At 64.7% G+C, this 56,142-nt stretch carries 56 protein-coding genes and 1 tRNA gene (1 of these 57 running past the window's edge); 28 read left to right on the plus strand and 29 right to left on the minus strand.

What is annotated here, in order from left to right; genetic code table 11:
* Positions 1-61: 61 nt before the first annotated feature.
* Positions 62-1,588, minus strand: coding sequence for a SulP family inorganic anion transporter (locus G7A66_RS06335; RefSeq protein ID WP_174294856.1), 1,527 nt, complete (start codon positions 1,586-1,588; stop codon positions 62-64).
* A gap of 164 nt (positions 1,589-1,752) precedes the next feature.
* Between G7A66_RS06335 and G7A66_RS06340 the strand changes: the two genes are divergently transcribed.
* The gene (locus G7A66_RS06340; RefSeq protein ID WP_174294857.1) at positions 1,753-1,944 is read left to right on the plus strand and encodes a hypothetical protein; all 192 of its coding nucleotides are present in this window, start codon (positions 1,753-1,755) and stop codon (positions 1,942-1,944) included.
* A gap of 53 nt (positions 1,945-1,997) precedes the next feature.
* Here G7A66_RS06340 and G7A66_RS06345 read toward each other — a convergent pair whose 3' ends face one another.
* Positions 1,998-3,206 (minus strand): trans-sulfuration enzyme family protein, encoded by a 1,209-nt coding sequence (locus G7A66_RS06345; protein WP_174294858.1) that lies wholly within the window; start codon positions 3,204-3,206, stop codon positions 1,998-2,000.
* A gap of 139 nt (positions 3,207-3,345) precedes the next feature.
* Positions 3,346-3,582, minus strand: a complete 237-nt coding sequence (locus tag G7A66_RS06350; RefSeq protein ID WP_174294859.1) for a hypothetical protein — start codon at positions 3,580-3,582, stop codon at positions 3,346-3,348.
* Between the two features lie 211 nt (positions 3,583-3,793).
* On the opposite strand from G7A66_RS06350, the gene G7A66_RS06355 reads away from it, so the two are divergent.
* The gene (locus G7A66_RS06355; protein ID WP_174294860.1) at positions 3,794-5,065 is read left to right on the plus strand and encodes a glycosyltransferase family 39 protein; all 1,272 of its coding nucleotides are present in this window, start codon (positions 3,794-3,796) and stop codon (positions 5,063-5,065) included.
* 4 nt (positions 5,066-5,069) lie between these two features.
* On the opposite strand, the gene G7A66_RS06360 is transcribed toward G7A66_RS06355, so the two are convergent.
* The 7 genes from G7A66_RS06360 to G7A66_RS06390 form a co-directional block, all read right to left on the minus strand.
* Entirely contained in the window at positions 5,070-6,161 is a 1,092-nt protein-coding gene (locus G7A66_RS06360) for a glycosyltransferase (protein WP_174294861.1), read from the minus strand.
* A gap of 15 nt (positions 6,162-6,176) precedes the next feature.
* Entirely contained in the window at positions 6,177-7,235 is a 1,059-nt protein-coding gene (gene leuB, locus G7A66_RS06365; RefSeq protein ID WP_174294862.1) for a 3-isopropylmalate dehydrogenase, read from the minus strand.
* Positions 7,232-7,867: a DNA repair protein RecO gene (recO, locus tag G7A66_RS06370; RefSeq protein ID WP_174294863.1), complete on the minus strand. Its 636-nt coding sequence runs from the start codon at positions 7,865-7,867 to the stop codon at positions 7,232-7,234. The genes leuB and recO overlap by 4 nt, the downstream gene beginning before the upstream one ends.
* A gap of 92 nt (positions 7,868-7,959) precedes the next feature.
* The gene (locus G7A66_RS06375; protein ID WP_174294864.1) at positions 7,960-8,199 is read right to left on the minus strand and encodes a hypothetical protein; all 240 of its coding nucleotides are present in this window, start codon (positions 8,197-8,199) and stop codon (positions 7,960-7,962) included.
* 88 nt (positions 8,200-8,287) lie between these two features.
* Entirely contained in the window at positions 8,288-8,539 is a 252-nt protein-coding gene (locus tag G7A66_RS06380; RefSeq protein WP_174294865.1) for an accessory factor UbiK family protein, read from the minus strand.
* A 56-nt stretch (positions 8,540-8,595) separates the two neighbouring features.
* Complete coding sequence (locus tag G7A66_RS06385; RefSeq protein WP_174294866.1) at positions 8,596-9,150, minus strand: TspO/MBR family protein; 555 nt, start codon at positions 9,148-9,150, stop codon at positions 8,596-8,598.
* A 154-nt stretch (positions 9,151-9,304) separates the two neighbouring features.
* Positions 9,305-10,087: a TlyA family RNA methyltransferase gene (locus G7A66_RS06390; protein ID WP_174294867.1), complete on the minus strand. Its 783-nt coding sequence runs from the start codon at positions 10,085-10,087 to the stop codon at positions 9,305-9,307.
* Positions 10,088-10,166: 79 nt separating this feature from the next.
* Here G7A66_RS06390 and G7A66_RS06395 point away from each other — a divergent pair, with 79 nt between their 5' ends.
* Together G7A66_RS06395 and G7A66_RS06400 are read left to right on the plus strand one after the other, a co-directional pair.
* Complete coding sequence (locus G7A66_RS06395; protein WP_206675094.1) at positions 10,167-10,760, plus strand: hypothetical protein; 594 nt, start codon at positions 10,167-10,169, stop codon at positions 10,758-10,760.
* Positions 10,761-11,194: 434 nt separating this feature from the next.
* Positions 11,195-12,295, plus strand: a complete 1,101-nt coding sequence (locus tag G7A66_RS06400) for a branched-chain amino acid aminotransferase (RefSeq protein WP_174294869.1) — start codon at positions 11,195-11,197, stop codon at positions 12,293-12,295.
* A gap of 28 nt (positions 12,296-12,323) precedes the next feature.
* On the opposite strand, the gene G7A66_RS06405 is transcribed toward G7A66_RS06400, so the two are convergent.
* The gene (locus tag G7A66_RS06405) at positions 12,324-14,354 is read right to left on the minus strand and encodes an NAD(+) synthase (RefSeq protein ID WP_174294994.1); all 2,031 of its coding nucleotides are present in this window, start codon (positions 14,352-14,354) and stop codon (positions 12,324-12,326) included.
* A gap of 121 nt (positions 14,355-14,475) precedes the next feature.
* On the minus strand, positions 14,476-15,489 hold the full coding sequence (locus tag G7A66_RS06410; protein ID WP_174294870.1) for a DNA topoisomerase IB: 1,014 nt from the start codon (positions 15,487-15,489) through the stop codon (positions 14,476-14,478).
* Between the two features lie 146 nt (positions 15,490-15,635).
* Here G7A66_RS06410 and yghU point away from each other — a divergent pair, with 146 nt between their 5' ends.
* Together yghU and G7A66_RS06420 are read left to right on the plus strand one after the other, a co-directional pair.
* Positions 15,636-16,484: a glutathione-dependent disulfide-bond oxidoreductase gene (gene yghU / locus G7A66_RS06415; RefSeq protein WP_174294871.1), complete on the plus strand. Its 849-nt coding sequence runs from the start codon at positions 15,636-15,638 to the stop codon at positions 16,482-16,484.
* Between the two features lie 99 nt (positions 16,485-16,583).
* Positions 16,584-16,658: transfer RNA gene (locus tag G7A66_RS06420), tRNA-Gln, on the plus strand.
* Positions 16,659-16,756: 98 nt separating this feature from the next.
* Here G7A66_RS06420 and G7A66_RS06425 read toward each other — a convergent pair.
* Positions 16,757-18,823, minus strand: coding sequence for a YadA-like family protein (locus tag G7A66_RS06425; RefSeq protein WP_174294872.1), 2,067 nt, complete (start codon positions 18,821-18,823; stop codon positions 16,757-16,759).
* Positions 18,824-19,095: 272 nt separating this feature from the next.
* Here G7A66_RS06425 and G7A66_RS06430 point away from each other — a divergent pair, with 272 nt between their 5' ends.
* From G7A66_RS06430 to G7A66_RS06440, 3 genes are read left to right on the plus strand one after another with little or no spacing between them, the layout of a single operon-like run.
* Positions 19,096-20,361 carry an HWE histidine kinase domain-containing protein gene (locus G7A66_RS06430; RefSeq protein WP_206675095.1) on the plus strand — a complete coding sequence of 422 codons (1,266 nt, stop codon included), beginning with the start codon at positions 19,096-19,098 and terminating at the stop codon, positions 20,359-20,361.
* Positions 20,354-20,749: a response regulator gene (locus G7A66_RS06435; RefSeq protein WP_174294873.1), complete on the plus strand. Its 396-nt coding sequence runs from the start codon at positions 20,354-20,356 to the stop codon at positions 20,747-20,749. Before G7A66_RS06430 ends, G7A66_RS06435 begins: the two co-directional genes overlap by 8 nt.
* A 12-nt stretch (positions 20,750-20,761) precedes the next feature.
* Complete coding sequence (locus G7A66_RS06440; protein ID WP_174294874.1) at positions 20,762-21,025, plus strand: hypothetical protein; 264 nt, start codon at positions 20,762-20,764, stop codon at positions 21,023-21,025.
* Between the two features lie 16 nt (positions 21,026-21,041).
* Here G7A66_RS06440 and G7A66_RS06445 read toward each other — a convergent pair whose 3' ends face one another.
* From G7A66_RS06445 to G7A66_RS06490, 10 genes are all read right to left on the minus strand, one after another.
* Complete coding sequence (locus G7A66_RS06445; RefSeq protein ID WP_174294875.1) at positions 21,042-22,028, minus strand: alpha/beta hydrolase; 987 nt, start codon at positions 22,026-22,028, stop codon at positions 21,042-21,044.
* 80 nt (positions 22,029-22,108) lie between these two features.
* Entirely contained in the window at positions 22,109-24,178 is a 2,070-nt protein-coding gene (locus G7A66_RS06450; RefSeq protein ID WP_174294876.1) for a S46 family peptidase, read from the minus strand.
* 102 nt (positions 24,179-24,280) lie between these two features.
* Positions 24,281-24,430 carry a DUF2474 domain-containing protein gene (locus G7A66_RS06455; RefSeq protein ID WP_174294877.1) on the minus strand — a complete coding sequence of 50 codons (150 nt, stop codon included), beginning with the start codon at positions 24,428-24,430 and terminating at the stop codon, positions 24,281-24,283.
* Entirely contained in the window at positions 24,430-25,425 is a 996-nt protein-coding gene (gene cydB / locus G7A66_RS06460) for a cytochrome d ubiquinol oxidase subunit II (RefSeq protein ID WP_174294878.1), read from the minus strand. The genes G7A66_RS06455 and cydB overlap by 1 nt, the downstream gene beginning before the upstream one ends.
* Positions 25,425-26,915, minus strand: a complete 1,491-nt coding sequence (locus G7A66_RS06465; protein WP_174294996.1) for a cytochrome ubiquinol oxidase subunit I — start codon at positions 26,913-26,915, stop codon at positions 25,425-25,427. Before G7A66_RS06465 ends, cydB begins: the two co-directional genes overlap by 1 nt.
* Positions 26,916-27,008: 93 nt before the next feature.
* Positions 27,009-27,686 carry a retropepsin-like aspartic protease family protein gene (locus G7A66_RS06470; protein WP_174294879.1) on the minus strand — a complete coding sequence of 226 codons (678 nt, stop codon included), beginning with the start codon at positions 27,684-27,686 and terminating at the stop codon, positions 27,009-27,011.
* Positions 27,687-27,745: 59 nt separating this feature from the next.
* The gene (gene egtD / locus G7A66_RS06475) at positions 27,746-28,762 is read right to left on the minus strand and encodes an L-histidine N(alpha)-methyltransferase (RefSeq protein ID WP_174294880.1); all 1,017 of its coding nucleotides are present in this window, start codon (positions 28,760-28,762) and stop codon (positions 27,746-27,748) included.
* Positions 28,762-29,997, minus strand: a complete 1,236-nt coding sequence (gene egtB / locus G7A66_RS06480) for an ergothioneine biosynthesis protein EgtB (RefSeq protein WP_174294997.1) — start codon at positions 29,995-29,997, stop codon at positions 28,762-28,764. The genes egtD and egtB overlap by 1 nt, the downstream gene beginning before the upstream one ends.
* A gap of 179 nt (positions 29,998-30,176) precedes the next feature.
* On the minus strand, positions 30,177-31,550 hold the full coding sequence (locus G7A66_RS06485; protein WP_174294881.1) for a class II 3-deoxy-7-phosphoheptulonate synthase: 1,374 nt from the start codon (positions 31,548-31,550) through the stop codon (positions 30,177-30,179).
* A gap of 153 nt (positions 31,551-31,703) precedes the next feature.
* Positions 31,704-34,667, minus strand: coding sequence for a M16 family metallopeptidase (locus G7A66_RS06490; protein ID WP_174294882.1), 2,964 nt, complete (start codon positions 34,665-34,667; stop codon positions 31,704-31,706).
* A gap of 104 nt (positions 34,668-34,771) precedes the next feature.
* Here G7A66_RS06490 and G7A66_RS06495 point away from each other — a divergent pair, with 104 nt between their 5' ends.
* From G7A66_RS06495 to G7A66_RS06550, 12 genes are all read left to right on the plus strand, one after another.
* The gene (locus G7A66_RS06495) at positions 34,772-35,353 is read left to right on the plus strand and encodes a NifU family protein (protein ID WP_174294883.1); all 582 of its coding nucleotides are present in this window, start codon (positions 34,772-34,774) and stop codon (positions 35,351-35,353) included.
* Positions 35,354-35,368: 15 nt separating this feature from the next.
* Positions 35,369-35,977, plus strand: coding sequence for a malonic semialdehyde reductase (locus G7A66_RS06500; protein ID WP_174294884.1), 609 nt, complete (start codon positions 35,369-35,371; stop codon positions 35,975-35,977).
* Positions 35,978-36,036: 59 nt separating this feature from the next.
* Positions 36,037-36,732, plus strand: coding sequence for a tRNA (adenosine(37)-N6)-threonylcarbamoyltransferase complex dimerization subunit type 1 TsaB (gene tsaB, locus G7A66_RS06505; protein WP_174294885.1), 696 nt, complete (start codon positions 36,037-36,039; stop codon positions 36,730-36,732).
* Positions 36,729-37,196, plus strand: coding sequence for a GNAT family N-acetyltransferase (locus G7A66_RS06510; protein WP_332310506.1), 468 nt, complete (start codon positions 36,729-36,731; stop codon positions 37,194-37,196). The genes tsaB and G7A66_RS06510 overlap by 4 nt, the downstream gene beginning before the upstream one ends.
* Before the next feature lie 141 nt (positions 37,197-37,337).
* A complete protein-coding gene (locus G7A66_RS06515; RefSeq protein WP_174294886.1) occupies positions 37,338-37,784 on the plus strand; it encodes a MucR family transcriptional regulator in 447 nt (148 codons plus the stop codon).
* Between the two features lie 94 nt (positions 37,785-37,878).
* Complete coding sequence (locus G7A66_RS06520) at positions 37,879-38,301, plus strand: Fur family transcriptional regulator (RefSeq protein WP_174294887.1); 423 nt, start codon at positions 37,879-37,881, stop codon at positions 38,299-38,301.
* On the plus strand, positions 38,298-39,092 hold the full coding sequence (locus G7A66_RS06525; protein ID WP_174294888.1) for a lysophospholipid acyltransferase family protein: 795 nt from the start codon (positions 38,298-38,300) through the stop codon (positions 39,090-39,092). Before G7A66_RS06520 ends, G7A66_RS06525 begins: the two co-directional genes overlap by 4 nt.
* A gap of 45 nt (positions 39,093-39,137) precedes the next feature.
* Positions 39,138-40,511, plus strand: a complete 1,374-nt coding sequence (miaB, locus tag G7A66_RS06530; protein WP_174294889.1) for a tRNA (N6-isopentenyl adenosine(37)-C2)-methylthiotransferase MiaB — start codon at positions 39,138-39,140, stop codon at positions 40,509-40,511.
* A 217-nt stretch (positions 40,512-40,728) separates the two neighbouring features.
* Entirely contained in the window at positions 40,729-41,718 is a 990-nt protein-coding gene (locus G7A66_RS06535; protein WP_174294890.1) for a PhoH family protein, read from the plus strand.
* Positions 41,719-41,729: 11 nt separating this feature from the next.
* Positions 41,730-42,230, plus strand: coding sequence for an rRNA maturation RNase YbeY (gene ybeY, locus G7A66_RS06540; RefSeq protein WP_174294891.1), 501 nt, complete (start codon positions 41,730-41,732; stop codon positions 42,228-42,230).
* A gap of 22 nt (positions 42,231-42,252) precedes the next feature.
* On the plus strand, positions 42,253-43,179 hold the full coding sequence (locus tag G7A66_RS06545; RefSeq protein WP_174294892.1) for a hemolysin family protein: 927 nt from the start codon (positions 42,253-42,255) through the stop codon (positions 43,177-43,179).
* A 69-nt stretch (positions 43,180-43,248) separates the two neighbouring features.
* Positions 43,249-44,136 carry a LysR substrate-binding domain-containing protein gene (locus G7A66_RS06550; protein ID WP_174294893.1) on the plus strand — a complete coding sequence of 296 codons (888 nt, stop codon included), beginning with the start codon at positions 43,249-43,251 and terminating at the stop codon, positions 44,134-44,136.
* Between the two features lie 3 nt (positions 44,137-44,139).
* Here G7A66_RS06550 and G7A66_RS06555 read toward each other — a convergent pair whose 3' ends face one another.
* Positions 44,140-44,451, minus strand: a complete 312-nt coding sequence (locus tag G7A66_RS06555; protein ID WP_174294894.1) for a hypothetical protein — start codon at positions 44,449-44,451, stop codon at positions 44,140-44,142.
* Positions 44,448-44,912, minus strand: coding sequence for a peptidylprolyl isomerase (locus G7A66_RS06560; protein WP_174294895.1), 465 nt, complete (start codon positions 44,910-44,912; stop codon positions 44,448-44,450). The genes G7A66_RS06555 and G7A66_RS06560 overlap by 4 nt, the downstream gene beginning before the upstream one ends.
* 190 nt (positions 44,913-45,102) lie before the next feature.
* Here G7A66_RS06560 and mgtE point away from each other — a divergent pair, with 190 nt between their 5' ends.
* The 3 genes from mgtE (at position 45,103) to G7A66_RS06575 (ending at position 47,323) form a co-directional block, all read left to right on the plus strand.
* Positions 45,103-46,548: a magnesium transporter gene (gene mgtE / locus G7A66_RS06565; RefSeq protein ID WP_232366711.1), complete on the plus strand. Its 1,446-nt coding sequence runs from the start codon at positions 45,103-45,105 to the stop codon at positions 46,546-46,548.
* A 48-nt stretch (positions 46,549-46,596) separates the two neighbouring features.
* On the plus strand, positions 46,597-46,995 hold the full coding sequence (locus G7A66_RS06570; protein ID WP_174294897.1) for a DUF1489 family protein: 399 nt from the start codon (positions 46,597-46,599) through the stop codon (positions 46,993-46,995).
* Positions 46,996-47,074: 79 nt separating this feature from the next.
* Positions 47,075-47,323 (plus strand): hypothetical protein, encoded by a 249-nt coding sequence (locus G7A66_RS06575; RefSeq protein ID WP_174294898.1) that lies wholly within the window; start codon positions 47,075-47,077, stop codon positions 47,321-47,323.
* A 64-nt stretch (positions 47,324-47,387) separates the two neighbouring features.
* On the opposite strand, the gene G7A66_RS06580 is transcribed toward G7A66_RS06575, so the two are convergent.
* From G7A66_RS06580 to G7A66_RS06595, 4 genes are all read right to left on the minus strand, one after another.
* Entirely contained in the window at positions 47,388-48,083 is a 696-nt protein-coding gene (locus tag G7A66_RS06580; protein ID WP_174294899.1) for a DsbA family oxidoreductase, read from the minus strand.
* Positions 48,080-48,976, minus strand: a complete 897-nt coding sequence (gene nudC, locus G7A66_RS06585) for an NAD(+) diphosphatase (protein ID WP_232366693.1) — start codon at positions 48,974-48,976, stop codon at positions 48,080-48,082. Before nudC ends, G7A66_RS06580 begins: the two co-directional genes overlap by 4 nt.
* Positions 48,977-48,983: 7 nt before the next feature.
* Positions 48,984-50,330 (minus strand): serine hydrolase domain-containing protein, encoded by a 1,347-nt coding sequence (locus G7A66_RS06590; protein ID WP_174294900.1) that lies wholly within the window; start codon positions 50,328-50,330, stop codon positions 48,984-48,986.
* Between the two features lie 71 nt (positions 50,331-50,401).
* Positions 50,402-51,490: an A/G-specific adenine glycosylase gene (locus tag G7A66_RS06595; RefSeq protein WP_174294901.1), complete on the minus strand. Its 1,089-nt coding sequence runs from the start codon at positions 51,488-51,490 to the stop codon at positions 50,402-50,404.
* Between the two features lie 14 nt (positions 51,491-51,504).
* Between G7A66_RS06595 and G7A66_RS06600 the strand changes: the two genes are divergently transcribed.
* The 4 genes from G7A66_RS06600 to smc all read left to right on the plus strand — a co-directional run.
* The gene (locus G7A66_RS06600; protein WP_408609244.1) at positions 51,505-52,128 is read left to right on the plus strand and encodes a DUF721 domain-containing protein; all 624 of its coding nucleotides are present in this window, start codon (positions 51,505-51,507) and stop codon (positions 52,126-52,128) included.
* Position 52,129: 1 nt separating this feature from the next.
* Positions 52,130-52,837 carry a DsbA family protein gene (locus G7A66_RS06605; RefSeq protein WP_232366694.1) on the plus strand — a complete coding sequence of 236 codons (708 nt, stop codon included), beginning with the start codon at positions 52,130-52,132 and terminating at the stop codon, positions 52,835-52,837.
* A gap of 144 nt (positions 52,838-52,981) precedes the next feature.
* Positions 52,982-53,734 carry a thioredoxin domain-containing protein gene (locus G7A66_RS06610; RefSeq protein ID WP_174294902.1) on the plus strand — a complete coding sequence of 251 codons (753 nt, stop codon included), beginning with the start codon at positions 52,982-52,984 and terminating at the stop codon, positions 53,732-53,734.
* 37 nt (positions 53,735-53,771) lie between these two features.
* Positions 53,772-56,142 carry the 5' portion of a chromosome segregation protein SMC gene (smc, locus tag G7A66_RS06615; protein ID WP_174294903.1) on the plus strand. The gene runs 1,064 nt beyond the window's last position, so only the first 2,371 of its 3,435 coding nucleotides appear in the window; the start codon lies at positions 53,772-53,774; its stop codon lies off the right edge, out of view.

Below are 56,142 nucleotides of genomic sequence, written 5' to 3' on the forward strand. Positions count from 1 at the left end.
ACGTGGCAGGATAGCGGGTCCGGCGCGCGCTGCCTAGTCGCCTGCACAAGCCACTGCCGGATCAATGCGGGGCAAGGCCGGTTTCGAGGCCGGTGCGGTCCTCGAGCGCGAACTTGTCGACCAGATCGCTGCTGGCGCGGTTCATGCCGACCACGCGGACGTGGCGGCCGTTGCGGCGCATGCGGTCCACCACCTTGTCGAGCGCACCGATGGCCGAGATGTCCCAGAAATGCGCGCCGCTGACGTCGATCACCACGTGGTCGGCGGCGTCGGTGAAGGCGCTCTCCGGGCCAAGCGCACGCGTGAAGCGGTCGACCGAGGCGAAAAAGATCTGCCCCGTGACCCTGTACACCGCGCTGTGTTCGCGCCGCACCCGCTCCACAGCGAACATGGTGCGGACCTTGCCGGCGAAGAAGATGCCCGACAGCAGCACGCCGGTCAGCACGCCCAGCGCCAGGTCGTGCGTGATCACCACGACCGCCACCGTCGCCAGCATAACCACCGAACTGGTCGGCGGATGGCGGCGGAGATTGGCTATGGAGTTCCAGCTGAAGGTGCCGATCGACACCATGATCATCACCGCGACCAGCGCCGGCATCGGCACGCGGCCGACCCAGTCGCCCAGCACTGCCAGCAGGAACAGCAGGAACGCACCGGCGGCGAAACTCGACAATCGCCCGCGCCCGCCGCTGGCGACGTTGATGACCGACTGGCCGATCATCGCGCAGCCGCCCATTCCGCCGACCAGTGCCGCGCCGATATTGGCAATGCCCTGCCCCGCCGTTTCGCGCCGCTTGTCGCTGTCGGTATGGGTCAGATCGTCCACAATTTGCGCCGTCAGCAGCGATTCCAGCAGGCCGACCGCCGCCATCGTGAGCGAGTAGGGCAGGATGATCTGCAGCGTTTCCCAATTCAGCGGCACGTCGGGCAGGATGAAGGAGGGCAGCCCGTCGGGCAATTCGCCCATCTGTCCGACCGTGTTCACCGGCAAGCCGAACCAGACGGCGACGATGGTCAGCAGCACGATGGCCACCAGCGGCGAAGGAATGGCCTTGGTGAGGCGCGGCAGACCGTAGATGATGGCGAGACCTGCCGCGACCATCGCATAGGTTTCCCAGCTTACATCGGTCAGTTGCGGTAGTTGCGCCATAAAGATCAGGATCGCCAGCGCATTGACGAAGCCGGTGATGACGGAGCGGGAGACGAACTGCATCAGCAGGTCGAGCCGCAGCAGTGCGGCAACACCCTGGATCAGGCCCATCAGGATCGTCGCGGCGAAAAGATAGTCGACCCCATATTCACGCACCAGCGGGATGACCACGACCGCCACTGCGGCGGTGGCGGCGGAGATCATGCCCGGCCGCCCGCCGACTAGCGCGATGATCATGGCGATCGCGACCGAGGCATAGAGGCCGACGCTGGGATCAACGCCCGCGATAATGGCGAAGCCGATAGCTTCCGGTATGAGAGCCAGCGCCACGACGATGCCGGCAAGAAGATCGGCGCGGATGTTGCCGAACCATTCGCTGCGGATTTCATTGCGCCAGCCTGCGCTGCGCTGTTCCTGAGTCGGCGCGGCTTCAACCATGGACCGGTCCTGCATGTTCTAGAGTGCCCGAACGGGCCGGAAATGGCGAAGGCGCGCCTTTAGTTGTTTTTGCTGCAACGCACAACCGACTGCATCGCGGGTGCGCCGGGAAACGGAAAGAAACGCCTGCCCGTGCGTTGATTGGTCGAAAGAAAGGAATATACATGGAACCCATCTGGACCCTCGTCGTAGTCGCCGGACCCATCCTGCTGATCGGGATCATCATCTTCGCCTATCTCAGAAACAAGAAGACCACCCCGGCAGAAGATGCACGTTCCGATGCCGGCACCCGCGCCCTGCGCGAAGATATCCAGCACGATCTGGAAACGAAGGGGCACACGGAGCCGAGAGACTAGGCACCCGGAGGGCAGGCGCCGCATTTGCACCCCGCATCGCAGCGGTCTTCTACCTAGAGGCCAGCGATCTTCAGTGCGCGGTCCAGATCATCGATCAGATCCTCGATATCCTCAAGCCCGATGTTCACCCGCAGCATGCCTTCGCCGATACCCATGGCGTGGCGATCGTCCTCGCTCATGCCTGCATGAGTCGTGCTGGCCGGGTGACACATCAGGCTGCGGGCATCGCCGATATTATTCGAGATGTCGATCAGCTGCAGGCCGTCGAGCAGCGCATGCGCCTGCGCCCTTCCGCCATCGACGACGAAGCTGAAGATCGGACCGCAGGCGTCCATCTGTCGCATGGCCAGTGCATGGCGCGGATGGCTTTCAAGGCCCGGATGCAACATGCGGGCAACGCGGGGCTCAAGAAAACGACCGACTTCGAGCGCATTGCGGCTCTGCCGGTCGGCGCGGAGTGAGAGCGTTTCGAGGCCTTTCAGCACCACCCAGGCATTGAAGGGCGCACAATTGGGGCCGGTGTTGCGCTGAAAGGGCAGCAGCGTTTCGGTGATGAACTCCTCCGTGCCGCAGATCGCCCCCGCCAGCACCCTGCCCTGCCCGTCCATCAGCTTCGTCGCGGAATAGGCCACGACATCGGCGCCGAATTCCATTGGCCGCTGCAAGGCGCTGGTGGCGAAGGCATTGTCGACCACCGTGATAATGCCATGCGCCTTCGCGAGCGCGCAGACATGTTCGAGATCCACGATATCGAGCGTCGGATTGGCCGGAGTCTCGAAGAAAAACACCTTGGTATTCGGGCGGATTGCCGCTTCCCAGGCATCATTGTCGGCGCTGTCGACGACACTGGTCTCGATACCGAAGCGCGGCAGCAGGCTGTCGACCAGCCAGCGGCAGGAACCGAAGGCCGCCCGCGCCGCGACGCAATGATCGCCTGCCGATAATTGGCACAGCAGCGCCGCCGTCATGGCCGCCATGCCGCTCGCCTGCGCCCGGCAGGCTTCCGCGCCTTCCATCAGCGCAATGCGTTCTTCCAGCATGGCGACCGTGGGGTTCTGCAGGCGCGAATAGGTCATGCCCGGCTGGTCGCCGGCAAAACGCGCCGCGACCGTCCCTGCATTGTCGAAAGTATAGCCCGAGGTGAGGAACAGCGCCTCGCTCGTCTCGCCATGTTCGCTGCGCCATGTGCCGCCGCGGATCGCAAGGGTCTGGGGCCGCCATTTGCGGGTGATGGAGCGGTCGGTGCCGGTGGTCTTCTTCATGCCACCGGCATTAGGCGGCAGCATCTACGGCGCGCAACCGAAAAGGGTAGCGGTTCGGGCGAGTGTTCGATGAGAGGAGCCCGAAACGAAAAAGGGCGGCGCCTTGCGGCACCGCCCCGAATTTCAGATCCGAAGTGAATCAGACCGAAACGAAATTGTCATCGTCATCGTCGTCCGTCAGCAGGAGAACGGCGATGCCGGCTGCTGCAATGGCGACGATGATGAAGGCCGGGCCGATGCCGGCAAGGCCGGACAGCTCGTTTTCTTCAGCGGCAGGAGCGGCGATCCGTTCGATCGGCGCAGCGGCTTGGGCAGCGACAGGCGCTGCGGCCAGGGAAGCGGCGGCTGCCGCATAAGCGAGATTGCTCAGTTTCATAGTTAAACCCTCATAACGCATGAATGCGTGATTAGACTCGTCAACAACCCGATGGGCGATTGGTTCCGCCTCTTAACAAAAAAATACGATCCGTAGCCCTTCCAGAAGTCTTTTAGGACGAACCGATGTCGATTTTCGGCGAACAGCAGCTTTTGTGTCACCGCCCTTTTCCAATTGTCGCTTTGGGTTTGTCCTCATACAGGCACTTGCGATGGAACGGAACCCCCGACCGAAAGATCCTGTCGCATGGGTCGCCTCTATCGCTGCTGCAGCGACCCTGCTGGCATTCTGGCGGCTCGGCATTCCGTCGCAGCCCTATTTCGACGAAGTGCATTATCTGCCCGCCGCCCGCGACATCCTCGGCGCGGGCGAGTGGCCGAACCGTGAACATCCCCTCCTCGGCAAGCAGATCATAGCCATGGGCATAGCGTTGTTCGGCGACAACCCAGTCGGCTGGCGGCTGTTTTCCGCCCTTGCCGGTGGCCTGTCCGTCTTCGCATTCGGCCGCGCCTGCTGGTATGCGCAAGCTACGCGCTTCGCGGGCATCGCGGGGTCCGTCCTGCTGGCGACGGGGTTCTTCACCTTCATCCATGCGCGCATCGCCATGCTCGACATCTTCATGGTGGCCTTCCTCCTCGTGGCCCTGTGGCAATGCGCGGGCGCGGTGCGCGAGCCGGAGGCCGCGCGGCGGCGCCTGGCGGTCGCGGGCATTATGCTGGGCCTTGCCATGGCGTCGAAATGGAACGCCATCCCGCTCGCGGTGGTGCCGGGCGCGGCGTTCTTCTTCTATCGCCTTGGCGCTGGTCGGCGACGGTTGCTGCTAAGCCGCCGGGGTGCGCCGGTGCCGGGGATTACCTTGCTGGAAGCTGCCCTGTGGCTCGGCGTGGTGCCGCTGGCTACTTATGCGCTCACCTTCCTTCCGGCGATGTTCTTCGCCGCCGCGCCCCTGCAGCCGGGCGGGCTGATTGCGCTGCATGCCGGGATGCTGGCCCTGCAGGAAAGCGTGACGCAGCCGCATCCCTATCAGAGCCGTTGGCCCGACTGGGTGCTGAACCTGCGGGCGATCTGGTATCTGTACGAGCCTATCGATGGCGCACAACGCGGCGCGCTGCTGATCGGCAATCCGCTGACCATGCTGCTCGGCCTGCCTGCGCTCGCGTGGTGCGCCTGGCGCGGAATGGCGAAGGGCGACAATGCGGCCTGGGGCGCATTCGTGCTGTATGGCGTAGCGCTCGGCTTCTGGATCATCGCCGCCAAGCCGGTGCAGTTCTATTACCATTATTTCCTGCCGTCCTGCTTCCTGCTGGCGGCGCTGACCTTTGCGCTGGACGCGATGTGGCAGAGGGGGCGATGGTTGGTTCCCGCGCTGGTGCTCGGCGGCAGCGTGGCGGTATTCGCGTGGTTCTATCCCATCCTGTCGGCGGCTCCGCTGCCGGACGCGGAGGGTTTTCAGCGCTACATGTGGCTGGGCGGCTGGGTCTGAAGGATCAGTACCGGCCCCAGACGAAGCGCGACGACAGGGCGTAATTCCAGACCGACCCCAGCAGGATGCCGATCAGTGCAGCGGCCAGAACCGGCGCGCCGCGCGCTTCCAGCAGGCTGGCGGCGGCGACATTGGCGAAGGCACCGACCGAACAGGTGAGGCAGAACCCCGCCCATCCGCGCAGCCAGTCGCGCACGCCCGTCAGGCGGCGGTCGCGATACGTCAGCCAGTTGTTGAGCCAGAAATTGAAGGTCATCGTGGCGATGGTCGCACTCGCCTGCGCGACGGGGAAGCGGTCAGTCACGCCGGCGAGCAACACCGCCAATACCGCCAGATGCACCAGCACGCCGATGCCGCCCACCGTGCCGAACATGGCGAAACGCGTCGGGATGAAGCGCCCGAAACTGCGCTCGTAAAGACCAGCAAGGAAGTCGAACGCCACGCCATTGTCGAGCTTGCTTGCCCCTTCGCGGCGCGGGGCGAAGGAGAGCGCAAGTTCCTGCACCCGCAGCGTCTTTTCCGATGCGGCGAGCATGTCGAGCAGGATCTTGAAGCCGATCCCGGACAGGCGCGGCGCCAGGCGGCGGGCAAGTTCCGTCTCCAGCAGGAAATAGCCGCTCATCGGGTCGGTCAGATCGACGCCGGTGATCCGCCGCGCGGCGCTGTTGGCGAAGGCGGAAAGCCGCGTGCGGGCAGACTCGGCCCATTCCGCCACGCTGCTGCCTTCGGCGAAGCGGGAGGCGACCGCGACATCCGCGCCGCCTTGCACGGCAGCGAGCATCAGCGGAAGCAGCGCCGGATCGTGCTGATGGTCGGCATCCATGATCGCAACGTGAGGCGCGGCAGTGGCCAGCATCCCCTCGATTGCGGCGGAGGACAGCCCCCGCCTGCCCATGCGCTGGATGACGCGGACACGCCCATCCGTTCGCGCCAGTCGCCGTGCCTCGTCTGCGGTCCCGTCGGCGCTGTCGTCATCCACGACGATCACTTCCCACGCGATGCCCTTCAGCGCGGCGTCGATCCGTTCAATCAGCGGCGCGATATTGCCGCTTTCGTTCAGCGTCGGGAGAACGACGGCAAGGTCCGGCGGGGTCACTGGTTCCGCCCAGCCCTAAAGGTTCGCCAGCACCGCATCGCCGATGGCCGACGTTCCTGCCTTTCCGCCCAGATCGTAGCCGCGAATGCCGCTCGCCAGTGTCCTGGCGACCGCCTGCTCCACGCGGGCGGCATCGTCTTCGCGCCCGAAGGAATGGCGCAGCATCATCGCCGCCGACAGGATTGCCGCCAGCGGGTTGGCCCTGCCCTGCCCGGCGATATCGGGGGCGCTGCCGTGGATGGGTTCGTAGAGACCGAAGGTGCCGAGTTCCGTCTGCCGGTCGCCCAGAGCCGCGCTGGGCAGCAGGCCGATGGATCCGACGCACATGCTCGCCTGGTCGGACAATATGTCGCCGAACAGATTGCCGGTGACGATCACGTCGAATTGGCCGGGGTCCTTCACCAATTGCATCGCCGCATTATCGACATAGAGATGATCGAGCGCGATTTCCGGAAATTCGGTCGCTGTCTCAACCATCACGTCGCGCCAGAGCTGGCTGGTTTCCAGCACATTGGCCTTGTCCACGCTGGTCAGGCGACCCTTTCGCTTTCCAGCAGCGGCGAAAGCCAAGCGGGCGATGCGGCGCACCTCGTCCTCGGCATAGGACATCGCGTCCCATCCCTCGCGCCGCCCATCGTCAGTGCGGCGCATGCCCTTGTCACCGAAATAGACGTCGCCGTTCAATTCGCGCACGATCAGCAGGTCTATGCGCCGGGCGATCTCGGGGCGCAGGGCGGAAAGATCCTCCAGCCCGCCGAACATGCGCGCAGGTCGCAAATTGGCGAACAGGCCGAGTTCGCGGCGCAGGCCCAAGATCGCCTGTTCGGGTCGCAACGAGCGTTCGAGCGTATCGCATTCGGGGTCACCCACCGCGCCGAACAGCACGGCATCGGCAGCCTTCGCCATCTCCAGAGTCTCGGTCGGCAAGGGGTGGCCATGACGGCGATAGCCCGCGCCGCCGACATCGCCATGCCAGAAGGTGAGGCGCGGCAAGCGCAGCTTGTCGAGAATCCGCAGCGCCTCTGCGGTCACTTCGGGTCCGATGCCGTCGCCTGCCAGAACCGCCAGTTTCATGCCCTATCCCCCGGATTGTCAGCCCCGGCGATCTTCGCCAGCCTGGCCCCCAACAATGTGCGCGCAGCCATAACATCGCCCCGCACGTCGGCAAGCAGGTAGTGCTGGATGGGCAGCGCCAGCCGGTCGAATGCGGCAAGCGCGGCCTCGAACCCTTCGTCAGGCGTAACGCGTGGCGGCGCGGGAGAGCCATAGCCAAGCTCGCGCAGCAGCAGCGCCTCGTAAGTGACCAGCGCGCCCAGCCAGCCCCGCGCCGAGGGCGCATGACACACCGCCTCCAGCAGAGCGGCCAGCGCGCTGTAGAGGCGGGGGTTGGGATTGCGTTCGGGCAGGACGGTGGCGGTCAGGGCGCAGACCCACTGGATGGCGGCGGCAGGCAGGGGCTCGGACAGCCACGGCCCCCTGCTGCTCACCAGTTCCAGCCGGGCGAAGGGCAATTGGCTGTCCGATCGGGCGCGAAGATCGGCTGCGACGAGATTGCCGGGGATGACGACGGGACGCATCTGCCGCCCACGTCCGCCGGCGACATATCCTGCGACCATGCCGTGATCTTCGGTCAGCATGCGGGCAATAATGGCGGTTTCGCCATGAAGCCGCGCGGCAAGGAATATGGCAGGGGCGCGTAGCTGCATTGTTTCAGTGTGGCGGGCCAGCGCCAATCTTGCAATCGGCACCCGCCCTGCGGCGTTTCGCCACGCCAGATCGCCTGCCGATCGGCCTTGTCTCAGCCCGGTGCGGCCTCATTGCGCGAGGCCCGCGTCGCCAGCGGTTCGCCCCGGCCCATCGACCAGTTCTTCTGCATGCGAACGGTGGGATTGGGCGCGCACCATATCTCGCCCGTATCGTCGATAGCGGTGATCCAGAGCAGATTATGCTCCTGCCCGTAATCGATCATGGCAAGGGCGAAACCATCGCCCTTGCCGAGAACGTGCAGCGGAATTGGGGGATTGAGCTGGATGATCATCGCGGCCTGCCTTGTTGAACCTTTCTCAAAAGGCAAGCACAGGCGCGTCGGTTCCCGCCTTCACATTTATCAGCTTTGCCGGTGAAGGTCAGACTTCGGTGCGTTTGGCTTCGAGAAGCGCGATGCGTTCGGCCAGTCTTTCGTTTTCTTCCCGCGCCTTGACCGCCATGTCTTTCACCGCGTCGAATTCCTCGCGCGTTACGAAATCCATGCCGCCAAGCGCTTCCTTCAGACGCTCGCGGCCGCTCTCGCGGGCCTCGCGGGTCATGCCGGCAAAGGTGCCGGCGGCGCTGTTGGCGAGTTTCACGAAGTCGGAGATGAAGGGGTTCTGGCTTTGCATGGAACCTATGTGGAGTGCGTAAGTGTCTGCGTCAATGCGGGTCGAGCCAGTCGCCGCTAGATCGCGATCCGCTGCACCGCGCCGCTTTCGGGAACGGCCGCAGGATCGGGATTGAGCTGCAGGAATTGCCAGTTCAGCAGGGTGGCGAACAGGATCCAGGCGACATAGGGCACCATCAGCAGCCCGGCGCTGCGCCGGATGCGCCAGAAGGCGATGGTCGTGACCACCGCCAGCACGTCGAGAACGAGGATGACGATCAGGGCGAGGCCCATGTCCCGCATGCCGAAGAACACCGGCGTCCAGGCGAGGCTGAGTGCAAATTGCAAGCCGAACAGCACCAGCGCCAGCGCCCGCCCCCTTGCGCCCCAAGCCGCGCAGATCAGCGCCAGCGCCAGCCCCTGCATGACGAACAATAGGCTCCAGATGATCCCGAACCACATCGGCGGCGGATAGATCGCGGGCTTTTCCAGAGCGGCGAACCAGGGATTATCAGGTCCGCTGGGGGCGAGACTGCCCGAGATGAAGCCCAGCAGAAGAACGGCCGGAACCGTCACCAGCGCCCAGCGCAGCAGGCTTGCGCGCAGCTGGCGGCGCGAGGCGAGGACAGTCATCGCATACTCCCTGACCGGCACGGGCCCGAAATGACCGCGATGCCCGCTCGCGGCGCATGGCCGCTTTCAAGCGCTGTCGATTAGCCTGCGCAGGCGCATGCTGCAATGCCGCGGCGATTGCAGACACGCGCGCGTATCTTTGCGGGACAACTCGCTAGCGGCGGAAGGCGTGGATCAGGAATTCCACATTGCCTTCAGGGCCGGTGATGGGGCTTTCCACGATGCCGTTCACTTGCCAGCCGGATTGCACGAGCCAATTGCGCACCTCGTCGCAGCAGCGCTGGTGCAGCACCGGATCTCGCACCACCCCGCCCTTGCCCACCTCCTCGCGGCCGACCTCGAACTGCGGCTTGATCAGCGCCACCAGATCGCAATGCGGTGCGGCGAGGCGCAGCGGCACTTCCAGCACCTTGGCCAGGCTGATGAAGGATGCATCGCAAACGACCCAATCGCAGGGCGCACCGATCATCTGCGGTGTCAGGATGCGGGCGCTGGTCTGCTCCAGCACGGTGACGCGGCTATCCTGCCGCAATTTCCACGCCAGCTGGTTCGTGCCCGAATCGACGGCAAAGACCCGCTCCGCCCCCCGGCTGAGCAGGACATCGGTGAAGCCGCCGGTGGAACTGCCGATATCCATCGCCGTACCGCCAGCGGGGTTGAGCGCGAAATGATCGAGCGCGTGAGCCAGCTTGATGCCGCCACGGCTGACCCAGGGGTGATCGCGCCCGCGCACGTCCAGCGGCGCGTCGGCGGGCAATTGCTGACCGGGCTTCGCCAGCTTGGTCTCGCCGGTGAAGACCAGCCCCGCCATGATCAGCGCCTGCGCGCGGGTGCGGCTTTCGACGAGACCCCGGTCCACCAGCATCTGGTCGGCGCGCTGCTTGCCCTTGGCGGCAGGGCCACTGCGGCGGGGCGGAGAGGAATTGGGCTCGTTCATGGACCCGAATGGCCCTAGCGCGCATTGTGAAAGGTGAAAACCGCCTGCATGAAGGCGATCAACAGAACAGGGAAACTCCATGCCCGCCCCAATGCCCGCCGATATATCCGCCGCTCCTGCCAACAGCTTTCGCCGCTTCGCAAAACCTGCCGCAGCCGTGCTGACGCTTGCTCTTGCCTGCTGCAGCCCCGCGCCCGCGCCCCAGCCCACGCCTGCCCCGCCGCAGCGTCCTGCAACCGCGCCTCCGCCGCCGCCGATTGCGGTGCAATTGCCGACGCCGGAAAACTGGATGGACGCGGCGCGCACACCCGGAGACTGGGCGTATCGCGGTGGAGCCTCGCGCAGCGGCGCCTATTATGGCGAGCCGGGCCAAGGGGCTGTCTTCGCAATGCTGTGCGATCGTCCGACGCGGCAGGTCATCTTGTCCCGCGCCGGTCAGGCCACCGGCCCGGTGCCGGTGCGGATCCTGACCGAAACCGCCGAACGGATGGTCACCGCGCAGCCCGCCGCAGGCGCGACTCCGACGATCGAAGTCACGCTTCCCGCAGGCGACCGGCTGCTCGACGCCATGGCGCTGAGCAAGGGCCGTTTCGCGATCGGCGCGGCAGGTTTGCCGACGCTGTACCTGCCGAGCTGGCCCGAGGTGACCCGGGTGATCGAGGATTGCCGCTGAGGCTGTTGAAAAATTTCAGGCAGCGTCTTGCCTTTGCAGCAATTACGACTCACAAAGGGTGCAGGACAGGCGGTACACGCCGTCCCGGGCCGCGATGATACGCAAAGGCTCTTGGCTATACAGCGCGAAAGGAGGTGATCCGATGTCTCATGGTTCAGCAAGGGGGTCGGTACAGTTCCGCACGAGGCATTATCGCGTCTGACGCGATAAAGGCATACGTGGGCGGCACTTCCGGCCGCTGACCATGCGAAGGGCGGTCCCCGGCAGTTGAGCCGGGGCCGCCCTTCTCATTTGTGTGCTTCGGGGGCAGGTCCCCGGCAGTTGAGCCGGGGCCGCCCTTCTCATTTGTGCATATGCCCAGCTTGCAGAGACCACCTCTTGCATGCGCCCGCGCTGCGGATTACCCGCGCGGGCAGGAACCCACAGGAGCCAGCATGGCCGACGCGCCTACACCCGAATTCACGACCCTTGCCCATCCCGCACCCGTCCCTGGCGAAACGAGGGACGAGGCGCTGGCCAATCCCGGCTTCGGAACGCTGTTCTCCGACCACATGACGGTAGTCGATTACGACGCCGACAAGGGCGGCTGGCATTCCGCGCAGGTCGGCCCGCGTGAACCGCTCAGCCTCGATCCCGCAACGGCCGTTCTGCATTATGCGCAGGAAATCTTCGAAGGCATGAAAGCGTACAGGCAGGAGGACGGCGGCATCGCCCTGTTCCGCCCCGAACAGAACGCCCGGCGCTTCAACGAATCGGCCCGCCGCATGGCGATGCCCGAAGTGCCGGAGGAACTCTTCCTCGAAGCGGTCAAGCGGCAGGTTATGGCCGACCGCGAGTGGTTCCCCACCGTGGAAGGCGGTGCGTTATACCTGCGGCCCTTCATGTTCGCGTCCGAAGCGTTCCTGGGCGTTCGCCCCGCACGGCAGTACAAGTTCATCACCATCGCCAGCCCGGTCGGCGGCTATTTCAAGTCGGGCGCTCCGGCGGTGTCGATCTGGGTCAGCCGCGACTATGTGCGCGCGGCGCGTGGCGGCACCGGCGCGGCCAAGACTGGCGGGAACTACGCCGCCAGCCTGGTTCCGCAAAGCGAGGCGACCGCCCGCGGGCACGACCAGGTCGTGTTCCTCGACGCCGTTGAGCGCAAGTGGATCGAGGAACTGGGCGGCATGAACTTGTTCTTCGTGATGAAGGACGGCAGCATCGTCACGCCCCCGCTGACCGGCACGATCCTGCCCGGGATCACCCGCGACAGCCTGATCACCCTCGCCCGCGACGAAGGGCTGGACGTGCGCGAGGAACCCTATTCCATCGACCAATGGCGCGACGATGCGACCAGCGGGCGATTGGTCGAAACCATGGCCTGCGGCACGGCGGCGGTCGTCACTCCGGTCGGCAAGGTTGCCGGGCCCGAGGGCGAATTCACCATCGGCAGCGGCGGACCGGGTCAGCTGACGCAGAAATTGCGCGACCGGCTGGTGGGCATTCAGCGCGGCACCCACCCTGACAATCACGGCTGGATCGTTCGGCTGGACTGATCCGGCCGGGCGCCTGCCCCGCTGGCTCTTATCTCTCCGGCACCCGCGCTTCCAGTTCCGCCTTCCACACGGCGGCGACGGCGTCGCTGGGTGCCCGCCAGTCTGCACGGGGGCTGAGCGCCCCGCCCGACGATACTTTCGGCCCGTTCGGCAGCGCGCTGCGCTTGAACTGGCTGAACTCGAAGAATCGCCACAGGAATTTTTCCAGCCAGAAACGTATCGTCGCCAGATCGTAGGCATTCTTCGCCTCTTCCGGAAATTCTTCGGGCCATAGCCCCTGTTCCGCATCCTTCCATGCATGCAGCGCCAGGAAGGCGACCTTGCTGGGCCGCTGGCCGAAGCGGATGACGTGATGCAGGAAAAAGTCGTTGATCTCGTATGGTCCCACCGCGCCTTGCGTCGACTGGACCTCGCCATCCTCGCCCGCCGGGACGAGTTCGGGCGTGATCTCGGTGGCGAGAATATCTTCGAGAACGCTGTCCGTTTCGGGCCCGAACTGGTTGGTGCGGGTCACCCAGCGGATCAGATACTGGATCAGCGTCTTGGGCACGCCGGTATTCACGGCATAATGGCTCATCTGGTCGCCCACGCCATAGGTGCACCAGCCCAGCGCCAGTTCGGACAGGTCGCCCGTCCCGATGACGAAGCCCTTGTGGTGCCCGGCCAGCCGGAAGAGGTAATCGGTGCGCAGGCCCGCCTGCACGTTTTCGAAGGTCGTGTCATAGACCGGCTCGCCGCCTGCGAAGGGATGATCCATGTCCTGCAACATGCGGGTGGCGGCGGGGCGGATGTCGATTTCCTCCGCCGTGATGCCGAAGGCTTCCATCAGGCGCCAGGCATTGGTCTTGGTGCCCGCGCTCGTGCCGAACCCTGGCATGGTGTAGCCGCGGATCATCTTGCGATCCAAGCCCAGCCGGTCGACCGTGCGAGCCGCCACGATCAGCGCATGGGTGGAATCCAGCCCGCCCGAAACGCCGATGATCAGGCTTTTCGACCCGGTTGCTTCCAGTCTGCGGGACAGGCCGTCCACCTGGATATTGAACGCCTCGTAACAATCCTGATGCAGATCGGCGGGGTCGTTCGGCACGAAGGGGAAGCGGCGGATCGGCCGGCGCAGGCCGATGTCCTTGTCCATGTTGCGGACAGAAAAGGCGACCGTACGGTATTCGGTTTCCGGCCTTCCCTGATGCTCGGCCGCATCGTTGAAGGTCTGCATCCGCATCCGGTCGCCGAGGATGCGGTCGGTGTCGAGGTCGCAGACGCAGAGTTCGGCATCGCGGCTGAACCGTTCGGATTCGGCCAGCAGATCGCCCAGTTCGTAGATGATGCCCTGCCCGTCGAAGGCCATGTCGGTCGTGCTTTCGCCATGTCCGGCGGCAGAATAGAGATAGGCGCAGACGGCGCGCGAGGATTGCGACCGGCACAGCATGTGCCGTTCGTCCGACTTGCCGATGGTGATGTTGGAAGCGGACAGATTGGCGATGATCGTCGCCCCCGCCAGTGCGGCGCGGGTGCTCGGCGGGTCAGGCGCCCAGAAATCCTCGCAGATCTCCACGCCCAGCACGAAGCCCGGCAGGTTCTCGGCGGCGAACAGCAGGTCGGTGCCGAAGGGAACCTCATGCTCGCCCGCGCGGATCGTGCGGCCCTGCATGTTGCGCCCATGCGCAAACCAGCGTTTTTCGTAGAATTCACGGTAATTCGGCAGATAGCTTTTCGGCACCGCGCCGAGCAGGCGGCCATGCGCGATCGCCAGCGCGCAATTGTAAACCCGCCCGCCGTAACGCAGCGGTGCGCCGATCAGCAGCATGGGCGACAGTTCGGCGCTCTGCCTGACGATCTCGTCAATAGCACCCTCGACCGCGTCTAGCAGGGCAGATTGCAGCACCAGATCGTCGAGGACATAGGACGACAGGCACATTTCGGGATACAGCACGAGGTCGATATCGCATTCGTCCGCCCGTTCGGCTTCCGACAGGATGGCCTGCATGTTGAAGGCGACATCGGCGGTCCGCACTTGCGGCGTACTGGTGGCGACCCGCACGAATCCGTGCCGATGCATCTGGTAAAACTGGTCACGAAGCGGAAACGGATTGTCGGACAAGCTTGGGCCCCCTCGGGTGTTTTTCTAGCGTTTGCGGCCGGCAGGGCGCGCAGATGCGGCACCCTCACCTAGCCTTCGATCAGGCTGCCAGCAAATCCTCCGCAGCCGGTGCGTTTTCCAGATGCGCGATCAGCCCGCGTTCGGCGCGGGTCAGCCATTTGGTGCTGCGCGGCAGTTCCAGCGTCTCGTGCCATTCCTCCTGCCGCTCGATGAGTTCGAAGATTGCCGGATGGATGTAACTGCGGCGGGTAACCGCGGGCGTATTGCCAAGCTTTTCAGCCACAGCATCCAGCAGCACCTTGATCGTCAGCCGCTCCTTGGCCGTCGCCAGCATTTCGAATGCCATGACGCTGGCGTGCCAGGTGCGGAAATTCTTGGCGGTGAAATGTTCGCCCATCGTTTCGCACAGGAAAGTGTTTACCTGGCCCGAACACACCGCGTGCAACTCGCCATCGTCATCGACATATTGGAACAGGTTCTGCCCCGGCAGATCTTCCATGCGGCGGACCATCTTCGCCAGCGCGCCGTCGGTCAGCGAAACCTCGCGCTGCTTGCCGGACTTGCCCTTGTAGCGCAGGCGCAGCGTCTTGCCGGTGATCTCGGCGTGGCGGGCGCGCAGCGTCGTCGCGCCGAAGCTCTTGTTCCGCTTCGCATAGCTTTCGTTACCGATCCGGATCGCGCCGAGATCGAGCAGTCGGACCACGCTGGCGAGCGCACGATCCCGCGTCAACTCGCCTCCAGCCAACTCGTCATCCACCCGCTTGCGCACCAGCGGCAGCAGATTGCCGAAAACCAGGCAGCCGTCGAATTTCTCGCCCTCACGCCAGGTGCGGAAATCGGGGTGATAGCGATATTGCTTGCGTCCTTTGACATCGACCCCGGTGGCGAGGATGTGGCCATTCGGCGCGGGGCAATACCACGCATCCTCATAGGCGGGCGGCAGCGCGATCGCGTTCAGGCGCTCACGCTCCGCCTTGTCGGTGATGAGCGCGCCGGTGACGTCGTAATAGGACCAGCCCTTGCCCGAACGCTTGCGCGAGAGGCCGGGCAGTTCGTCGTCGACGAAGATGAGTTTGGGAGGTTTGCTGGCCATCGTCTGCTGAAAACGCGCAAAAGGCAAAACGGCTCCCGGCATCTTCTCGCATCAGATCGATCGGCACGCGGTGCCTTGCGGAACATCGGGGCCGCAGCCAGATTGGGAGGGAAACAGCGCTTCAACGACAAGGAAAATTTCATCTCATGGCAGACACCTACACCCCGCCCAAGGTCTGGACCCACGACGCCGAGAATGGCGGCAAATTCGCCAACATCAACCGGCCAACCTCCGGCGCACGCGAGGACAAGGTGCTGCCTGCGGGCGAGCACCCATTCCAGCTCTACTCGCTGGCGACGCCCAATGGGGTGAAAGCCTCGATCATGCTGGAGGAGCTACTGGAGGCAGGCTGTCCGGCAGATTACGATGCCTATACGATCAACATCGGCGAAGGGGAGCAGTTCTCCTCCGGCTTTGTCGACATCAATCCCAATTCCAAGATTCCCGCGCTGGTCGATCGCAGCGAAGACAAGCCGATCCGCATCTTCGAAAGCGGCGCGATCCTGCTGTATCTGTCGGAGAAGTTCGGCAAGTTCGCCAATCCGACGCCCGCGGGCCGGGCAGAGATGCTGAGCTGGCTGTTCTGGCAGATCGGCAGCGCGCCCTTCATCGGCGGCGGGTTCGGCCATTTCTATGCCTATGCGCCGGAGAAGTTCGAATATCCGATCAACCGCTACGCCATGGAAACAAAGCGCCTGTTCGACGTGGCCGACAAGCGGCTGCAGGAAAGCGAATATCTGGCGGGCGACGATTACACCATCGCCGACATTGCCGCCTTCGCCTGGCTTGCGCCTTTCACCAGCGGCACGATCTACGAAGACGCGCGGACGTTCCTGTCGATCGACCAATATGAGGCGGTGGGCCGCTGGGCCAAGACGATCGCCGACCGCCCTGCGGTAAAGCGCGGCCGCATTGTCAACAAGACCTGGGGCGAGGACGACGAGCAATTGCGCGAACGCCACGCCGCGTCGGATTTCGACGGCAAGGCGATCTGAACTGCATCGCCGAAAGAGGGGCGTCGGCAGAGCGGAATTTCCCGCCCCTGCCCCCTTTTCATATCCGGTGAGCGCGCTATAGGGGCGCCTTGCATCTGCTGGGGCGTGGCCAAGTGGTAAGGCAGCGGCTTTTGGTGCCGCCATTCGCAGGTTCGATCCCTGCCGCCCCAGCCATTCGCATTGCAGTTCGCAGGACATGAAAAGGGGCCGAAGCGTGTTGCTCCGCCCCCCCCTTCCTGGTCCTCAGGAATTGTTGCCCGGTAAACCGGTGTTCACCAGGAGGCCTGGAAACCGGCGCGTGCACCCACTTCGCCTGAATCGAAGCCGACCCCGACGCCGCCCGTGAACACGGTGGTGTCGCTGATGCGGTATCCAACCGATGCCGAACCGGCGACGCGATCATTGTAATAACCGAAGCCGCCCGAAACGCCGAACATCTTGCCCGGCATGATCACCGGCGATTCCATCGACAATGCAAGCGCAACGCCTTCATTGGCACGGCGGGCCTGAACGCCGTTTTCCTCCGCAAGGTCGAACAGCACCGCCTGACGGTCCTGCAATCCTGCGATCGCGAGGGAATTGTCCGCGATCATCATCGAATTGTTCGCGATCATCATGGCATTGCTTGAAATGGCAGCGCTGTTCGCCTGCACGGCGGAGAAGCTTGCCAGATTGCTCAGGCCAGAGGACGAACTCACGCCCAGCGTACCGTTGGCATCGGCGGTAACCACGGCGATAGGACCGACCTGTGACGTGGTGCTGTCGTCCAGCGACGCCACCACGACCTGTCCGTCGTTCGCAGCGACCGCGCCGTTGCCGATGGCGACCGAATTGGTGCCGGATGCGACTGCCTGGTTGCCCAGCGCAATGGCTCCGTCACCACTCGCTGCGGCAGCTTCACCCACTGCAACCGAGCGGACGCCCGAGGCCTCCGACAGATGGCCGAGAGCGGTTGCGCGCTCCGCAGTGGCGTTGGCGCGCCAGCCGTAAGCCGTTGCGCCTGCTCCGATCGCGGAGGACTGGCCGCCGACGACCGTCGTGGAAGGCCCGCTAGCGACGGTGGAAAAGCCGGTCGCTCCGTCGCGATTGCCGCCGATGGCGATGGAATCGCCGCCGGTCGCCTGCGCCGTGTTGCCGATGGCGATGGCATTGCTGCCCGAAGCCACCGAGTCCTCGCCGCCGGCGAAGCTCTGGTCACCCGAAGCAGTCGATTGGTGGCCGACAGCCGTTCCCATTGCGCCGGTTGCGCGGGCCTGCCAGCCCAATGCTGTCGATCCGGGCGTGGTCGCGAGGCTTTCGCCGCCAAGCGCGGTCGTCGAATTGCCGACCGCCATCGCATCGGCACCGAGTGCGAGTGCATCGACGCCGTCCGCGACCGCACCGTCTCCGTCACCATCGGCATCGCCGCCGATGGCGATTGCGCCAACCTGCCGTGCCTCGGAGTCGCTGCCCAGAGCAATGCCAGCATCGTCCGTCGCCAGAGCGCCGAACATGCCGCCATCAGTGTTACCGCCGATTGCCACGCCGCCGCGGCCAAGAGCCGCCGCTGCCTCACCAGCCGAGGTCGAGGCGAAGCCGCTTGCCGTGGCAAGATGGCCGAGCGCTGTTGCGCGTTCGCCGTCGGCGGTCGCCTGCCAGCCGAAAGCGCTGGAGCCGGGGTTCATCGCCACGCTCTCGCCGCCGACTGCCGTTGTCGAATTGCCGACAGCCATAGCGTCGGCACCTACTGCGAGCGCATCCACGCCGTCAGCGACCGCGCCGTCTCCGTCAGCATCGGCATCGCCGCCGATGGCGATTGCGCCGACCTGCCGTGCCTCGGTGTCGCTGCCGATCGCGATGCCTGCATCGTCCGTCGCCAGAGCGCCGAACATGCCGCCATCGGTATTGCCGCCGACGGCCACGCCGCCGCGCCCGAGCGCTGCCGCAGCTTCACCGGCAGAGGTGGAGGCGAAGCCGCTCGCCGTCGTCAGATGACCTAGGGCCGTCGCGCGTTCGCCATCGGCGAGGGAGCGCCAGCCAAGTGCGGTGCTGCCGGCCGCAGTGGCTGCGCTTTCGCCGCCGACTGCCACGGTGGACGGGGCACTGGCAGTAGCGGGGTTGGTGCCGGCATCGTCGGAGCCGATGGCCACGGCATCCGTTCCGGTCGCGCTGGCGCCTACACCCACGGCCGTCGCGCCATCAGCAGGTGCGTCGGCGTCTGTGCCGCATTCGGTGGTGTTCACACCGGCACCGTCGTTACAGGGCGGCGTCGTGTCCGCCGATGCGGGGGCGACTATGAACAATGTTGCCGAACCGGCGAGCAGGGCCGCGGCGAGATTTCTTTTAGGTTGGATTTGCATTGAGACTTCCTCTTCCATTCAGGACCAGAAAGCCGTGACGACAAACAGGAGCGAAAGGGCAGATCGACCGTCCAAGTTGAACCCCACCTTCTTCTCCCCGGCCCGCAAGGCCACGGCGCGTCATTATTTACGAATGACATTGGGCTTTACGGCGCATGGCTGCGCCCGGATGCATAATCGGGCGCAGAAACTTCAATTAATTTCCCTGAATGTAGTCTATTCTATCAATGGCGCGCGCGTGGCGGCGGCATGCCCCCGGCAAGTGCTACAACATGTTCACGGGAAAAATCCTGCCTGCAAAAGGTTCTGCTTTACGTCCGGGCGGCTTTGCGGTCTTCGTCGCCGAGAGCCTTGCAAGTGCGGTCCAGATCGTCCTCACCGGCTCGCAGGCGATATTTCGGAGGGGCACTATGCCGCATCGCAGCGCGGAAGAATTGAGGCAGGAGATCGCGAAGCTCCAGACCGAGCTGACACTCGTCACCGCCGCGCGGGAGCAGGATGCGGAAGCTGCGCGCGAAGCAGCCCGGCGCGTTACGCAGCTGGAAGCGGCGCTCGACGTGGTGCCCGTCGGAGTGCTGTTCGCCGACCTCGATGGCAGGATCCTGCTTGGTAACAAGCAGATGGAGGCAATGACGCGGCACAAGGTGCGGCATTCGGGCAATGTCGAGAGTTATGGCGAATGGATTGCGTATCACCGGGATGGCCGCCGTGTCGCGGCGCATGAATATCCGCTCTCGCGCGTAGTTCGCGATGGCGAGACGCACGCGGAGCTGGAAGTGCATTACGAACGGGGCGACGGAACGCGCTTCTGGATGCACATCATCGGCGAGCCGGTGACCGACCGGAGCGGAAACAAGATCGGCGCTGCAATCGCCGCTGTCGACGTCGATTCACGGCAGCAACTTCTCGCCCGGCAGCGGATGCTGATCGCCGAACTGGACCACCGGGTGAAGAATGCCTTCAGCGTGGTGAAAAGCATCGTGAGCCAGTCGCTGCGCACGGCAGGCGTTCCCACCGGATTGCGCGAGACGCTGGATCACAGGCTCGATGCCTATGCGAAAGCGCATGCGCGGTTGGTTGGCGCGAAATGGGACCATGAATCGATTGCGGCGATCGCGGGCAACATCATGACTGCTATCGCGGGCGACCGGATCAGGGTGGACGGGCCCGATGTGCAGCTTCCCTCCCGGCAGGCCATTGCGCTGTCGATGGCATTATACGAACTGGGCACCAATGCCGTGAAATATGGCGCGCTTTCGACGTCGCACGGACGGATCGAACTGCGCTGGCGGATTGATGAAGCTGACGGGAACAGTCGTGAGCTAATCGTCGAATGGCTGGAACGGGGCGGCCCACCAGCGGTTGAATCAGCAAAGAAGGGTTTCGGATCCTTCGTCGTGAAGCGCGCCATGGAAGCCGAGACCGGTGGCAGGGTGCAGCTTGTCTACGGAGACGAAGGCCTGGATTGGCATCTGAAAATGCCGCTTCCCGCCGAAACCCACGTCGATGAAAACGTACCGAGGACAGATAATGAGTGACCAGCCGATAAAGATCTTCATTGTAGAAGATGAAGTGCTGGTGGCGTTCGAGATGAGTGACACGCTCGAGGATCTGGGGTTCGAGGTCGTCGGCCCCAGCCTGCGCCTCGACGATGCCGAGACCCGCGCGATGAATAGCGAGATCGACGTGGCGATGCTCGACGTCAACATGGGCGCTGGCCTGACGACGAAGCCGGTGGCGGACATCTTGCGTGAGCGCGGCATCCCCTTCATCTTCATCACCGCCTACGATTCCTCGCAGATTTCGTTTCTCGGGCCGGACGACAAGGTGTTGCGGAAGCCGGTGAACAGCAATTCGCTGATCGACGCGCTGCGCCAGGTCTGGCCGGAACTGCCACCGGAAATCAAACCTGCACGGCTGGTCTGAACAGCCAAGCCAATGCAGTTCGACGACATGCTCCGCCACTATTTCGGCACCGATGATTTTGCTTCGGTCAGCGCCGAAGCCCGTGATGCCGGGACGGAGCGGATGCGTGTGGATCTGGGGCTCGAACGCGACAAGGCGCGGCGGTTTGCACTCTGGATGCTGCTCTACCAGCTTGACGCTGCGCCCGGCCTCGATGTTGCCTTCAAGAGCGAGGAGGAGCGAAACGCTGCGCGCAACATGATGTATCTGCTGGCCGCTGGGGCCGAACAGAAGTAGCGCGTGTAGTCTGCTTTCAGTTGGAGGCGACGAAATCCGCTATGGCCGGCGCGATCTGCGGGGCGAGCGGCGCTTCCGCATCGGCATAGGCCGCCATGTTCGCTGCCCTGTCACCCGGCGGAACTACCTTCAGCACATGATTGACGCCATCGAGGCGCAATACGGTCAGATCCGGGCGGGCCTGCTCCAGCGCCGCCACATCCGCCTCTGCGACCTGCATGTCCTCAACCCCGTGCACGACCAGAACGGGTAGTTCGGTCTGCTGCAGCAACTTCGCGGGGTTTTGCGCCATCAGGCTCATCACGAAGCCTTGAACCTGAGGAGCGAACAGCGGCTGCAAACCGGGATGCAGAGCGGCCGCGTCTACCGGCTCGCCTTTCTCCAGCGCTGCAATCGCCGCATCGGCCTGCGGCAGGATCGGCGCGTTCGCCGGATTGGCGCGCAATTGTTCGCGCAGAATCTGACCGACCGGGCGCCCGGGCGATGCGAGCAGGACAAGCCCGCACAATCCTTCCACAGTATCGGCGGCAGTGGCCAGCGCCACGATGCCGCCTTCGCTGTGACCCGCCAGCCAGACGCAATCCTGTCCCGTGACCTCTCGCAGATCGGCGGCCCAGGCCTTGGTGTCGGCCACGTAATCGGCGATGGTCACATCATTCGGATCGGCCACGGCACCGGCGCTGGCGAACATGCCGCGCTTGTCCGTGCGCAGGGTCGTGATGCCGCGGGCCTGCAATGCCTCGGCCAGAAGCCGGTAACTGCTCGCCTCGACGCCCAAGGGGCTGTTACCGTCGCGGTCCGTAGGGCCGGAACCCGCAATGATGAGCATGGCGGGAGCGTCGGCAATGTCGATTTGCCCCGCTGCAGGAAGCAGGGTTCCGGCGAGCGGGCCGGTAAGATGAGCAGGCGCGATGGTCCGCTCCTGCGCGGCTAAGGGACCAGCAATGCCGAGCGCCGCCCCTGCGGCTGCCAGACCAATTTTGCGTGTGATCTTCCCTGCCATCTTCCCGTCTCCACTCTACCAGTAGGTGATCGTACTCAGTTGGAGCGGGCAAGGCCATTGCCCTGCCCGCTCCCTTGGCTTCAATTGCGGCGCGTTCGCCCGGCGTTCAGTTCCGCCAGCAGCGCCGGAGCCGGGTAAATAGTTTCCAGCGCTTCCTGCACCGCAGCGGCGGATACCGCCACGGTGCGGTTAAGCAGCGGATCGTATCCGTAATTGCCGCCCAGCGAATGGATGTTGCCGTCGAACGCTGCGCCGATCACCGTGCCGGCCCTGTCAATGACCGGGCTTCCGGAATTGCCGCCGATAATGTCGTTGGTGGTCACGAAATCATAGGTGATCGTCGGATCGATCTGCGCCTGCTTCGCCGCGAATGCGGGGGCGAGGTCGAAAGGTTCGTTGCCGGTCGCCCGGTCGAAGGTTCCCCCCAGCGTGGTGGCAATGGGCACCTGCTGGCCGCGTTCTTCCCAGCCCGTCACCTTGCCGTAGCTGATGCGCAGCGTGAAAGTCGCATCGGGGTAGAGCGTATCGCCATAAGCCGCGAAACGCGCATCGGCGAGCTGAGCACCGGCCGCCGTCAACGGGCCGCTATATTGTTCGTCGATCAGACGGTCCAGCTCGCGCTGGCGCGGCACCAGCCGCAGCGCATATTCGATCAGCGGATCATCCGATGCTTCCACAGCCGACAGGCCACCTTCCCACAGGGCGCGGCGGAAGGCCGGATCGGCAAGGCGCGTGTTGCCGACGAGGCGTTCGGCCAGCATCTCGGGGCTTTCGCGTCCGAGCAGCAGGCGCGTGTCGGCATCGTCGGCACCCAGATATTCGCGTGCCTTGGACAGGCTCCACTCCATCTGCAGCGCGTCGAGCCACGGGTAGAGCGGGCGTTCGTCCAGCAGGCGTTTTTCCAGTAGCGGCAGGGCGCTGTCGGTGAAGCCCGGCAGCCGTTCGGCGTTTGGCTTGGCGCGTTCCTGCGCGGCCATCACCAGCGTGCGAGCGTAGTTGTACAGCGTGCCGGATGGGCTGGTGAAACGCGCGGGCAGATACAGGGCCCGGTAGGCCGTGACCGCATCATCCACTTCTGCCCACGGATCGCCCACCGCAGGATTCTGGGCGCTGCGAGCGATCAGATCGGCCTCTGCGCTTTCCAGCCGTGCTGCGGTAAAGGCCGGGTCGTTCAGCGCGCGGGTGCGGCCGATCTGCACCTTCAGGCTGTTCTCGATCCCGCCCAGCAAGTCGCGGCCTTCGCGTTCCCGCTCATCGCTCTGGCTCATCGCCTGGATCAACCGGCCGCGCAGTTCGGACAGGGTGGCGAGAGTGATCGGCAGGCGCACCTCACGCTCGAACGCGATCTGGCTCAACGTATTGAGGCGCGATGTCGAACCGGGATTGCCAACGACGAAGGTGGCTTCGCCCTCGACCGGCGCGCGCGGATTCCACTGCAGGAATTCCGGCGTGTCGATCGGCTGTCCGTTTTCATAGGCGCGCAGGAAGCTGGCATCGAGCGAATAGCGCGGGAAGTTGAAATTGTCCGGATCGCCGCCGAAGGTAGCGGCACGGTCTTCCGGTGCCCAGGCGAGGCGGACGTCGGAATATTTGCGATAGGTGTACAGCTTGTACTGCCCGCCGCCAAACAGGGCGACGACCTGGCAGCGCGTGGTCGCGGTGTCGGGGCAGCCCTCCGCCTCGATCTCGGCGATACGAGCGTCGCGGGCGCGGGTCAGCGCCTCGCCCGTGGCTGTGCCGATGGCCTGTTTTACTTGCCCGGTTACGTCGACGATGTTGGTGACGACCTCGGCCTGCTGACCGGCACATTTCAGCTCCTGATCGCGGCGGTCGGCGACGAAGCCCATGGCGAGCAGATCGTTCTCACCCGTGCTGTTTTCGTAAATGCAGCTGGCGACGCAGTGATGGTTGGTGAGGATCAGCCCGTTGGGCGACACGAAGCTGGCCGAGCAGCCGCCGGTCAGGCGAACGGCGCTGGCCCGAACATCGTCGAGCCATGCCTGATCGGGTGCCCAGCCGAATTGTTCTTCCATGCGCTCGGCAGGGAAATTGTCGAAGGTCCACATGCCTTCCTCGGCAATGGCGGGGCTAGCCGCGGCTGAGGCTGCAAGCAATGCGGCCGACGTGAGGAAAAAGGCGCTATGGGTCATGGGGAGGCTCTCCGGTTATCTGGCCGATTTATTTGCTTGCCGCCTTTTTGCCGCGCCGCCCGCAAATGTCCAGAGGCACCGCCCGGCCCTCCCCATGCAGCCTTACCCCTTGAGCCAGAAGCGGATTCCGTAGGCGACGACGCCCAATACCGAGATGCTGACCACCCAGATCGCCAGCATCCAGCCCAGCCGCTGCCACAGGGGCCGGGCGTCGCCTGTTTCTCCGCCGTCTAGTTTCGGATCGAAGCGCATCAGTGGTAGTGGTGCTCGCCCACCTTGCCGCGGAAGACCCAATAGGCCCAGGCGGTGTAGATGAGGATGATGGGCATGATGATGGCGGTGCCCACCAGCATGAAGATCTGGCTGCTCTCCGGGGCGGCGGCGTCCCAGATGGTGATGCCCGGCGGCACGGCAAAAGGCCACATGGACACGCCCAGCCCCGCCATGCCGAGCAGGAAGATGCTCAGCGCCAGGACGAAGGGGCGATAGACGCGCCGCTTGGCGATGCTGCGCATCAGCGCGAAGAACAATATGCCGGTCAGCAGGGGCACCTGCGCCGCGAAAAGGATGTTCGGCATTTCGAACCAGCGCCGCCAATATTGCCCCTCCAGCAGCGGCGTGGCGAGGCTGACGGCGATCATCAGCGCCAGCGTCGCCCAACCGGCGATCCGGGCGGTGCGATAGGCGTGATCCTCCGCCCGGCCCTCGACCTTCATGGCGAGGAACGTCGCGCCGAGCAGCACGTAGCCGACCGTCACGCCCACTCCGGTCAGCAGGGTATAAGGCGTCAGCCAGTCGAACCAGCTGCCCGCATAGTTGCGGCCCTCGACCGTCACGCCCTGCAACAGCGCGCCGAGGATCATGCCCTGCGTCATCGCCGCGACCAGCGATCCGCCAGCGAAGGACATGTCCCAGAAGCCCCGGTGACGCGGGTCGCGCCAGCGAAATTCGAACGCCACGCCGCGAAAGACGAGGCCGAGCAGCATGGCGATAACCAGCGGGTAGGTCGCGGGCAGGATAATCGCATAGGCGAGCGGAAAAGCCGCGAACAATCCGCCCCCGCCCAGCACCAGCCAGGTTTCGTTCCCATCCCAGACCGGCGCGATGGCGTTCATGGCCTGGTCGCGTTCCTTGCCCACCTGAAAGCTGGGGAAAAGAATGCCGATGCCGAGATCGAAGCCGTCCATCACGACATACATGAAGATGGCAAAGGCGATGATGCCCGCCCAGATGACTGTGAGATCCATCAGTCGCCTCCTTCCTCGTTTCGGGTCCGGTCGACGATCTCCGGACCCTGGCTTTCCCGGTTGCTGCCGGGAAAGGTTTCCCGATCCCCCGGATTTTGCGATGGGCCTGGGGTAATGCCGGCAGTGCGGATCGGGCCGATATCGCCGCGCTTCACGCCGGTTTCATGGTCGTGCGGTATGTTGTGCATCAGCTTCATGATGTACCAGGTGCCGATGCCGAAAACCGCGAAATAGATCACGACGAACGCCACCAGCGAGGTTGCGACGGCAGGTGCCTCGAGCGGGCTGACGCTGTCGGCGGTTCGCATCAGGCCGTAAACGGTGAAAGGTTGCCGCCCGACCTCGGTCGTGATCCAGCCCGCGATCACCGCGACGAAGCCCGATGGCCCCATCACCAGCGCCGCGCGGTGCAGCCAGGTCCAGTCGTATAATTTGCGGCGATACCGGGCGACGAGGCTCCACAGGCCGAGTCCGAGCATGGCGAAACCGATCCCGACCATGATCCGGAACGACCAGAACACGATCTCGACCGGCGGTTCGTCCTCGTCGGGAATGGTGTCCAGCCCGGCAAGCGGCGCGTTCAGATCGTGCTTCAGGATCAGCGAGGACGCCTTCGGGATCTCGATACTGTAGCGCACCTCCTTCGCCTCGCTGTCGGGGATGCCGAACAGGATCAGCGGTGCTCCATCGGGGTGGCTGTCGTAATGACCTTCCATCGCCATCACCTTCTGCGGCTGATATTCCAGCGTGTTCAACCCGTGCAGATCGCCGACGAAAATCTGGATCGGCGCAACCAGCGCGGCCATCCACATCGCCATGGAGAACATCTTGCGGGCGTGAGCATTGGCCGAGTTGCGCAAAAGGTGCCACGCCCCCACTCCGCCAACGACAAACGCCGTGGTCAGATAGGCGGCGGTGACGGTGTGAACCAGGCGATAGGGAAAGCTTGGATTGAAGATGATGTCCATCCAGCTGTCGCCCGGCAGGAACTGGCCATTATCGCCCATGACGAAGCCGGTCGGTGTGTGCATCCAGCTGTTGACCGACAGGATCCAGAAGGCAGACACGAAAGTGCCCAGCGCGACGAGGCAGGTGGCGGCGAAGTGCAGTTTCTTGCCCACGCGGTTCATGCCGAACAGCATGACGCCGAGGAAACCGGCCTCGAGGAAGAAGGCCGTCAGCACCTCGTAAGCCATCAGCGGCCCGATCACCGGCCCTGCACGGTCGGAGAAGACCGACCAGTTGGTGCCGAACTGGTAGGACATGACGATGCCCGACACGACGCCCATCGCGAAAGCGACGGCAAAGACCTTCAGCCAGTACTTGAACAGGTCGAGATAGAGCGGTTTGCCCGTTTTCAGCCAAAGCCCCTCAAGAACCATGAGGAAGCTTGCCAGCCCGATCGAAAAGGCGGGAAAGATGAAGTGAAAGCTGACCGTGAAGGCGAACTGTATTCTCGCCAGCGTCAGTGCGTCGAGACCGTCTATCATCATGGCGGCACCCTATCTCAGAAGGCCCTGTTTGGCGAACCCCCTTCGCGCAAGCCATGTTGCGCGTGGTGCAACTGGTGCCCCGCAGGGCACTCAGCCGACCGGTGCGGGTTCTTTCGGAACGAGGATCAGGACGTTGTCCTCCACCCGCCATGATGCGAGGCGTGACAGCAGGTTCATGCCGATGACGTTGGTTTCGCCAAGGTTGGGGGCGATCACCGCGTCCAGACCGGATGCCGAGACATTGCCGAAGCGCATCTCGTCGATCGTGGTCAGCGATGCGCCGATAGTGCCGTTGGCGGTCTGCACCCGCACGGGAATGCCGCCGGTGCGCGGTTCAAGCCCTGCAGCCTCTGCCACCCCTGACGAAACCGCCGTCAGCGTAGCGCCGGTATCGACCAGGAAATCAGCCTCTGCGCCATTCAGTTCGGCGCGCAGCCAGAAGTGCCCGTCGGCCGCCAGCGGCACGCGGGTTTCGCCACCCTCCACCACTTGTCCGGGCAACCCCATCTGCGGCACCGCGAAGTCGAGGCGGGAATCGAAACGCGCCATCTGCAGCACGACCGTGACGAGAATCCCGACGAGGAACAGCGTGCTCGCGCCCCTGATCAGCCTGCCAAGCGGGACCCGGCGGCGCACCATCAGCGACCCCAGCCATCCCACCGCCATGGCGACAAGCGCCAACATCAGCAGGCCGGATTGCGGTATCTGCGTGATGGTTTCGCCCACCTCGGCGAACATCCGCGCGAAATCGATCTGGGGGCCGTCCATGCTCATCATATAGGGACCGCCACCTTGCCGGTCCATGAGCAGCTTGTGAATTGCCGCCGTCAGGGTGCGCTGCGCAGGACGGACGCCTCCGCCAGGATGACAGAGAAGCGCCGTTTACTATCCGTCCAGCGGCAAGTCGGAGTCCAGCCGCCGGCCTGCAGCAGGGTGTAGGAGGAACGCCGCGTGAACTTGTGGCTGTTCTCGGTGTGGATGCTCTCACCCTTGCGCATGGTGAAGCTTTCGCCGGATACGGTGAAGGCGATGTCGCGCGTGGTGCGCAGATGCATTTCGATGCGGGCGAAGGCATCGTTCCAGCGCGCCTCATGCCGCAAATCATCGACGGGTATATCGCCGCCCAGTTCGCGGTTGATGCGGCGGGCGAGGTTGAGATTGAATTCGCCGGTCACGCCCGCGGCATCGTCATAGGCCGCTTCCAGGACGGAAACATCCTTCACCAGATCCATGCCGATGAGCAGCATGGGGGGTTGCAGGCCGTGCGCAGGCTCGCTCTCTTCCGGCGAAAGCGTGTCGCGCATCGATCGCAGCAGATCGACAGCCGTGCGCGGCACCATGTTGCCGATGGTGGAGCCGGGGAAGAACCCCAGCTTCGGCAAGCTCTCGACCGCTTCGGGCAGATGCACCGTCTTGGTAAAATCGGCTTCCACCGGCCAGATCGGCAGGTCGGGAAAGGTTTGCGCCAGATCTTCGGCAGCGGCGCGCAGGAAATCGCCCGCTATGTCGAGCGGAACGTAGGCGGCGGGGTCGATGGCGCGCAGCAGCAGCGGCGTCTTGACCGAACTGCCGGAGCCGAATTCGACCACGGCCCGGCCCTTGCCCACGGCGGCGGCAAATTCGTCGCCGCGTGTGCCTAGAATATCGGTCTCGGCGCGGGTCGGATAATATTCCTCGACCTGCGTGATATCCTCGAACAATTGCGACCCGGCATCGTCATACAGCCAGCGCGCCGGTATCGCCTTGTCCGGCTGTGACAGCCCCGCAAGCACATCCTTGCGGAAGGCGCGATCCACGCCGCGCTCGTCCCGGTCGACGAGTTCCATCCCCTGTTTCGTAGCCATTACAGATCCCTGGCGAGCCTCAGCCCGGTGAATTGCCACCGCTGATGCGGGTAGAAGAAATTGCGGTAAGAGGCCCGCGAATGGCCGCGCACCGTGGCGCAGCTGGCGCCTTTCAGCACACACTGCCCCGACATGAACTTGCCGTTATATTCGCCCACCGCGCCCGCCGGGGGCTGATAGCGCGGATAGGGAAGATAGGCGGACCGGGTGAACTGCCAGCAATCGCCGAACAGATCGTCACCGCCTGCGGGCAGCAGATAGCTGTCTTCATCCAACTGTTCACCCCCGCGCGGGTCGGCATGGGCGGCGATGGCTTCCCATTCGAACTCCGTCGGCAGGCGCTTTCCCGCCCAGGTCGCATAGGCGTCGGCTTCGTAGAAAGAGAGGTGCGTGACGGGCTCTTCAGTCACGCGGTGCACCCAGCCGTAATGCGAGAATTGCTCCGGACCGAAATCGCCGTCACGCCAGTAGAGCGGCGCTTCGATCCCGTTTTCCTGCACCCAGGCCCAGCCGTCAGCCAGCCAGAGCGCCGCGTTCCGGTAGCCGCCATCGGCGACGAATTCGGCCCATTCGCCATTCGTCACCAGCCGGGGCGCCAGGGCGAAGGGTTCGAGCAGGACGCGGTGCTGCGGGCCTTCATTGTCATAAGCAAAGCCTTCGCCATCATGCCCGATCAGGGCGATGCCGCCGGGATGTTCGTGCCAGGGAAGGCTATTCGCCAGCGGATCGGGCCCGGCCATGCCGCGGCAGGTCGGTTCGGGCCACATCTCCGGGCCGAGAGGGTTCTGGAACAGAGCGTGCTTGATGTCGGTCAGCAGCAATTCCTGATGCTGCTGTTCATGCGCGATTCCCAGCGCGATGAGTTCGGCATGGGCCGGGTCATCCAGCAGCGGCTCCATCTCGCGGCTGACATGGGCGCGCCATTCGCAGATTTCGTCCAGCGTCGGGCGCGACAGCATACCTCGCGCGAAACGTCCGATGCGCTCGCCCTCGGCCTCATAATAGGAGTTGAACAGGAAAGGGAACTTCTCGTCGAACAGCCTGTAGCCCGGCTTGCGGTCGCGCAGCAGGAATGTTTCGAAGAACCAGGTCGTATGCGCGAGGTGCCATTTCGTGGGAGAAGCGTCCTCCATCGACTGGATAGTCGCATCGGCATCGCTCAAGGGTTCGGCAAGGCTTTCTGAAAGCGCACGGGTGCGGGCGAACTGCTGCCTCAGGTTTTCGTCCGCAGCCAAATATTCGTCATCGTGCCCGCTATTGAAATCGCTGGTCGCTGAATTCTCGGGCTGCGGCACTGTCCGTCCTCTCGTTACGCTTCGTAACGCCGAGGATGGCGGAAAAGCGTCAGCAATGAAAGGCCGGAGCGGCGCTGCGGTTCCCTGTCATCATGCGCGCACCCGGTTCACCCTCCGATTCAGGCGGCGTCGGCCTGCGCCCTGCCGGCCTCCAGATTGATCATTTCCGCCAGCAGGAACGCCAGTTCAAGCGACTGCGCGGCGTTGAGGCGCGGGTCGCAATGCGTGTGGTAACGATCCGCCAGGCCCGCATCGGTGATGGCGACCGCCCCGCCGACGCATTCGGTCACGTCCTGTCCGGTCATCTCGACATGGATGCCGCCCGCATGGCTGCCTTCGGCCCGATGGACGGCGAAGAAGCCCTTCACCTCCGACAATATGCGGTCGAAAGGCCGGGTTTTGTAGCCGCTGTCCGATTTTACGACATTGCCGTGCATCGGGTCGCAGCTCCAGACCACCGGGTGCCCTTCGCGCCGCACCGCGCGGATCAGAGCGGGCAGGCCGGCCTCCACCTTATCATGGCCGAAGCGGCTGATCAGGGTCATGCGCCCGGCCTCACGCGCGGGGTTCAGCGTGTCGAGCATCCGCAGCAGCGCGTCGGGCTCCGTACTCGGCCCGCATTTCATGCCCAGCGGATTGCCGATGCCGCGCGCGAATTCGACATGGGCGCTGCCCTCGAAACGCGTGCGGTCGCCGATCCACAGCATGTGCGCGCTGCAATCGTACCAGTCGCCGGTCAGCGAATCGCGCCGGGTCATCGCCTGTTCGTAGGGCAGCAGCAGGGCTTCATGGCTGGTGTGGAAGCTGGTGCCCTGCAATTGCGGCACGGTGGCCGGGTCGATGCCGCAGGCCTCCATGAAATCGAGCGCTTCGCCGATGCGGTCGGCCATGGCCTCGAACTTCTCGGCCCAGGGGCTGCGGCCCATGAAGTCGAGCGTCCACTGGTGAACCTGCCGCAGATTGGCATAGCCGCCGGTGGCGAAGGCGCGCAGCAGGTTGAGCGTGGCGGCGGCCTGCGAATAGGCGCGGATCATGCGAGCGGGATCGTTGCGGCGGGTCTCGGCCTCGAATTCGATGCCATTGACGTTGTCGCCGAAATAGCTGGGCAGCGTCACCCCGTCGCGGGTCTCAGTATCGCTGCTGCGCGGCTTGGCGAACTGGCCCGCCATGCGGCCGACCTTCACCACCGGGCGCTTGCTGGCGAAGGTCAGCACCACCGCCATCTGCAGCAGCACGCGGAAGGTATCGCGAATATTGTTCGGGTGGAATTCCGCGAAACTTTCCGCGCAGTCACCGCCTTGCAGCAGGAAGGCACGGCCGTTCGCAACCTCGGCCAGATCGGCCTTCAGCGCCCGCGCCTCGCCTGCGAATACCAGAGGAGGATAGGCCGCCAGCGTGTCCACCGCATCTGCAAGCGCGGCGGGATCGGCATAGGCGGGCAGATGCCGCGCCTCATGCGATTTCCAGCTGTCGGGGGTCCATTCGCGTGCCACTGGCCTGCCTTTTCTTCTGCTGTTTGCGCTGCCGCCGGATGTCCGGCAGCCTTACCCGCCATCAGGCAAGTTGGCAAAACACCCAAGGGCAAAGCGCGGCAGCGCCCAACAGCGATAATCTTTCAGAAGGGCAATGGCGCGTTTCAGCGCTGCTCACTCCGCTGCGGAGGAAAGCTCCTGTCCCTCGGGGATCACCGCCACGCGCCAGCCGGAGCGCGAGGCGAGGTAGCGCTGGGCCAATGCCTGCATCCGTTCGGGCGTGGTCTGTGAATAATCGTTCAGCAGCGTGCGCAGCATCGCCACCCGGCGAGGGTCGTTTGCCGCCCCTTCCAGCTGATACAGCCAGAATGTGTTGCCGGTGCTGGCGCGGCTGATCGTCTGGCGCAGGGGTTCCGTCACGCGGGCCAACTCGTCCGCCGTGGCCGGATTGGCGGCGAGGTCGGCAGCGATCTCGTCAGCGGCAGCGAAGAAGGCGGGCACGTCTTCGGGCTTCAGCTGGGCGATGGCCGTCAGCATGCCGCCGCTTTCGAGATCCACGGGCCAGTTGCTCGACACCTGCGGCGCGTAGCTGGCACCGGCACGTTCGCGCATCGCGTCCATAAGGCGGTTGTTGAACAATTGGGTGAGGATTTCGAGCTGGCGCGACTCCCGGATACCGGTAACGCCGCCGCCGGTCGGCCAGGCAACGACCGCTGCGGCCTGGTTGGCATCGCCGCGATGGTTCAGCACCACGGGTCCGGTCCCCTCGGCAGGGAAGGCGGGCACGCGGGCCAGAGCGTCGGCGGGGATCGGCTCACGCTCGGGCAGAGCGCCGAAGGTGCGGCGCAGCGCCTCCAGCGTCTCCTCACGGTTGAAGTCGCCGAAGATCGACACTTCGACCGGGCCCTGCTTAAGCAGCGGCTCCCAGACTTCGCGGAAACCTTCCGGAGTGACCTTTGCCAGCGTGGCGGGGTCGGGCGTTGCGAAACGCGGGTCGCGGGCGCGCAGCAGATACTCAAGGTCCCGGTTCAGCACGCCGCCGGGGCTGGTGGCAAAACCGTCATAAGCAAGCCGCGCCGCTGCCTTGGCGCGGATCACCGGGTTCTCGTCCCAGCCAGGCATCCCCAGCTTGGCCGCGAACAGGTAGAGCTGGTCGGCCAAGTCGGCCCCCCGCGTCTGAGCGCCAAAGGTGAAGACAGCGTCATCGATGCCGAAATTGAAGCCCATTCGCCGCCCGGTCGAGATGCGGTCGAGCTCCTCCTGCCCGAGGTCGCCCACGCCGGACCCGACCAGCGCATATTTGCCGAGCGCGGCATAGGGTGCATCCTCGGCATCGAAACCGCGGTAGCCGGAACCGAAGCGGACACTGACGGCCACTCGGCCGGGTTCCGCGTCATTGGCCCACAATATCGCCTCCACGCCATTGCCGAGCGTCACCTGATCGATGCCCAGCACGCCCAGCTTGTCGTTGGCGACGATGGTGCCGGGTTCGCCGATAGGCGGCAAATCGGCGAAGGAGATGTCCTGCGCCGCCAGCCTCGCGCCGCCATCGGCCTCGACCGGAGCGGCCAGGGCGGCGGTCAGCGCGCCCTCGCCCGCCTCACCTGCCGCGGGCGTAACATAGACGGCCCGGGCCACACTGCCTTCGAACAGGTCGCGCGTGTGGCTCAGCACATTGGCGGGTGTGAACCGCGCCTTCATGTTGCGGAAGACGTCGAGAATTACCTCGGGCGCGGCTACGGCTTCCCGGATATCCACGGCGTTGACCAGATTATCGGCGAGGCGCGACCCGGCCATGACGCTGCGCTGCTCCACGCCGCTGACGAAGGCGATCTCGAATTCCGCCAGCTCGCGGTCGATCTCTTCCTGCGTCGGCGGTTCGGCCAGCGCGTCGGCGATCACGCCGCGCACATCGGCCAGCGCCGCCTGCCAGTCTTCGGAAATGGGTGCGAGGCTGACGAAGGTCGCATCCGCGCTGCGGCTGACGTCCTGTTGTTCGACCTGCGCATAAAGGTAGGAGCCGCCGGCCCGCGCCCGCGATTCGAGCCTCCGGTTGATGATCGCCTGCGCGACGGAATCGATCAGCAGACCTTCATTATAGACGATAGTGTCATCGACCGCCCGCCACGGGCGCATGATGGCATAGGTCAGCGTGCGCGGCAGGTCGCTTTCGACCATGATTGCGGTTTCGCCAATCGGCGGGATGTCCACCGCTGCATTGATGCTGCTGCCGGCTGGCGCGACGGGGTCACCGAAAGCGGGTGCCTCCGGTCCTTCGCCCGCGACGTCCCAATCGGCGAAATACTTCTCCACCAGCCCGGCGAGGATTGCCGGATCGGCATCGCCCGCGACCACGATGGTGGTGTTTTCAGGCCGGTACCAGTCGCGGTGAAAATCGCGCACGGCATTCTGGGTTGCGCCCCGCAAAGTTGCTTCCGTTCCGATGGGGAGCCTTTCGGCCAGGCGCTGCCCTGCGAACAGGGTCCGGCGCGTTTCTTCTGCGACACGATTGGCCGCTCCGCCGCGCTCGCGCTTTTCGGCAAGGACGATGGGCACCTCGGCAGCGAGGTTCGCGGTGGAAAGAGCCGGTTCGCGGACCATGCCGGATAAAAGGCGGAAGCTTTCATCCAGGCTGGCGGGCGTGGCGCCGGGCAGGTCCAGCTTGTAGACCGTGTGCGTCGGGCTGGTCTCGGCATTGGTGTCGCTGCCGAAGGTCGCGCCAAGGCGCTGCCAGCGCGGAATCGCCTCGCCATCCTTCAGATATTTGCTTTCGCGGAACACCAGATGCTCGATCAGATGGGCAAAGCCCTGCTCCGCTTCCTGTTCGTGCAGCGACCCTGCATCGACGCGGATGCGGATCGACACCTGCCCCGGCGGCACGCCATTCTCGCGCACGGCATAGCGCAGGCCGTTGTCGATCTCGCCGAAATTCCATTCCGCGTCCTGCGGAACGTCGCTGCCGCGATAGAGCCACGGGGTCTCGCCCGTCTGCAGAAAACGCGGCGCGGGCACTTCCGGTCCGGCGGCAGGAATCGTCACCTGCTGCGGCGGCGCGGTCTGCGCTTGGGCGGGAACGGCGATGAGCGCGACGAGGGAAAGGAGAGCGAGCTGGCGCTTGACGCGCGAAGGGAATGTCATGGCCGCAATATAGGAAGCGGCGGGCTGAAGTTACAGTGAATGGCGGGAATTTTCGCTCCACTGCTGGCCTTGTTGAACGGCACTCGTAGCCCTACATGTGACCCATGTATATCGAGACAGAAACGACGCCCAATCCCGCCAGCCTGAAGTTCCTGCCGCAGCAGGCGGTGATGACCGACGGCACCCGCGAATTCGCCTCACCCGAAGCGGCGGAGGCCTCTCCGCTGGCAGAAGCCCTGTTCGATACGGGCGAGGTCGTGAACGTCTTCTTCGGCAGCGATTTCATCTCCGTCACCGCCGCCCCGGGTGTGGACTGGAGCCAGCTGAAGCCGCAGGTCGTGTCAATTCTGCTCGACCATTTCGTGTCGCAGGCCCCGCTGTTCGCGCAAGGCGGCATGGGCAACGGCATCGCCGTTCCGGCGGAAGATGCGATGGTGGTGCAGGACGATCCCGGAAGCGAGGACATCGTCGCGCAGATACAGGAATTGCTCGAAACGCGGATTCGCCCGGCAGTGGCTGGCGATGGCGGCGATATCGCCTATCGCGGCTTTCAGGACGGTGTCGTCTATCTTTCCATGCAGGGCGCCTGTTCGGGCTGCCCTTCGTCCACCGCCACGCTGAAGCACGGGATCGAGGGGCTGCTCAAGCACTACGTTCCCGAAGTGACCGAAGTACGCGCAGCCTGAGGATTTCCATTCGCGATGACCACCGTGCCCGATAACACCGCCCTGTCGGCGGAAGCCCTCGACATAATCTTCCGGGATGCCCGCAGTTACAATGGCTGGCTGGACAAGGATGTGAGCGAGGACGAGATCCACGCCATCTACGAATTGCTGAAGATGGGGCCGACCTCGGCCAATATGCAGCCCTCGCGGCTGGTGTGGTGCAAATCGCAGGAATCGCGCGACCGGCTGGCGGTGCATGCATCCGAAGCGAACAAGGCGAAGATCACGACGGCACCGGTCTGCGTCATCATCGGCTATGACATCGATTTTCATGAAGAATTGCCCTGGCTGTTTCCTCATGCCGACGCGAAAAGCTGGTTCGAGGGCGACGAGGCGGGCCGCATCACGGGCGCAGCACGCAATTCCGCCCTGCAGGGTGCCTATCTGATGATTGCGGCGCGTGCGCTCGGCCTCGACTGCGGCCCGATGTCGGGTGTTGATCTGGACGGGGTGACGAAGGAATTCTTTGCCGACCAGCCGCGCGTGAAGGCCGACTGGATCTGTTCGATCGGCCATGGTGACCGCACCACGATCTTCGGCCGCAGCCCGCGCCCTGACTTCGACCGGTTCAACCGGATCGCGTGAAGTTTGTCTGCCGATGAGGCGCTTGTCTTTGCACAAGCGTCCGTGGCATCTGTCTAATCATGAGACTGCTGGCAATAGAATGTGCGAGCGAGGCCTGTTCGGTCGCGCTGTTCACCGCTGAGGCCGTTTCGCCTGTCAGCGGCTTGCCCGAGCCGGCAGCGATGGCGCTGGCGGCTGCCGATCATCGCATCCTCGGCCGGGGCCATGCAGAACATCTGATCCCCATGATCCAGAGCCTGCCGGAGAACGGACGGGCCGAATGGATCGCGGTATCGCGCGGACCGGGGAGTTTCACCGGTGTCCGGATCGGCATCGCGGCTGCGCGGGCGCTGGCGCTTGCCTGGGATGCGGAGCTCATGGGCTACCCCACTCTGGCGCTTGTCGCCGCACAGGCGCAGCATGCGGAAGGCCGACAGGACGCGATTGCGGCGATGACGGGCGGGCATGGCGAATGGTTCGTGCAGGCATTCGCCGCCGATGGGGCTGCGCAGAGCGACTTGGCCTCGTTGACCCCGGATGCCGCTGCTGCCCTCGACGCGAAGCTCGTGGCGGGCACCCGCGCGGCGGATCTGGTCGAGCGGCGCGGGCGCGGCAATGCTCTCAGCTGTCACCCCGATGCGCGTGCCCTGCCCTTCCTTTCGGCGCAGTGGCTGACGAGGGACACCTCACCGCTTTACGGGCGCGCACCGGACGCGAAGCTGCCGGGCGGGAAAGAGGCTCCGGAACCGCAATCAGGCCGGAGCGCGAACCAGTGATCGCCGCACAGGAAGACGATATCGACCGCGCCATGGCGATCATGGAAAGCGCCTTCGACAGCCGCTGGGGCGAGGCCTGGACGCGGCGGCAATTAAGCGATGCCATGATGATGCCGCACACCGCACTGCAACTGGTCGCGGCGGGCGGAACCCCGCCTGCAGACGGAGCGCCCGCAGCGGGCTTCGCCCTCAGCAAGAGCATCGCCGGCGAGGTTGAATTGCTGCTGATCGCCGTTCGGCCGGAATATCGGCATTCGGGTCTGGGCGGCACGCTGCTCGATGATCTGATTGCGCAGGCGAGGGAAGATGGCGCGGAAAGCGTCTTCCTTGAGATGCGCGAGAACAACCCCGCTCTTGCCCTTTACCGCCAGCGCGGGTTCGCCCCCGTAGGCCGCCGAAAAGCCTATTACCGCCTGCCTGACGGCAAGTTTCTGGACGCCGTGACTTTCGCCCTGACACTATAGTCCACGAATGTTAGGCAGAAAAGCCTGGAACACTTGCTGAATCCCGGCGTGCTATGGTTGAATGTGCCGCAATTTTGCCTATCTGCGGTTTACCAGCCGCAAAAGCGGCGGTCTACAAGGTCGCAGATTCGAGGAAATTAGATGGATCATCCGGAACACGACATGACGGAGATGCTGATTACGCTGACATCCGACATCGTTGCCGCCCATGTCAGCAACAATGACGTGTCTGTCGCCGAAGTGCCTTCGCTCATCACCACAGTCCACGCTGCGCTTGCGTCGCTCGGGAATTCTGCGGAACCGCAGGAGGAACGCCCCGATCCTGCGGTAACCGTCCGCGCATCGGTGAAGCGTGATCATCTGGTCTGCCTGGAAGACGGCAAGAAGATGAAGATGCTTAAGCGTCACCTGATGACCGAGCATGGGATGACACCTGCCGAATATCGTGAACGCTGGGATCTCCCCGCAGATTACCCGATGGTTGCGCCCGATTATGCGGAAACGCGCCGCGATCTTGCGAAGAAGATCGGCCTTGGCCGCAAACCCGGCCAGAAGCGCGGTCGGCGGAAAAAAGCCGAAACCGAGTGAAGGTCTGCCGGCTGCGGCTGGCATCCATCCTGCGGCTTGAGTAGATCGCCCCGGTCCCGTAAGGGTTCGGGGCGTCTTGCATCCGGAGCCTGTCTTGCATCAGAAAATCGATCTCGAACAATTATGCGCCGACCGCGGCCTCCGCATCACCGAACAGCGGCGGGTCATCGCCCGCGTGTTGTCGGAAAGCGACGATCATCCGGATGTGGAACTGCTGCACAGCCGCGCCTCCGCCATCGATTCCAAGATCTCCATCGCCACCGTCTATCGCACCGTCCGCCTGTTCGAGGATGCCGGGATTCTCGACCGGCATGATTTTGGCGACGGACGCGCCCGTTACGAAGCCGCGCCCGAGGCGCATCACGATCACCTGATCGATGTCGAAAGCGGCAATGTCGTCGAATTCGTCGACCCAGAACTCGAAGCCCTGCAGAAACAGATCGCCGAGAAGCTGGGCTACCGCCTCGTTGATCATCGGATGGAACTCTACGGCGTCCGCATAGACCGCGAGGAATGACCCGCAGCCCGGATCGGGCCGGGTCCGGCCACGCCAATCCGCTTGCCCGGGAGCTCGGCTGGGTGGTGGCAGTGATCCATTTTACAGCCATCCTGCTGCTGCTGCTGATTTGCGCGCCGATGCACCATCTGTGGCGCGCGCTGGGGCTGGGCCGGTTCTGGCCACGGCTGTTCCTGGGCAGTGTCGGAGCCGTCGTGGGCTTGCGGATCAGGACCTTCGGCCAACCACGGCGTGGCGCCCTGCTGGTTTCCAACCATGTCACCTGGCTGGACATTCTTGCCCTTGCCCGCACCAGTGGCAGCGCCTTCGTCGCGCATGACGGTCTGGCCGGGTTCCCGGTCCTGAAATGGCTATGCGAGATGAACGATACGGTGTTCATCGCCCGCGAGCGGCCCACCAGCGTGGCCGAACAGGCAGAAGACATCCGCCGGGCCCTGATCGAGGCTGCACCGCTGACCATCTTTCCGGAGGGGACGACCAGCGACGGGACCGGCCTTCTGCCGTTCAAATCCGCGCTGTTCTCCGCCTGCGTTCCCTTGCCGGAAGCGACCCCGCTGCAGCCGGTGCTGCTCGCCTATCACGACGTTCCCGAAGTGGCTTGGGTTGGCGAGGAACCTGGGGCGGACAATTTCCGCCGCATTCTGATGCGGCTGCGGCCGGTCAGGCTCGACGTGCATTTCCTCGAACCGCTGGCCGGTGACGCGCTGGCCGACCGAAAGGCCATGAGCAAAGCCAGCCGCGAAGCGCTCCTGGAGACGATGGAGGCGAGGCGCGGGCCAATCCGCCGCTGACCGCAAGTTTTTGCTTTAGCGGGCGCAATCGGCTAGCGGCGCGGCATGGCCGAAATCGAAATCCTTCCCGCCGACGGCACCTCTGCCGCCCGAACCTCTGCCAATGGTCCTAAAACCTACCGGGTCAAAAGCTTCGGCTGCCAGATGAACGTCTATGACGGCGAGCGCATGGCGGAAATGCTGGGCGAACGCGGCATCGTCCCCGCCGAAGAGGGGCAGGATGCCGATCTGGTGGTTCTGAACACCTGCCATATTCGTGAGAAAGCGGCGGAAAAGGTCTATTCCGATATCGGCCGCCTGGAAAAAGCGGGCCGCAAGGCAGGCAAGGCGCCGCTGATCGCTGTCGCAGGGTGTGTCGCGCAGGCCGAGGGCGAGGAAATCATGGCCCGAGCGCCTGCCGTCTCGATGGTCGTCGGCCCGCAGGCCTATCACCGCCTGCCCGCAATGATCGACGCGGCGGTTGCGGGCAAGCGCAGCACCGATACCGACATGCCGGCGGATGCGAAATTCGCTGCCCTCCCCCGCCGCCGCAAATCCGCGCCGTCCGCCTTCCTCACCGTGCAGGAAGGCTGCGACAAGTTCTGCACCTATTGCGTCGTGCCCTACACAAGAGGAGCGGAAATCTCGCGCCCCTATGCCGCCCTGGTCGAGGAAGCCGAACGGCTGGTCGAGGCCGGTGCGCGTGAGATCACGCTGCTGGGTCAGAATGTGAATGCCTGGAGCGGTACGGACGAGAAGGGCCGCAATGTCGGACTTGCAGGGCTGATCCATGCACTGGACCGCGTCGACGGACTGGAGCGGATCCGCTACACGACCAGCCATCCCGCCGACATGGATGACGCGCTGATCGCCGCGCATGGCGAAGTGGCAAAGCTGATGCCTTACCTGCATCTGCCGGTGCAATCCGGCAACGATCGCATCCTGCGGGCGATGAACCGCAGCCACACCGCCGAAAGCTACCTGCGCCTGCTGGAACGCTTCCGCGAAGCGCGTCCCGGTATCGCGCTGTCGGGCGATTTCATCGTCGGCTTTCCGGGCGAGACTGGGGCCGAATTCGAGGATACGCTGAACCTCGTGGCCGAGGTCGGCTATGCCGCGGCCTTCAGCTTCAAATATTCGCCACGCCCGGGCACTCCGGCAGCGACGATGGATGGCCAGGTGGCGGAAGAGGTGATGGACGAACGCCTGCAACGCCTGCAGGCCGCGCTGCAGCGGGACAGCCGCGCCTTCAATCACAGCAAATCGGGGACGATCTGCGATGTTCTCGTCGAGCGTAAGGGCCGCCGCGAAGGGCAGTGGATCGGCAAGTCGCCCTGGCTGCAATCGGTTCACTTCTTCGGCGATGCCGCGATCGGCAACATGGTGCGCGTGCAACTGGGCGAAGCAGGGCCGAATTCGCTGGCCGGCACACCCGTCTGACTGCGTTCAATTCGCTGGCGGGCAAGCGGTCCGAGGTCAGATGCATGCCTTGGTCTGCTGGGGTCGGTCGGGAAAATTGCGCATATTCACGTAAGCGCCGCGAGACCATGCTTGTCTTGTGCGGCAACCGCCTTACATTTTGCCGAGTTACCTGCCCGAAAGGATTCTATTGGCTCGTAAAACTCCTTTGGACCCGCAATTGTCGCCGGATCCCATCATGACCCGCGACAACAGGCGCGTCCGGGCCGAGGTCGCCTTCGACGATTCGTCGCTTCTCACCCCGCTGTTCGGGCAGTTCGATGCCAATCTGGTGCAGCTGGAAAACCGCCTCGGCGTGTTCATATCCGCGCGCGGCAACATGGTTCAGGTCGAAGGCCCCGAAGATTCGGTCGCCCGCACCCGCGACGTGCTGCGGAAGATGTATGACCGTCTGGCGCTGGGTCACGAAATCGACAGCGGCGAAATCGATTCGCTTGTCTCCATGAGCAACGAACCGACGCTGGAAGGCATCTTGCGCGGTGCGCCCGACACGCCGCCGATCATGATCCGCACGCGGCGCAAGACCATCGTGCCGCGCAGCGCGGGGCAGGCCCCCTACATGCAGCAGCTGGCGCGTGAGGACATCATCTTTGCGCTCGGCCCCGCAGGTACGGGCAAGACCTATCTCGCCGTGGCGCAGGCCGTCAGCCAGCTGATGACCGGCAGCGTCCAGCGCCTGATCCTGTCGCGCCCCGCCGTGGAAGCGGGCGAGAAGCTCGGCTTCCTGCCCGGCGACATGAAGGAGAAGGTCGATCCTTATCTGCGCCCGCTCTACGACGCGCTGTTCGATTGCATGCCGCCCGAACAGGTGGAACGCCGCATCGCCAGCGGCGAGATCGAGATCGCGCCCATCGCCTTCATGCGCGGGCGGACGCTGGCCGATGCTTTCGTGATCCTCGACGAGGCGCAGAACACCACCCGCGAACAGATGAAGATGTTCCTCACCCGTTTCGGCCAGAACAGCCGGATGGTGGTCTGCGGCGATCCGCGCCAGGTCGATATTCCCGGCGGCGACCGGATGAGCGGCCTTGTCGATGCGGTGAACAAGCTGGAGCATATCGAGGGGATCGGGGTGTCGCGCTTTACCTCCGCCGATGTCGTTCGGCACCCGATCGTCGGACGCATCGTGGACGCCTATGAAGGCACCGATGAAGAGCGTGTGTACTGAAGGGCACGCCGATGGAACTCGACATCTCTGCCGAAGACTGGCCTGCTCCAGAGACGCTGGCGGGTGATTGGGAGAGCCTTGCCGAGATGGTCGCGGAAGCGGCCCTCGGCGTGGCTCCGGAACTTGCGAACCACCGTCTTTCCGCCAGCCTGCTATTCACCGACGATGCCGAGGTCCATGCGCTGAACCGCGAATGGCGGGGCCGCGACAAGCCGACGAATGTATTGTCTTTCCCGATGCTTGCCCGGGATGAGTTGCGCGCCCTGCCCGCAGACGGTCCGCCTGAGATGCTCGGCGATATCGCTCTTGCGCTGGAGACGTGCACGCGCGAGGCTGCTGAACGCTGCGTGGAACTTTCCACCCATGTCGCGCATCTGGTGTTGCACGGCCTTTTGCATCTGGCCGGACACGATCACGAACCCTCGGATGCAGCCGCCGAAGAGATGGAAGCGCTGGAGATAAAGGCGCTTGCGACATTGGGCCTCAAAGACCCATATGGCGACCGCAAGTAAAGCAAGGAGCACCAAGAGGGCCATGCCCGAACCTGAATCCCCCGCGGGAGACGCGGAGAGTAGAAACGGCCTCTGGGTCGCGATCCGCAAGTTCTTCGACAGCGACGAAGGCGAAAGATCGCTCCGCTCGCAGCTCGAGGAAGCCATTGACGAGCATGAGGACGAGCACGCCTCCGAAGAGGAGGAAGCCGAACGCACGCGGCGGGGCGACCTGTCGCAGGTCGAACGCCAGATGCTACGTAACCTGCTGCATTTTTCCGAACATGACGCCGACGACGTATCCATCCCGCGCGGCGAGATCATTGCAGTCTCTGCCGACGAAAGCTGGGACGGCCTTGTGGCCCTGTTCGCGGAACACGGTCATTCACGTCTGCCGGTCTACCGCGAGACGCTGGACGAGGTCGTGGGCATGATCCACATCAAGGACGTTTTCCCGATCCTTGCGGGCGGGAAGCCTCCGCCGGCCGACTGGACGGTCCTGATGCGCCAGCCTCTGTTCGTGCCGCAGGCCCGCAACGCGCTGGACGTGCTGGCCGACATGCGCATGCGCCGCGTGCATCTCGCCATCGTGGTGGATGAATATTCAGGTACTGACGGGGTCATCACCATCGAGGATCTGGTCGAGGAAATCGTCGGCGATATCGAAGACGAACATGACGATGCACCCGAAGAACAGATCGTTGATATTGGTGAGGGCATGTGGGATTGCGATGCCCGCGCCGAACTGGACGATGTTGCCAAGCGCATCGATCCGCACCTGGCCGAGATCGAAGAATCGGTCGATACGCTGGGCGGCCTCACCTACGTGCTGAACGAAGGCGTACCGCAGGTCGGTGCGCGCGTTCCCCATCCCAGCGGCTGGACCATCGAGGTCACGGAAGCGGATGAGACCCATGTGAAGCGCCTGCGGTTGCATCCGCCCGAAATCATCGAGGTGGTGGAAGCCTGACCGGCACGAAGCGCCCACCGCGCAGAAATCCGGCTCGACAAACCGTCGGCGTCGTTGCAAATGTTGCAAATGGCTCATCGCCGTCTGCCTCCCCTGCGCGCCCTGGAAGCGTTCATGCGTATCGTGCGCCTGGGCTCCGCGCGCGCGGCGGCCAGCGAACTGGCGCTGAGCCCATCGGCGCTTTCGCGGCGTATCGGCAATCTGGAAGATTTCGTCGGCAAGAAACTGTTCACCCGCGCGCATCAATCGATGCAATTGTCCGATGAGGGGCGCGCTTTCTTCAATGCGGTTGCGCCGCATATGGACGCGCTGGCGCTGGCGGTGGAAAGCCAGTCGGAAAATCTTCGGCTGATCCGCCTGCATCTGGGCGTATTGCCGCTGTTCGGCGGACAGCGCCTGTTTCCCCGCCTCGCGGAACTGCGGAAGCTGCACCCGCGCCTGCATCTCGACATCGATACCGGCCCGCATCTGCTGGACAGGGTTGGCGACACGCTGGATGCCGCGATCGTTCTGATGCGGGAGCCGGACCCGGCCTATCACGCCGTGCGGCTGGACCATAACCGCGTACACGCCATCTGCAGCCACGATCTGGTCGCGGAGATCGGCCAGGCGCCCGACATCCAGGCGCTGTCGAAACAGACCTTCCTCATCCACAATGAACTGCCCGACAGCTTCGTTGCGTGGAAAGAGGCGCTGGGCCTGGTCGGGCTGGAACCTGCGGCCATCGACCATTACGATTCCGGCCAGCTTATCCTGGAGGCAGCGGCGCAGGGCCTCGGCATCGCCATCATGCATGACGATCATTTCAAGCGAGCCAGCGACAAGCGGCTGGCGCGGCTGTTCGAGGAAACGCCGGTCGAAAGCCCCTACAGCTACTGGTTCATCTGCCGCCCGCGCGCCTTGGAACAGCGCCCGGTGCGCCTGTTCCACGACTGGCTGGTCGACGCCGGGCTCTGATCGTCAGTAATCGCGTGTCGCGCTGCCGATATCGAACCAGAAGGTTCGGTATTCACCGGTGTTCAGACGGCGCGCGGTGATCACGTCATAGGCGCGGCCATCGCGCATCAGCAGCGACTGGCTTTCCGGCACGAAACCATGCGCGGCGACGATGCGGTATTTCATGCCCGCATCCCTGACCGGCCAGGCATCGCTTGGTCCGGTTCCGTTCGCCAGCGCCATGACATCCATCGACTGGTCCCTGGCGCAGCCGCCAAGAGCCAGCGGCGCTGCACAGAGCAGCGCCGCCGACAGCATCAGCCCGCGGCTGGTCAACCGACGGTGGCCTTGGTGATCTTGCCGGGGTTTGCCGGCGGTTCGCCCTTGGGCAGCGCGTCGACATGTTCCATGCCGCTCTGCACCTGCCCCCAGACGGTATATTGGCCGTCGAGGAAGTGGGCGTCGTCGAAGCAGATGAAGAATTGGCTGTTCGCGGTGTCGGGCGCCTGCGTCCGGGCCATCGAACAGGTGCCGCGCACATGCGGTTCGCTGTTGAATTCGGCCTTGAGGTCGGGCTTGTCGCTGCCGCTCATGCCAGTGCCGGTCGGATCGCCGCCCTGTGCCATGAAACCGGGGATGACGCGGTGGAAGACCACGCCGTCATAGAAGCCATCGCGCGCCAGTTCGGTGATGCGGGCCACGTGACCCGGGGCAAGGTCGGGACGCAGCTTGATCACCACATCGCCGGTTTCGCCATTGCCCGTGTCGAGCGTGAGCGTGAGTGTTTCGTCTGCCATATTCGCGTTTCTCCTGTTGCTTTAGCCGCCGATATAGACACAAGCGGCCGCATGTCACCCGTAGAAGCCACGGCGCACCTTGCTTTCGGGACAGGGCGGTTTATGCGAACGGCACGGGGCACGGATGGGCGTGCATCTCCAGCAGGAAGGGGCCGGCAGCATGGCGCAAGATCCGTATGACCACGACCTGATGCTGGCAGATCAGGACCAGTCGCCTCACGAACCCCAACGCGAGCCCGAACCGGAGCCCGGACGTCCGGACGACCGCGTCGATGACGAACGCATGGACGAGGAAAACCGGCTGAAACCGGAATTCGTCCGATCCGTGCGCGACGCGATGAACGAGGGCGAGCGCGGCCGCGTCTACGATCTGGTCGAACCGCTGCACCCCGCCGACATCGCCGACCTTCTGGAATTGCTCGAACCTGACGAGCGCCTCGTTCTGGCCGGCGCCATTACCGATCTGATGACCGTGGAAGTCATCTCGGAACTGAACGATTTCGTCCGCGACAACATGATGGGCGCGATGCCCGCCGCCGCTGTTGCCTCCATCGCCGAACAGCTGGAAACCGATGACGCGGTCCAGCTGATCGAGGATCTCCAGCCCGCCGAACAGCGCGCCATCCTGGCGGAACTGGAGCCGGAAAACCGCGCGGTCATCCTGACGGCGCTGAACTATCCGGAAGAAACCGCCGGCCGGTTGATGAGCCGCGAATTCGTGGCCGTGCCCGAGCATCTGACGGTCGGCGACCTCATCGATTATCTGCGCGAACGCAAGAACCTGCCCAACGACTTTCTGGAAGTGTTCGTCGTCGACCATGCTCACCATCCGGTCGGCACCTGCCAGCTTTCCTGGGTTCTGCGCACGCCGCGCGACGTGGCGCTGGCCGATGTGATGAAGCGCGACCAGATCCTGATCCCCGACATGATCGATCAGGAAGAACTGGGCCTCATGTTCCAGAAATACGGCCTGATCTCCGCCGCCGTGGTGGATGAAAGCGGGCGGCTGGTCGGGCAGATGACGGTCGACGACGTGGTCCACATCATTTCCGAAGAAGCGGGCGAGGACGTACTGCTGCTGTCCGGTGCGGGTGAAGGTGACATCAACGAACCCATCCGCGACGCCTATGTGGCGCGTGTGCGGTGGCTGATCGCCAACCTCGGCACTGCCTTGATCGCCAGCCTGATCATCGCTGCTTTTGGTGCCGCTATCGAAAGGCTGGTCGCGCTGGCCGTGCTGATGCCCATCGTCGCCAGCATCGGCGGCAATGCGGGAACGCAGACCATGGCCGTGACGGTGCGCGCCATCGCCACCAACCAGCTGACGCAATCGAATACGCGGCGGATTTTATGGCGCGAGATGCGGGTCGCGATGCTCAACGGGGTGACGATAGCCGTCCTGGTCGGCGCGGCCACGGGTGTTCTGTTCACGCCGATGCTCGGTCTCGTTATCTCCGTAGCCATGGTCATCAACGTGATAACGGCGGGCCTGGCGGGCGTGCTGGTGCCGGTAATCTTCGAAAGGCTGAACCAGGATCCGGCGGTGGCGAGCAGCGTCTTCGTCACGATGATTACCGATTCCATGGGCTTCTTCGCCTTTCTCGGGCTTGCGGTCGCGCTGGGCCTTGCCGGCTGATTCCGGCGGGCGCTTGCCCGCAGCCTGCCGCAACCTATCTTGTGTTGCATGGCGCTCAACATGACCAAGATCGCATTCCGCGTACCCAATCTGCCTGCTTTGCAGAAACGGCTGGAAAACATGGGACCGGAGGCGAAGATCACCACGCGCTATTGCCCCAAGCGCGCCGATGAAATGGTCGGCGGATCCTTGTTCTGGATCATTGATCATGCGCTGGTCGGCCGCACTCCCATTCGCGGATTTCACCAGCGGGAGGAGGACGGGCGCTGGGAGGTGCAGCTGGAACCGCGCCTCATCCCCGTGCACCCCCGCCTCAAGCGCGCTCATCAGGGCTGGCGCTATCTTGCCGCCGACGATGCGCCGCGCGACCTGGCCGATGGCGAGGATATCGGCGAAATGCTGCCGGGGCGGCTGATGGGCAAATTGCAGAAGCTGGGCCTGATCTGACGCATTATCTGATAGAAGCAGCACGCATTCGCGGAACGCCTGGCCGCCTTCGCCCGTTGACCGGGAAAGGAGAATATTCATGGTAGAACGCCAGTCCCGTCACCCCGACAATGATCTGATCGACAGCATGTCGGCCGAACCCACCCCCGGCCAGCAGGGCTCCGCCGGCGGCGAAGTGAACCGCCGCGTGGGCAAGCGCGGCGAAGCCAACCGCGCCACGGACCCCGACAACCGCGAACCCGAGATCGGCTCCGACAATCCTTCCGACGATGCGCAGAAGGGCCCGAAAACCCGCGCTGCCATTCAGGAAGAGCGCAACAACTCGTAACCGTCACCTGATCGGACGACATTCAGCCCCGCGAGCCTCGGCTTCGCGGGGCTTTTGCTGGCGCTCAGCCTTTTACCTTCTCCGCCACCTTGCGCAGCAGGCGCTTGTAGGTCTCGGCATCCTGCGCGCCCGGCACCAGGAACTTGCCAGCCACGATCATCGCCGGAACGCCGGTGACATTGGCGTCGAAGGCGGCCTGCTCCTCCATTCGGACGATCTGCGCCAGTTCGGCATCGTCCAGCGCAGGCGCGGCAGCTAGCCGGTCGAGGCCCTGTTCCTCCGCGATGTCGAGCAGCACTTCCCGATCGCCGATCCGGCGGCGGTGCTGGAAAAGGGCGCGGAACAGCGCCAGTTTCAGCGCCATCTGCCGCTCGGCCCCGTGCTGCGCCAAGGTCCAGCGGAGCAGTTTGTGTGCGTCGAACGTGTTCCACATCATGGCTTGCGGCGGGGCTTCGCCCTGCTCCAGATCGCCTGCATAGTCGAAGCTGAAGCCCAAACCCTCCGCCCGCTCGGCCATGTGGCGGCTGGCGTCCTTGGCTTGGCGCGCCGTGCGGCCGTATTTGCGGGCGATGTGCGCGACGCGGTCCTCTCCCTCTGCGGGCATGTCGGGGTTCAGTTCGAAAGGCAGCCAGCGGATTTCCGCCTCCACTTCCCCGTCCATCTCGTCCAGCGCCTGTTCCAGGGCCTTGTAGCCGATGATGCACCACGGGCACATGACATCCGACCAGATATCGATGGAGAGCTTTTTCGTGTCGGTCATCTCTCAAGCCACCATGTCAGCAAAGTGTTTGCAATCGCCAGTCTGGGCGGTGCGATAAACGCCGCGCCGTTCTCGCCCGCCTGCATCGCTTCCGCGACTTCCTCGCGCGTGAACCAGCGGGCTTCGTCCAGCTCCGTCTCGTCCACCGTCAACGCATCCTCGTCCGTCATCGCGTGACAGCCGATCATCAATTGCGAGGGGAAAGGCCACGGCTGGCTGGCGACATAGCGCACGTCGCGCACGGCGATGCCCGCCTCTTCCTGCACCTCGCGGGCAACCGCTTCCTCGACATCCTCACCGGGTTCGACGAAGCCCGCCAGCGCGGAGAAACGCCGCGCGGGAAAGCGGGGCTGGCGGCCGAGCAGCAGCCTGCCGTCGGTGTGCTCGACCAGCATGATGGTTACAGGGTCGGTGCGCGGGAAATGGTCGGCACCGCAGTCGTCGCAGGACCGCTGCCAGCCGCCCTTGGCAATGCGGGTGCCCTGCCCGCAATTGGCGCAGAACCGGTGCCGCATGTGCCAGTCGACGAGACTGCGCGCCGCGCCATAGGTGGCGAGGTCGGCTGCGGGCATGGTCGCCAGCATGTGCCAGATCGTCGGCATGGCGGGTGCCGGCCCGCTCTTGCCCGGCTGCGGCACGGCGGCAAAGCAGCCCTTGCCGCCGAGCAGGCCGAGGAACACCAGCTCGTCCTCGGGCTCGCAATCGGCCAGCGTGCCCCATTCCAGGCAATTGTCCGCGCCCGCGACCGGCGCCAGCCCGTCCATCTTCAGCAAGCGGGCGCGCCAGTCCATCAGGCCGGACAAAGCATCCGCATCCGCCCTGATGTGGTCCGCGCGGTCTAGATCGGATCCGGCGAAAGCGGCAGGCATCCGGACTGTGGCAGGCTCCGTCATTGCGGGATCAGGCCGCAAGATCGCCGCGCTGCGCCTGCATCACCAGATCCTTGACCACGGCGGCAGGGAAGGCGGCATGGATCGGATAGGCGTCGGAGGGCATGTATTGCGTATAGGCGCTGGCCCGCAGCCCGCGCTTCATGTCGACGAGCGCCACGGTGCCCGCGGCCCCGCCCCAGCCATAGATGCCTTCCTGCGCGCCAAGCCCGACGCGGCCGCCCGCGCCGAAGCCTGCTCCAGCGGCCATTGTGCCGGCGGTATTCACGGTGTCCGGCAGCAGGTTCGACGTGCCGATGCGCACGGCCCGTTCGCTCATGATGCGCTTGCCTTCGAACATGCCGTAACCGACGAGCATCTGCAGGAAGCGGTCGTAGTCGCGCGGCGTGGACACCAGCCCCGCTCCGCCGAAAGGGAATGCCGGGTCGTCGAGGTAGACGGACTGGCGCGGCGGATCGATCGGAATGAGATTGCCCGCAATCACGCCGTAATTCGTCGTCAGCCGTTCGACATCGGAGGAATCGACGCGGAAGCCTGTGCTGTCCATGTCGAGCGGCTCGAAGAAGCGTTCCTGCAGGAAGGCGTCGAACTTCATGCCCGATGCCACCTCGATCACCCGGCCCAGGAGGTCGAGACCGACGGAATAGCTCCACCGCGTGCCCGGCTGCGCGATCAGCGGCAGTTCGGCCAGCCTGTCGGCAAAGACGTCCAGACCGCGCACCGGCTCACCCCGCCCGAAGGCAGCGCCCAACGGCAGCTTCGTCACCTGCCCCGGCACCACGCCCGCGGCTTCATAGGCACGGGCGATCGGCCCCTTCTGGATGATGGAATAGCCCAGCCCGGCGGTATGGGTCAGCAGATTGCGGATGGTGATGGGCCGCTGTGCCGGTTCGAGATCGGTGATCGATCCGTCATAGGTCTTCTGCACCTGCATGTTGGCAAAAGCGGGCAGGAGCTCGGCCAGCGGCTGGTCAAGACCGAGGCGGCCCTCGTCGATCAGGCTTATCACCGCCATGCCGGTAATCGGCTTGGTCATGGAATAGATGCGAAAAATGCTGTCCGCGCCCGCCTGACGGGGATTGCCGATTGAAAGGCCGCCCTTGGCAATGATGGTCGGATCGCGCTGCTGCCACCCCATGACGGCCACCATATTCGCAAGCTTGCGCGGATCGACATAGCTGTCGACCAGTGACGAAACCGCAGGCCAGGCGGCGGCACCTGTGTCCTGCGCCAACGCCATCCGCCCCAGGCCAGCCATCGGCACCCCGGCCATGACCGCGCCCGCACCCAGAAACGCACCGCCTCGCAGCAGGGAACGGCGCGACAGGGCAGATTGGTCGAACTCGCGAAACGCCATGGGTAATCCTCTCGTCAATTTCTATTCGCAACTGTTTTCGCCGAACTGTCTGCTTGATGGCGCCGGATGCGTCAATCGGGCATGAACGGTTCGGAGCGGTTCGCGATTGCCATCGCCGCGGCCCTGGCGAACAGGGTCGGGAGGCCAGCTTCTTCAAGGCGGTCGAGTGGCCACCACTCGCCAGCGCCGGTTGGATCGGAGGCCGGTTCGCCTGCCGATGCGAGCACGTCGAGTTCAAGGGCGAAATGCGTGAAGACGTGCCGAACGCTCCCACATTCGCGCCATTTGCCTGGCACCGGCGCAGCCCGGTCGCCTGATGCACTGGCCTTCCACCCGTCATCCGGCAGCGCGCGCATCCCCCCCAGCATGCCCTTGCCGGGCCGTGTTACCAACCAGACCGCACCGCCACGCTCCATCCAGTAGGCGGTGCCTTGCCGCACCGGCTTTGCTTTCTTCGGCGGCTTGACGGGGAAGAATGCCGGATCGCCCGTGGCCCGTCCGCGGCAGTGCTGCGCCAGCGGGCAGAGCAGGCAGCGCGGTTCGCGCGTGGTGCAGATCGTCGCACCGAGGTCCATCAGGGCCTGTGCGAAATCGCCGGCACGCTCGTCGGGCACGATGCGGCATGTCGCCTGACGGATCTCCTTGCGCGCCGAGGGCAGCGGAGTGGAAATGGCGAACAGGCGCGACACCACCCGCTCGACATTGGCGTCCACCACCACGGCCCGCTTGCCGAAGGCGATGGCGGCGACAGCGGCTGCGGTATAGGCGCCGAGGCCCGGCAGTTTCAGTAGTTCCGCTTCCTCTTCAGGGAAGCCGCCCCGTTCCGCCACTGCGCGGGCGCAGGCGACGAGATTGCGGGCGCGGGAATAATAGCCGAGCCCCGCCCAGGCGGCCATCACGTCCTCTTCGGGCGCAGCGGCCAGCGCCTCCACATCCGGCCAGCGACGGGTGAACTTCTCGAAATAGGGGATGACGGCAGCGACCGTGGTCTGTTGCAGCATCACCTCCGACAGCCAGACGCGGTAGGGATCGGGCGGCGGATCGCCCGGAATCGCGCGCCACGGCAGGCGGCGGGCATGGGCATCGTAATAATCCAGCAGCAGCGGCGCGATGACCTCGGGATGTGTTGCGGATGATGTGGGCGGAGCGCTGGCAGTCACGGCGCTTCTATGTCATGAGCGGTCCGAGAATGGAAAGTGCAATGCAGAGCGGCGACACCCCACCTACGGACAGCGGATCGGCCGAAACGACGGCCGCGAAGAAGCCTGCGCGCAGAGCCGCTGAATCGCGTCGCCAGCCGCGTGAATACGAACGCCCGCGCGGCGGCGGTGCGAAGGCGATCGCAGACCTGATGCCGCAGATCGGGCGCACCGCGTTTCGCCGCTTCGGCTTCGTGCAATCGAACGTGGTTACCCGCTGGCACGAGATCGTCGGCGAACGCCACGCCCGCGTCTGTTCGCCCGAAGCGATCCGCTTTCCCCCCGGCGAAAAGAGCGAAGGCATATTGCAGCTGGTGGTGCTGCCCGCCCATGCGCCGCTGATCCAGCATGTCATCCCCGAGATCATGGAGCGGGTGAACCGCTTCTTCGGTTACAAGGCCGTGGCGCGGGTGAAGATTCGGCAAGGCGCGGTTAAGCCGCCGCCTGCTGAAAGCCGGCCCAAGGCGCCGCCGTCGCTGAAACCCATTCCGATGGAACTGGGCGATTCGCTGCGCGACATCGGCGACCCGGAATTGCGGACGGTGCTTGAATCGCTGGCGCGCAGCCTTTCGGCGAAGGATGCGGAGGGGAAAGATTAGAATGACGAAGAAGATTGCCGGTCTGGTCCGGAAAACCGCTCTGATCGCCGGTCTCCTCGGCTCCGCAGGCCTGCTCATCGGCGCGAACGGGAATTGGAACACCACCGTAAAACGTACCGACCGCGGCCACATGATCGGCAACCCGCAGGCCAAGGTGAAGCTGACGGAATTCATCAGCTATACCTGCCCGCATTGCGCGACATTCGCCATCGAGGGCGAGGCACCGCTGCAGATCGGCTATATCGGCCCCGGCAAAGTCAGCCTCGACGTGCGGCACAGCCTGCACGACCCTGTCGACCTGACGGCGGCGATGCTCGCGAATTGCGGCCCCGCTGCGAAATTCCCGCAGAACCACGCGGCCCTGATGCGTTCGCAGACCAAATGGCTGCCGACACTGACCAATCGTTCGCCCGCGCAGGTTCAGCGCTGGAGCACCGGCGACAACGCAACGCGCCGCCGCGCCATCGCAGCCGATTTCGGCTTCTACAAGCTGATGGAAGGGCGCGGCTACTCCCGCCCCGACGCCGACCGATGCCTGAATGACGAGGCAATGGCCAAGCGCCTTTCCGACAACACGGTTGCCGACATCGAGCAGTTCGGCGTGCGAGGAACGCCCAGTTTTGCGCTGAACGGCGTGCTGCTGGCCGGAACCCATGATTGGGCGACGCTGGCGCCGCAGCTCGACGCGCGGTTGAAGCCGGCCAAGTGAGCGCCGCGTGGTTTGCCGCAGGATCGCCCTGCCGCCGCTGAGCGGCGTTTTGCGGTGGAAACTGCCGCTGGCCGCTCCTATGGTCTCGACATCTTATTACTGCCCGCGGCCATCCTTGCCGCGCACTGACGGGAACTTATCCACATGATCACTTTTCGCCGCATCGCTTTTGCAACCCTCGCCGCGCCGCTCGCCCTTTCGCTTGCTGCCTGCGGATCGGAAGAAGCGCAGACAGGTGAAATCGCAGCGACGGAACCGGTTGAGGAAGTAGCCGCCCCGCAGGGTCAGGCCTGGACAGATGTGGTCACCGTGACGCCTGAAGACGGTTACCTGCTCGGCAATCCCGATGCGCCGATCAAGGTCGTTGAATATGCTTCGCTCACCTGCCCGGCCTGTGCCGCTTTCGCCGGCAACGGGGCCGAGCAGTTGAAGGAAGAATATGTCTCCAGCGGCCGGGTATCTTTCGAATTGCGCAATCAGGTTCACAACGGCATCGACCTCGTGCTCGCGGCGCTGGTGCGTTGCGGCGAAGACCAGACCTTCCATCCCCTTTCGGCGGAAGTCTGGGCCAATCTCAACGAATTGATGAACGGCGCGCAGGCCAATCCGCAGGCGCTGCAGGCTGCAATGGAATTGCCGGAAGAACAGCGCTTCTTCGCCGTCGCGGAAGCTGCAAACCTCGTCGATTTCTTCGCTGCCCGCGGCCTCAGCGTCGATCAGCAGCGCACCTGCCTCGCCAATGTCGATGAAGTGACCGCCATCGCCGAACGTTCCGATACGCAGTCGAGCGAACTCGGCATCGAGGGCACGCCGACATTCCTGGTGAACGGCAACAAGGTCGATTCCAACAGCTGGGCGGGTCTGGAACCCGTGCTGCAGCGGGCCGGCGCACGCTGAAGCAGCGCCAGGGACTGCCGGGGCAGATGCTGAAATAATGCTGATCCGGCGGCTCAAGCTCAGCGGTTTCAAGAGCTTCGTCGAACCTGCCGAACTGCGTATTGAACCCGGGCTGACCGGGGTCGTCGGCCCGAATGGCTGCGGCAAGTCCAACCTGCTCGAAGCAATCCGCTGGGTGATGGGCGAAAATTCGCCCAAGAGCATGCGGTCGGGCGGGATGGAAGATGTCATCTTCGCCGGAACCGAAGCGCGCCCGCCACGCGATTTCGCCGAAGTCGTGCTGCAGGGCGCCGATGCCGAGGGCGAACCGCTGGAAGTCGTCCGCCGCATAGAGCGCGGCGCGGGCAGCGCATACCGCGTGAACGGCAGCGACGTGCGGGCGAAGGACGTCGCCCTCGCCTTCGCCGATGCGGCTACCGGCGCGCACAGCCCCGCGCTCGTCAGCCAGGGGAAGATCGCGCAGGTCATCGCCGCCAAGCCTGCCGAACGGCGGCAGATGCTGGAGGAAGCTGCAGGCATCGCCGGGCTGCACGTCCGCCGCCGCGATGCAGAGGGCAAGCTGCGCCAGACGGAGGCCAATCTGGCGCGGCTCGACGATCTGATGGTCGGGCTGGACAGCCGCATCGCCGCATTGCGCCGTCAGGCGAAGCAGGCGGAGCGTTACGCCGAATTGTCGGACAGAATCCGGCTGGCGGAAGCCCGGCTGATCTATACGCGCTGGCGCGAAGCAGTAGACACTGCCGAGGCTGCGAAACGCGAAGCCGCCGCAGCCGAAGCGCGGGTCACCGCCGCCCGCGCCGATGCGGAATCTGCGGAGAAGGCGCAGGCCATCGCCGCCGCTGCACTTGCGAGGGCGAGGGACGAGCTGGCCGACCGGCGCGACGATACCGCCGCTCACTCCCACCGCATGGCGTCGCTTGAGAATAGTCTGGAAGCCGCCCGGCAGCGGCTTGCAGACATGAACCGGCAACGCCAGCGGCTGGAAGATGACCGCGCGGATGCGGATCGCATTACGGGCGAGGCGGCGAAGGCTTTGACCGACCTCGAGAACGCGCTGCTGACAAGCGAGCAGGATCTGGCGCGGGACGAAGCCGCCCGCCCCTCGCTTGCGGCTGATTTGGAGACCCGCGAGCGGGCGAACCGTTCGGCGGAACTGGCGCTGGCCAAGGCCTCTGCTGATCAGGCGGGCGTGGAGGCCGACTGGCGCGTGGCGCAATCCGCAATCACGCAGGCCGCCGCCGAACTCGACCGGCTGGATGCGGAACGCGTGCGGCAGGAACGACTCGCGGCCGACATTGCAGGCGCGACCGATCCGCAGCAGCAGGTGGAGCAGGCCCGTGCTTCTGTCGAACAGGCACGCAGGACCTTGAGCGCGCGCCGGGACGAATTGCAGGCGCTTCGCGGCGGCAAGGAGGCGCTAGCCGCCGAACGGGACTCGGCCGCAGCGGCTCAGGCGGCGGCGCGGGCTGAACTGGCGGGTTTGGAACGCGAGCTTTCCGCCTTGCAGCGTGACCGTGCAGCACGGAGCAAGCGAACCGGGCAGAACAAGGGAGCGAGGCGCGCGATAGACGAATTACGGGCCGAACCGGGCTATGAGAAGGCGCTGGCCGCAGCGCTTGGCCGTGATGCCAAGGCGCTGATCGGGTCGCCGGAGCATGGTTCGGACGGACGCTTCTGGGCGGGCCGCGATGATGCGCGGGAAGGCAGCGGCGTTTCGGATAGTCTGCTCGATCACACGAGCGCATATCCCCCGGAACTCGGCCCGCGTCTCGCCATGATCCACGTCGCGGCAGAGGACGATGGCAGGCCCCTGCAGCCGGGGGAATGGCTGGTCACGCATGAAGGTGCGCTTCGCCGCTGGGACGGCTTCGTCGCATGGGGCGAAGGCAGCGCCGAAGCCTTGCAGCTGGAGGCCGACAATCGCCTCGCCAGGCTGGACAAGGAGCTGCCCGAACTTCGCCAGGCAGCCGAAGCGGCCGCGGGTTCGGCAGACCGAGCAGAACAGGCGCTGCATCAGCATCGGCAGGCGGAAGTTGCGGCGGAACGCTCCCTTCAGCAGGCGGACGAAGCCGAACGCCAGGCCCTGCGGCTGCTGGACCGCGCCGAAAGCGAGGCCGAACGGCAGAAGGCCCGGCAAGAAGAGATGGCCCGAACGGCGGAAAGCCTCGACTTGCGCCATGCACAGGCGGAGGAGGTTCTCGCTTCTGCTCGCGCTCACCTGAACGACCTTGCCGATCCTGCTGCCGGACGCGAAGCGCTGGAGAAATCCCGCCTTGCTCATGAGGATGCGCGCGGCGCATTGCAGAGTGCGATGGCCAGGCTGGCGGGCCATGACCAGTCCCTCGCGGTGACACGCGAACGCCTGGCCGCGCGCCGTTCGGACATGGCGGGTTGGCGGGCACGGTCTG

The sequence above is a fragment of the Alteripontixanthobacter muriae genome (genome assembly GCF_013336795.1).
GTDB classification, from domain to species: Bacteria; Pseudomonadota; Alphaproteobacteria; order Sphingomonadales; family Sphingomonadaceae; genus Pseudopontixanthobacter; species Pseudopontixanthobacter muriae.

Coding starts and splice junctions, on each gene's coding strand:
- G7A66_RS06610 (WP_174294902.1), top strand. CDS start 52,982: ATGATCACTTTTCGCCGCATCGCTTTTGCAACCCTCGCCGCGCCGCTC.
- tsaB (WP_174294885.1), top strand. CDS start 36,037: ATGAGACTGCTGGCAATAGAATGTGCGAGCGAGGCCTGTTCGGTCGCG.
- G7A66_RS06495 (WP_174294883.1), top strand. CDS start 34,772: ATGTATATCGAGACAGAAACGACGCCCAATCCCGCCAGCCTGAAGTTC.
- G7A66_RS06410 (WP_174294870.1), bottom strand. CDS start 15,489: ATGGCCAGCAAACCTCCCAAACTCATCTTCGTCGACGACGAACTGCCC.
- G7A66_RS06590 (WP_174294900.1), bottom strand. CDS start 50,330: ATGGCGTTTCGCGAGTTCGACCAATCTGCCCTGTCGCGCCGTTCCCTG.
- recO (WP_174294863.1), bottom strand. CDS start 7,867: ATGCAGCTACGCGCCCCTGCCATATTCCTTGCCGCGCGGCTTCATGGC.
- nudC (WP_232366693.1), bottom strand. CDS start 48,976: ATGACGGAGCCTGCCACAGTCCGGATGCCTGCCGCTTTCGCCGGATCC.
- G7A66_RS06580 (WP_174294899.1), bottom strand. CDS start 48,083: ATGACCGACACGAAAAAGCTCTCCATCGATATCTGGTCGGATGTCATG.
- G7A66_RS06545 (WP_174294892.1), top strand. CDS start 42,253: ATGCCCGAACCTGAATCCCCCGCGGGAGACGCGGAGAGTAGAAACGGC.
- G7A66_RS06375 (WP_174294864.1), bottom strand. CDS start 8,199: ATGATCATCCAGCTCAATCCCCCAATTCCGCTGCACGTTCTCGGCAAG.
- ybeY (WP_174294891.1), top strand. CDS start 41,730: ATGGAACTCGACATCTCTGCCGAAGACTGGCCTGCTCCAGAGACGCTG.
- G7A66_RS06430 (WP_206675095.1), top strand. CDS start 19,096: ATGTTCACGGGAAAAATCCTGCCTGCAAAAGGTTCTGCTTTACGTCCG.
- G7A66_RS06550 (WP_174294893.1), top strand. CDS start 43,249: ATGGCTCATCGCCGTCTGCCTCCCCTGCGCGCCCTGGAAGCGTTCATG.
- G7A66_RS06345 (WP_174294858.1), bottom strand. CDS start 3,206: ATGAAGAAGACCACCGGCACCGACCGCTCCATCACCCGCAAATGGCGG.
- G7A66_RS06575 (WP_174294898.1), top strand. CDS start 47,075: ATGGTAGAACGCCAGTCCCGTCACCCCGACAATGATCTGATCGACAGC.
- cydB (WP_174294878.1), bottom strand. CDS start 25,425: ATGGATCTCACAGTCATCTGGGCGGGCATCATCGCCTTTGCCATCTTC.
- G7A66_RS06515 (WP_174294886.1), top strand. CDS start 37,338: ATGGATCATCCGGAACACGACATGACGGAGATGCTGATTACGCTGACA.
- yghU (WP_174294871.1), top strand. CDS start 15,636: ATGGCAGACACCTACACCCCGCCCAAGGTCTGGACCCACGACGCCGAG.
- G7A66_RS06380 (WP_174294865.1), bottom strand. CDS start 8,539: ATGCAAAGCCAGAACCCCTTCATCTCCGACTTCGTGAAACTCGCCAAC.
- G7A66_RS06355 (WP_174294860.1), top strand. CDS start 3,794: ATGGAACGGAACCCCCGACCGAAAGATCCTGTCGCATGGGTCGCCTCT.
- G7A66_RS06395 (WP_206675094.1), top strand. CDS start 10,167: ATGCCCGCCCCAATGCCCGCCGATATATCCGCCGCTCCTGCCAACAGC.
- G7A66_RS06385 (WP_174294866.1), bottom strand. CDS start 9,150: ATGACTGTCCTCGCCTCGCGCCGCCAGCTGCGCGCAAGCCTGCTGCGC.
- G7A66_RS06390 (WP_174294867.1), bottom strand. CDS start 10,087: ATGAACGAGCCCAATTCCTCTCCGCCCCGCCGCAGTGGCCCTGCCGCC.
- G7A66_RS06605 (WP_232366694.1), top strand. CDS start 52,130: ATGACGAAGAAGATTGCCGGTCTGGTCCGGAAAACCGCTCTGATCGCC.
- G7A66_RS06470 (WP_174294879.1), bottom strand. CDS start 27,686: ATGGACGGCCCCCAGATCGATTTCGCGCGGATGTTCGCCGAGGTGGGC.
- G7A66_RS06465 (WP_174294996.1), bottom strand. CDS start 26,915: ATGATAGACGGTCTCGACGCACTGACGCTGGCGAGAATACAGTTCGCC.
- G7A66_RS06560 (WP_174294895.1), bottom strand. CDS start 44,912: ATGGCAGACGAAACACTCACGCTCACGCTCGACACGGGCAATGGCGAA.
- G7A66_RS06445 (WP_174294875.1), bottom strand. CDS start 22,028: ATGGCAGGGAAGATCACACGCAAAATTGGTCTGGCAGCCGCAGGGGCG.
- G7A66_RS06570 (WP_174294897.1), top strand. CDS start 46,597: ATGGCGCTCAACATGACCAAGATCGCATTCCGCGTACCCAATCTGCCT.
- G7A66_RS06500 (WP_174294884.1), top strand. CDS start 35,369: ATGACCACCGTGCCCGATAACACCGCCCTGTCGGCGGAAGCCCTCGAC.
- miaB (WP_174294889.1), top strand. CDS start 39,138: ATGGCCGAAATCGAAATCCTTCCCGCCGACGGCACCTCTGCCGCCCGA.
- G7A66_RS06455 (WP_174294877.1), bottom strand. CDS start 24,430: ATGCGCTTCGATCCGAAACTAGACGGCGGAGAAACAGGCGACGCCCGG.
- G7A66_RS06440 (WP_174294874.1), top strand. CDS start 20,762: ATGCAGTTCGACGACATGCTCCGCCACTATTTCGGCACCGATGATTTT.
- G7A66_RS06525 (WP_174294888.1), top strand. CDS start 38,298: ATGACCCGCAGCCCGGATCGGGCCGGGTCCGGCCACGCCAATCCGCTT.
- G7A66_RS06350 (WP_174294859.1), bottom strand. CDS start 3,582: ATGAAACTGAGCAATCTCGCTTATGCGGCAGCCGCCGCTTCCCTGGCC.
- G7A66_RS06435 (WP_174294873.1), top strand. CDS start 20,354: ATGAGTGACCAGCCGATAAAGATCTTCATTGTAGAAGATGAAGTGCTG.
- G7A66_RS06335 (WP_174294856.1), bottom strand. CDS start 1,588: ATGGTTGAAGCCGCGCCGACTCAGGAACAGCGCAGCGCAGGCTGGCGC.
- G7A66_RS06400 (WP_174294869.1), top strand. CDS start 11,195: ATGGCCGACGCGCCTACACCCGAATTCACGACCCTTGCCCATCCCGCA.
- mgtE (WP_232366711.1), top strand. CDS start 45,103: ATGCTGGCAGATCAGGACCAGTCGCCTCACGAACCCCAACGCGAGCCC.
- G7A66_RS06450 (WP_174294876.1), bottom strand. CDS start 24,178: ATGACCCATAGCGCCTTTTTCCTCACGTCGGCCGCATTGCTTGCAGCC.
- G7A66_RS06600 (WP_408609244.1), top strand. CDS start 51,505: ATGAGCGGTCCGAGAATGGAAAGTGCAATGCAGAGCGGCGACACCCCA.
- leuB (WP_174294862.1), bottom strand. CDS start 7,235: ATGAAACTGGCGGTTCTGGCAGGCGACGGCATCGGACCCGAAGTGACC.
- G7A66_RS06405 (WP_174294994.1), bottom strand. CDS start 14,354: ATGCATCGGCACGGATTCGTGCGGGTCGCCACCAGTACGCCGCAAGTG.
- G7A66_RS06340 (WP_174294857.1), top strand. CDS start 1,753: ATGGAACCCATCTGGACCCTCGTCGTAGTCGCCGGACCCATCCTGCTG.
- G7A66_RS06535 (WP_174294890.1), top strand. CDS start 40,729: ATGACCCGCGACAACAGGCGCGTCCGGGCCGAGGTCGCCTTCGACGAT.
- G7A66_RS06425 (WP_174294872.1), bottom strand. CDS start 18,823: ATGCAAATCCAACCTAAAAGAAATCTCGCCGCGGCCCTGCTCGCCGGT.
- egtD (WP_174294880.1), bottom strand. CDS start 28,762: ATGGCTACGAAACAGGGGATGGAACTCGTCGACCGGGACGAGCGCGGC.
- G7A66_RS06490 (WP_174294882.1), bottom strand. CDS start 34,667: ATGACATTCCCTTCGCGCGTCAAGCGCCAGCTCGCTCTCCTTTCCCTC.